We start from the raw sequence: 57,671 nt of genomic DNA on the forward strand, positions 1-57,671 counted from the left end.
AAGGTTGCGGCCAGCATGGTACCCGGAAATGGGACGGATATTCAGCTGCAATACTGGTTAAAGAAACACGGATTAGAGCCAAATAAAGATATAAGAATCATCAATGCCGGGGATAATGCCGAGCGATTGCAGACGCTTCAGCAAGGTCAGTCTGCGGTGACCATTTTAAGCCCGCCCATTGATTTAAAGGCCGATGAATTGGGATATAAACGCTTTCTCATGCGCGATGAGTTGAAAACGTATAACCACAATATGATTGCAGCGAGCGGTGATCAGATCAAAAACAAACCTGAGGTTATCTATGCATTTATGGCCGCAGAGGCAGAAGCTGTGACGTTTATCAAAGATAAAGCCAACCGGGATGAAGTCATAAAAATCGTCATGGAACAAATGGAAATGAAGCAAGCGGATGCTGAAAAGTCCTTGGACTTTGTGTTACCTGCTCTGGCGGATCAAGGAAAGATCAATATGGAAGGCATTAAGTGGGCAATCGATATGGTGAAGGAAGCCGGGGTTCTAAAGAAAGAAATAAGCTTGGATAAATTATTGGATGAAAGATTTTATGTCAAATAGAAGATGGAGAAAGCGGTGACTTTAATGGCAATTTGGGATGATGTGCTAAATGAGCAGGACAGAAAGATGTTTTCAAAAGCGAAAATGGGCGGGACACGAGGCGGACTGGGGAAAAACCCAGCCATTGTGGTTGTTGACATGACTTATGGCTTTGTGGATAGTCGATTTCGTCTGGGGTGCTCTGAAAGCGGATACCCGGTGGTAAAAGCGACTGCATTGCTCTTGGAGAAAGCTAGAATTAAAAAATTATATTTTGCAAATAGGAAGGAAATGTTTAGAATTGAACGGAAAGGGCATTTTAGGTAGTGTCCAAATGAGTTTATACCCATGGAAGTGGTCGATAAAACCGTTTCTTATTATCCCCGAAATAGGTGAATGGAATGAATCTTACAGGTGTGACCGTTAGAGATTTGCTGCGCCTTCCTATTCTTAAGGATGCGAAGGTGATCAGTGGAGAAAAGGGTCTAGATCGTATTGTACGTTATTTAGATATCATGGAAGTTCCGGACTTCAAAGGAGGATGGCTTAGGGAAGGCGAGCTGGTATTAACTACCGGCTATTCCATGCGCCATGATCCAACGCTGCTTCAAGAGTTGGTGGAAGAGCTGGCACAAGTCGGTGCGGCGGCATTAGCAATAAAGCCGGAAAGATTCATCTCTGAAATTCCACAGGAGGTGCTGGATAAGAGCAACTTATATAATATTCCTATTATTCATCTTCCAATTGGTATCCCCTACATCGATATTACCTATACCGTAATGGAACAAATTTTGGATAAACAAGCGGCCCTGCTAAGGAGATCTGAACAAGTATATAAAACGCTGACGAATCTTGTACTTAGTAACAGCGGGATTCAAGTGGTTGCAGATAATGTAGTGGAATTGGTGAAGTCTCCAATCTGGATCATCAATAATGCAGGGGAAATCATTGTTTCCTCCCCATCAGCCACTCCTTATCATCCTTCTCCGAACACCCGACAGTGGGAGGTTACGGTGGATAAACAATTCGCGGGGAAATTAATTATCGATAAGGAGCACTTTGACGAGTTGGAGCTGATTTGCATAGAGCAGGCGAGACTCGTCTTTGCTCTCGAATTAATGAGAAGAAAAATCGCGCATGATACGGAATTGAGGCTGCGGGGGAGTTTTTTTGAAGAACTGTTAATGGGTCTGCCTTTATCAAAACAGGAAATGGACAATAAAGCGCGCCAATTGGGACTGCAGTCTGAATGGATATGGGAGATTTGCATTATTGAGGGGGAGAGCCACCTCTTTGATATTCATACCCCATTTTTTACTGAATTAAATGAATTGATTCATCGAGAATCCGGAAACAGGAAAGTTCGATCATATGTGCAAAAGCAAGGAGATCGGTTGGTTCTGCTGCTTTCTACGAATAAATTAGGGGAACAATGGATCAAAATTCTAACTCCAATGCTCAAACATGTCAATCACGTTCATACCGGTTTTGGGAGAAAATGCTCACTGTTGGAAGTTTATCGTAGTTATCTAGAAGCCAAAAAAGCTATAATGATCGGTTCCAGATTAGAAAAAGATCAGCAAATCTTTACTTTTGAACAAGTAGAAATGTTTAGTTTATTGTTAGAATCATCGGAATCCGTAAATTTTGACACGTTTATTGAGGAGAAAATAGGAAAACTGTACAATTATGATAAGGAAAATGGAATGGATTTGGTTACAACCTTTCATTATTATCTAGCGAGCGGGGGGAGTTTGATCGATACGGCAAATCGGCTGTTTATTCATCGAAATTCGGTCAAGTATCGTATGGACAGGATTAAGGAGATTGCAGATGTGGATATGGACAACGCAAAAAATTGGTTTGCTTATTATTTATGCACGGCTTTCTATTTATTGAAAAAGATGGATTGAGTACTGGCCTATTGTGCTATGAGCACAATAGGCCAGTATTAGTTTTGGTAGACGAGTACATTGTTGATATCTAAGAAACCGAATACAATTCTCTTATACCTAAATTAAATTTTCAAAATATTCATAAAAGAAGGGGTGAGTGGAATGATTGGACTAATTCGGGTTTTTACTACTGAGGATTCAGAAGTTCTTGAGCAGCACGGACAAATGATTTCTAAGATTTATGGGGTTCCGGTAATTAACAAATGCATTCCTGATCAACCGCTTGGCATCTTTAATAATGAAACGGAAGAAATTGCTAATCCTAAGATTGTTGAATTAGGAAAAAGTATGGAAAAAGAAGGCTGCAAGCTTCTCATCATCAGTTGTGCAGCGGATCCAGCAATTGAGCAGCTTCGCAAAAGTGTGTCCATTCCAGTGATCGGTGCTGGTAGTGCGGCTTCGTTAACAGCTCTTGCGATGGGGCAACCGGTCGGGGTCATGGGAATCAGTGATTGTGTACCGGCCGTCATGGAAAACATCCTGGGAAATCTGATGGTTCAATATATTCGGCCTGAAGGCGTAACGAACACGACCGATTTGATGACTGCAGCTGGACGCGAGAAGGCAGTGGAGGCAGCACGGAAGCTATTGGATCAAGGGACGAAGGTCATTGTATTTGCCTGTACGGGATTTTCAACGATTGGCCTCGCGAATACATTAAGAAAAGAATTAAATGTTCCCGTGATAGACGCAGTTGAAGCAGAAGGGTTGTTTGCCTCTAACTTGTATAAACAATTCAGTATAACAAATTAAATCTATTAATTACGAGGCTCCCTTGGCAAAATCCTACCTTATCCTTGTCTTCTGTGTCTTTATTTGGGCTCTGAATTATATTGTCAGACAGATTTTATTGCGAGAATTTTCTCCCTTTTTTCTTTCGGCATTTAGCCTGACCGTCGTGTCCTTTACGTTTTTGATTTGGGCTTTCGTAACAAAGTCTTTCGTAAAGTTGACAAGAAAAGAAATTGTATTTTTCTTGTTATCAGCCGTAATCGGGTTGATAGCAAATCAAATTTTATTGTTTAAAGGTTTAGAGCGAACGTCAGCGACAAATGCTTCCTTAATATTTACGTTATCTCCACTTATTACAGCAGGGCTTGCCGCTGTTTTCCTTAAAGAAAAGATTACTTGGCGGATGGTTGCAGGGTGTTTGGTTGCCATTATAGGACTCATACAGGCCCTAAATATGCATGGCCTATTATTTTCAACGGGTGATTGGATTATGCTGGGGGCTACCTTTACGTTTTCCTGCAACTTGATCTTTGCTCGAGTTCTTTCTAGGCGGCTTTCACCATTTATTGTCACGGTCTATAGCTTTATGATTAGTGCTGTTTTTTTTGACCCATTCATCTTGTCTGTTATAAAGATGGATTGGAATCACTCGATCGGTATTTGGGGATTAGCGATTGTTTCCGTTATTGTTGGACAAGGGATTACGGGTGTCATGTGGAACAAGGGCATGGAATCCATCGGCGCTGCCAGAGCTGTGATCGTTCTGAATCTTCAGCCTCTCATGACTATGCTGCTTGAATTCCTGATATTTCATCACTTGGTAGCTTATCAACAAGTTTTTGGGGCAATTCTCGTTTTTATCGGAGTTCTTATAGGAACAATGCAAAAGGGGTTTTTTACACAGAAACAAAAAGAAAAAAGGGGGATTATATATGGACAACAAAGAAAAAAAACATCCAAGTATTTTTGAACCGTTCGCTCTGTTTCTTAACATTGTAACCGCTATCCTAGGTGCAATCATTGGGATGCAAATTGTAACTACTCTAGGGGTGACACCTAATACCGCAATTATTGGTGCGCTTGTAGCCATGCTGATTGCACGGATTCCGATTACTATTTTTAAAAAGTACAAGTCAGTCCATCGTCAAAATATCGTGCAGACTTCGATTTCTTCTGCAACCTTTGGCGCGGCCAACAGCTTATTGATTCCGATTGGGATTCCTTATGTTATGGGAGCTACGGAATTGGTTGTTCCAATGTTAATCGGTGCGGCGCTTGCGATGTTTGTGGATGCAGCTATCCTCTATAAAATATTCGATTCCAAGCTTTTCCCGGCTTCCGGAACATGGGCTCCCGGAGTTGCAACAGCAGAGTCGATTCTCGCTGGGGACAAGGGCGGGAAACGGGCTGCGCTTCTTGGAGTGGGTACAGCGATCGGACTCATCGGTTCCTATTTTAAGATTTCAATGTCCGCATTTGGCGTAGCTTTTATCGGGAATATTTGGGCTCTGACCATGTTTGGTATAGGTCTTATGATTAGACAGTACTCTATTCCTTGGTTCAATATGGATGTTAACAAATTGTTCATCGCGCATGGTGTCATGATTGGTGCGGGAATCATTGCGTTAATCCAAGCCGGGCTTCTCATTTTTAGCAAGCAAAAAAATAATGTGATTCAAAAGGGGCATGATGAAGTAGCAGCAGCCTCCGAAGAGCGCGCATTAACCGTACCGATTAATAAAGCGAGAAAGGCATTAGGAATCGGATTTATAGCTTATCTCGTTATTGCGCTCATTATCGCGATTATTGGCGGAATTATGACTCAAATGTCCCTCGGTATGCTGCTAGGTTTTATCCTATTTGCTGCTTTTGCCGCTTTCGTTCACGAATTAATCGTAGGGATTGCAGCAATGCACTCCGGATGGTTCCCTGCTTTTGCCGTAGCTTTTATTACACTTCTTTTTGGGATGATGATTGGCTTCCCGCCGCTAGCTCTTGCTCTTCTTGCAGGATTTAGTGCTGCAACCGGCCCCGCATTTGCCGATATGGGATATGATCTGAAAACCGGATATATTTTACGTGGAAATGGTGAAGATAAAGAGTTTGAATTGCACGGAAGAAAACAACAGTATGTTACGGGCATGATTGCCTTTGGTGTTGCACTATTAACGGTCGTTTTTACTTATAAAGGATATTTTGCGCAAAATATGGTACCTCCGATCGATAAAGTATATGCTTCGACGATTAAAGCAGGGGCTTCTCCTGAAATAGCCATGCAGTTGTTATTGTGGGCCATCCCAGGGGCGATTGTTCAATTAATCGGAGGTCCGAAGCGTCAGTTGGGTGTAATGTTTGCTACAGGTCTTCTTATCGCAACTCCAAACGCTTGCTGGGCCGTTCTCGTAGGTATTTTAATTCGCGTTATCGTGCTTAAAGTGAAAGGTAAAGAGGCCGAAAAGTCGATGAGCATTTTGGCTGCTGGATTTATTGCCGGGGATGCGCTTTACAGCTTCTTTAACTCCGTGTTCAAAATTAAAAAGTGAGGTGACTTCCAATGGCAAAAATCAAATTAGATGAAAAGATGGTTGAATATGCGGTCTTTGGCGGCGCTGTTTTGGGCGGAGGCGGAGGGGGCTGGATTGAAGAGGGTCTTCAAATTGGACGCTTGGCTCTCGAAATCGGACAACCAGAGCTTCTTACGGTGGACGAGTTTCAAGATGACGATTTGCTTGTGACGGTATCGATGGTTGGTGCACCTGCAGCAAAGGATAAGTTTGTAATGCCTGTTCATTATGCTAAAGCTTTGGAAATTCTCTCTCAAAAAATAGGGAAACCCATTAAAGGGATTAATACCAATGAAAATGGGGCTGGAACGACGATCAATGGATGGTTTCAATCGGCAATAACGGGGATCCCCCTCGTTGATCTGGCTTGTAACGGACGGGCGCACCCGACAGGTGCAATGGGATCACTTAATTTATCGGAGATTGAATCCTATATTTCCCATCAGGCGGCGGTCGGTGGGAAAGGTAGCAATTATTTGGAAATGATCATTTCAGGCTCACTTGAGAAAACCGCCTCCATGATTCGAAAAGCGTCCGTTGAGGCAGGAGGACTCGTTGCGGTTGCAAGGAACCCCGTTACCTTAGCTTATGCCAAAGAAAACGGAGCGGCGGGTGCAATCACGCAAGCCATTGAGATAGGTGAAGCTTTATTAGCTTATCAAGGTGAAGCTGCCATCGATTCAGTTGTAACGAAGCTTGGCGGAAAAGTGATTACGACTGGTACGGTGACAGACTTCCAGCTTGAAACTACAGGCGGATTCGATGTGGGAACCGTCCGAATGGATGATTCTTTCGAGATGACCTTCTGGAACGAGTATATGACCCTGGAAAAAAACGGGGAAAGGTACGCGACGTTTCCAGACCTCATTATGACTTTGGATGCGAAAACGGCAAGACCCATCGTCTCAGCCGCGATTGAAAAAGGCCAACAGCTTGCAATCATCGCTGTTCCAAAGAAAAAACTGCTGCTCAGCAGTACGATGAGAAATGTAAAGCTAATGAAACCTATTGAAGAGATTATTAAAAAATCCGTACTTCAATATATCGTATAACTGGCATCTAGATATGGGGAGGAAGTTTAAATGACACTACGACAAACATTAATCGCGCTGGAAGCCCTTGATAGCGGATATGTGAACGGAGAACAAGTAAAAGCATTGTTCAACAAATATCCGGATGTTTCGGTATCTGTGACAACGGTCACGGGGGAGAAAGGCAGCACCGATTTTATTAAAATCGTCGTTCTAGGGACGAACGGGAAAATCAAAGGCGGCGATGCGCCGACCTTTGGAATTATTGGCCGTCTCGGCGGAATTGGTGCGCGTCCGAGCCGTATTGGATTGGTTTCGGATGCCGATGGAGCAGTTGCTGCAATTGCTTCCGGGCTTAAACTAGCGGACATGCAGACGAAAGGCGATTTATTAAAAGGGGATGTTATCATCACTACGCACATTTGTCCGGATGCGCCAACCCGTCCGCATGAACCCGTAGATTTTATGGATTCGCCTGTTGATATTTTGACGATGAACCACTATGAGGTTGTACCTGAAATGGAAGCTATTTTATCCATAGATACGACTAAGGGTAATCGTGTCATTAATCATAAAGGCATTGCCATTTCTCCGACGGTGAAGGAAGGCTATATTCTTCGTGTCAGCGAAGATTTGCTTCGGATCATGGAGATGGCAACAGGGCAATTTCCTGTAACATTCCCTATTACGACGCAGGATATTACACCTTATGGAAACGATCTTTATCACATTAATTCGATTCTTCAACCAGCCGTAGCCACTGAAGCTCCGGTTGTTGGATTGGCAATCACCGCGCAATCGGTTGTTCCAGGCTGTGGTACGGGAGCAAGTCACGAAGTAGACATCGCCGCTGCCGTTCGATTCTCTATTGAAGTGGCCAAGGAAGCCACGAACGGAACATGTGCGTTTTATAACAAAAATGAATTCGATCGAATCACGAAGCTCTATGGTTCTATGAAAATATTACAGACCAGCGGTAAGGAATCGGTTGTAGGATAAGGGAGGGGGATTTTCCCCCTTTTATTTTTATATTGGAGGTAGGCTTGATGGTAAAGCTCGGTATGATTACGATAGGCCAGGCGCCGCGCACAGATGTGGCACCGATCATCGAGAAATATTTGGGAGGACGCGCTGAACTGGTTCAAGTTGGCGTCTTGGATGGATTAGCAAAAGAATATATTGAAGAGAATTTATTTCCTGAAGAAAATGACTACGTATTAACCTCCCGGTTAACAAACGGGAACTCGGTCGTCATGTCCAGGGCAAAAATTCAGCCTATTTTACAAAATAAAATTAACGAACTTGAAGATCAGGGAATTAAGCAAATTCTTCTTCTTTGTACGGGGGTATTTCCGGGACTTAAGACCCAATCATCCTATTTGATTGAACCGGATCATATCATTCCACCTGCGGTCAAAGCCATGGTTGGTCATCGTCGGTTTGGTGTGATTGTTCCGCTTATGGAGCAAAAAGAAAATTTGAAGCCGAAATATTCCCCATTTGGAATGGAGCCTTGTTTCGCGGTCGCTTCGCCGTATAAAAATGATTTAGCCAATTTCCATCAAGCCGCAAATGAATTAAAGGACAAGGCCGATATCATTTTGCTTGACTGCATGGGATATACGGAGGCGGCAAGAGATTTGGTTTCCGAGGCTACTGGACTGCCGGTCATATTGTCGAATGCGATCATGGCAAAGCTAGTATCTGAAATGATTTAAGCAAAGGATGGCCATATATGAATCCACAATTGACGGAAATCAGTAAAAATGTATTGAAAAATTGTTTGGGTCTTCAGGAAAATGAGACCTTTCTTGTTGTGACCGACGATGTCAAAAAAGAACTTGCGGAATCATTGTATCAAGCCGGAAAGCAGCTAGGGGCAGAAGCCATGCTTGCTGTGATGAGGGAAAGGAATAAATCAGGCGAAGAGCCGCCTGCTGCCATTGCGGCAGCGATGGTAAACGCAAGCGTGGTTGTATGCATTAATCAACATTCGCTTACCCACACGCAAGCTAGAAAAAATGCAGTCGCGGCAGGCGCTAGGGTGGCAACAATGCCCGGAATTACGGAAGATATGTTTTTGGAGGGTGCGATAGCTGCCGACTACACAAAGGTAAGCGTAATAACGAAAAGAGTCGCTGACCTTTTGACAAAAGGCAAAAAGGCTCGAATCGAAAAGGACGGCTATAACCTTGCTTTTTCCATCGCCGACAGGAATGGGATTCCAAGCACGGGCATGTATTTAAATCCGGGTGAATCCGGAAATTTACCCTCGGGTGAAGCGTACATTGCTCCGATCGAAGAGATAGCGGCGGGCCATATCCTTATCGATGGTTCTATAGCGGGTATTGGTAAATTGAATTCCCCCTTACTGTTAACGATTGAAAAAGGGCGGATTGTACGTGCAGAAGGTGATGCGGCTGAAAAGCTGCTTCAGATTTTGGGAGACGGGGATGGAAGGCTTCTTGGGGAATTCGGCATCGGAACCAATGATAAAGCAAGAATTACAGGCGTTGTACTTGAAGACGAAAAAGTATACGGTACGATCCATGTCGCTTTTGGGAGCAATCATACGTTCGGAGGAACGATTGCGGCAGGTGTCCACATTGATGGAGTCGTCAGTAAACCGAATGTCTATATAGATGATCAGTTAATAATGGAAAATGGACAGCTGATCATGTAAACATGCATGCAGGCTTTTGGCCAAAGAAAGGAAGCCTTTTGATGAGCAATCGATTAATTGGCTGTCGTTTGGAGCTGGAAGGGATTGAGCTGCCCGAAGAGATGATGAACCAAACACTGGAGGTTCTGACGACCCACGAATCGGTGCGAGGTTTTCAGAAAAAGCCTCTTCCGGAGGGTGCTTTGAAGGCGATTCTTACGGCCGCACGGAGTGCGCCTACCTCATCAAACCTTCAGGCATACAGCATTATTATTGTGACGAATGAAGAAAGAAAGAAAGAAAGAATCGGCTGGCGGTGCTTTCAGGAAATCAAGGTTTTATCAAAGAAGCACCGGTGTTTCTAGTGTTTTGCGCCGATATCTATCGTTTGAAATACGTAACCATGCGTCAAGGGTATCAATTCGCTGCCGATACTCTTGAGATGTTTCTATTGGCTGCCGTAGATGCGGCTCTAGCGCTTCAAAACGCACTTGTTGCAGCGGATTCTTTAGGACTCGTTACAGTTCCTGTTGGATCGGTCCGAAACGACCCGAATGGCATGGCGGAAGAATTGGGATTACCGGATGGCGTCTTTGCCATCGCCGGTTTATCCATCGGATTTGAGCGGGAGGGGGTTCGCCGAGGGGTGAAGCCGCGTCTTCCCGAACAAATTACCGTATCACATGAGGAGTATTCAACAAAGTATCTGGAAGAAGGACTCGCTGAATACGACAGAGTCATGATCGAAAGAAGAACGTACGATGGACGCCGGGTTTCTATCGCTGGAGAGCCAGAGCGGGAAGGTATGGAGTATGGATGGTGCGAACACTCCGCGAGGCGCTGTACACGCCCCGAGGCGATTGCCGCTTCGGCAAGCTTACGGGAGAATCTGAGACAAATATTGGAGCAAAGAGGATTTTCATTTCAATAAACCAATGAAAGATGTGAGGGAACAGGAATGAATGTGTTGGATGCCATAAAGAACAGACGCAGTACACGCTCATTTGATAAACGACGGCTTTCTCCGGAGGTATTTGAGGCCATAGAAGATGCCATTTTATACAGCCCTTCGGGCAGCAATGCGCAGGAATCGCACTTTGTCATTGTAAAGGACCCGGTTCAAATTAGGCGCATCAAGCGATTTGCACAAGGATTGTCGGGTGATCCGGCTGCCATAGTGGTACTGTGTACAAATAAGACAGAAGCACTGATTCGTGGGGGAATCGATACGGCTGAAGTGCTTCGCTTCGTAAATCTGGGGATTGCAGCCGCCAATATTTTGGTGTCCGCACAATCTTTAGATGTTGCAAGCTGCCCCGCCCGTTCATTTCATCAAAAGTCAATAAAGGAAATTATCGGTCTACCGGAGGACGTGCAACCGGAATTGCTAATCAGCCTTGGTTACGCCAACCAGCCTCCTCGTCCCAAAACCAGTAAACCAGCCCGGGAGGTGATTTCGTATGACAGATATGTTAAAGAAACTCTCTGAAGAGGAAATGCATAATCGTATTCTGGACTACGTTGGATATGTCCTTACTAGCGCACGAGCAATATACCGGGAGCCGCACAGCTATAGCCCCATGCGCATGGTTGATTCGCTCGAGAAGTCTTTAAATCTTCTTCGGGATGCGGGGATTAAAGACGACTCCGTTGAGGAATCAATGACAGTCATTCGCGAAAATCGTTGGAGGGTTACCTCGGACCCAGAAGCGTTTGCAAATGCATTAGATGAGGCGATTTTGAGGCTTGTAAGGGTAACCTTACAAGAAAGTGGTACGACTGGGGAATAATCTTGGCTTTTTTATCCCTTGATTCAGTTCAGGCAACGTATATAATAATAATAAGTAAAGCTTGTCGGGACCGGATCTCCTTCCATTTGGAGGTTCGGTCTTTTTGCTAAATAAGTAAGAGGGATCAAGCCCTTCTTACCGGGTCTTGATCCCTCATGTGGCCAAGGACAATGCCTTTAAAGTATGACATAACCGTTCACGCTAAACTCGAGGAACGCGTATGTCAATCAATGTTCCTTGAATCGGGAGTGAAGTGATACTAATTTCAATCGAGTCTCCGTAGGCCAGTAGGAACCGACGATAGACGTTGTAGATACCTGTATGCTTCTGGAAATAAGGGTCCAGCTTTTCCCCCTTTGAAAGTATCATGGTTGAAAGCTTATCCATAACCGTAGAAGGAATGTGAGTACCTGTGTTTTGAATCATGATGCGCATGAAATCTCCCTCAATCTTCACTTTGACGGTCAAGAGAAACTCTTCAGCGCTCATGTTGGGGCTCCAACCATATTTGATCGCATTTTCTACAAATGGCTGAATGCTTAATTTCATTATTGGAACATCTAGCAATGCCGGATCTATGTCGAATTTGGCCATGACATCCTTACCATTTCTATAGTAATGAATGTTTAAGAAATTACGTATATAAGCCATTTCTTCTTTTAATGGGGACCACCCACCGTCATTTCTAACTGTGTATCTCATCATTCTGGAAACCGATTGGACCATGTCTCCGACGGCTTCACCGTTATTTCTAATGGCATAGGACTCAATCGTTTCGAGTGTATTGAATACGAAGTGCGGGTTAATCTGAGCTTGCAGCTGCAGAAGTTCTCTTTCCTTCTCTTTTATTTTCGATTGATAGACCTCTTCCTCCATTATTTCTAATTCATTTAGCGTTTGGTTGTAGCTTTTAATTAAGAAGCCGATTTCATCGTTGCTATGTTGAATTTTAATGGGGACATAGGCCCCTCTGCCTAAACTTTTCATACCATCTTTTAGCTTGAATAGCGGTAATAAAACGAATCTCATAACAGGATATGCAATAATCAAGGCGACTGCAAGACTAATAAAGGCAATGAAAATCGTCAAATGGTTCGCTTGCTGAGCACCTTTGGTCATACTGCTAAGCGGTGCCATCCATACAAGCTTCCAATCCCCGTAAGGAATGTCGGCATAGGTGGCTTCATATTTAACGTTTTGGGAACTAAAAATAAATTCCTTATTGTGATCAAGCTCCGAATCAAGTGAGTGTTTAAAATCGTGTAGTAAGGACGAATCCATTTGAAAATTGGAAACGGCTGTGCCTATTGTATCGTGATATAAAAGGAGATGTCCTTCTTGGCCGTACTTCGTTCCACGGAGCATTTTTTTGATTTTATCCTCGCGGATTTCGATGACGAACCAAGCAGCGATCTTTCCTGTATTCAAATTGATAATGGGTCTAACCAAAGAGAATACGTTATCTTGCGAGATTTGTGTATAATTCATGGCATGGGGAACGGTTAATTCCGGTTTATCCATTTGATAAAACGTATTGTACAACACGTCTTCTTGAAAAGGATAACCGTAATTCAAACCTTTCTGAAATGAATCAAAGTAGACTTTACCCATTTGATCCAGATAGAGAACACCTAGTATTTCACTACGGAATTGAAGAGGCGTTTTCAAAATCGGCCGAAAATTAATGATGTGATTTGCTTGTGAAGTGAGATCGTCAACTGGCGTATCCAAATACTTTTGGAAATCTGAATTGGTAAATAAGTCATCAAAGGATTGGCTCAAATCCTGCAAATAGGTGGAGATATCTTGAGAAAGAAATTCGACGTACTGGGTAGATATGGAAGATGTGTATTCCGTGCTAGAACGAAACATAAAATATTGCGAGCTATAACTGACTAGGGTGATGGGTAAGATAGAAATGGATACTAACAGGATGAATAACTTATGCTTAAGCGATAAATTTTCCATTCTTTGTTTCAGGGACTGCAGTACTGGGTGCATGGAACGGTTCCCCCTCTTCAAGTTGAATAGTACTATTCGATGCCTTCAGTTAGAATCCTTGTGAGGAGATGAAATGATTCTATGAAAATATGTGTGGTCGACGACGAGAAGGAAGTTCGCTTAAGTATTATCTATAAAATAGAAATGCTATTTCCATATGCTCAAATATTTGATGTCGAATTTGGGAGATTTGCCTTGGAAAAGATTCAACTCGTTCGTCCTGATCTTGTTTTTATGGATATTCGGATGCCAGAGATGGATGGTCTAGAAATACTTCGATCTGTTAAAAACTTGAATGCTTCAATTCAAGTTGTTATTTTATCTGGCTATGATGATTTCGAATACGCACGGAAAGCCATGCAACTAGGAGCGATGGATTATCTGTTAAAGCCTGCTGATCGTGAGCAACTGCGTGAAGTCATTACCAAAGTCGAACAGGATATGCAAATCGCATTTAGAAAAGAATTGGAGGATTACCTCGGCAAACTATCCAGCCAATATTTATTTATTCACGATATTCAGTGCTTTAATACCAGTCTCTGGTTTGATGAGCGACAAATGAAGGAAATCTATGTCGGCGATACAACCCTGTTACTAGAACGATTTAAAACAACGCCTCAACAAATTCTTATATCCTTCTCCATTAACAATGAATATAGCGGTGTAGTTGTTGGCGCTTTCTCGGGAGAAAATGGGCTCAATTTTTTTGAAAAAGGCGAATTCTTATCTGTACTAGTATCGAGAATTGAGCAATATGAAGGTCAGCGCTATTTCGGCGGTCAGAGGGAATCAGTGGTTAGTACAGAAAAACAGAGAAAAGAAATTGCCAAGCAAGCCTCCCAATTAAGACAAGAGATTTTATCCTATGCCAAGGCTGGAAATTATGAGAAATTAAAAATTTCCCTCCACGCTTGGTTTGATGAACTTCAAGGATTGGCATTCAATCAACTCAGGAAAGAATGCGTAAATTTGATGGCTTTACTTGACGAAGGACTCAGTAAAAACGAAGTTGTCGTTTTGGAAGAGGAGAAAATCCATTACTGGTGGAATTGGGTAGCCGAGCATAAAACGTGGAATGAATTGAAGATCAAGATTCAGAAGTTTATTCTGGATGGCGTTAATGCATTGAGACAACTCGAGATCCAGTCGCCATCGAATTTAAATTGGTTCGAGCAGGCCTTGCAGCTGGTCGATCATTCGCTCGATCCTAACCTTAGCCTCGAATCTGTTGCTGAGGTCGTTGGGGTTCATCCAGTTACGTTAAGCCGTATTTTTAAGCAGCAGACGGGAATGAATTTCGTCCGATATATCGTCCGACGAAGAATGAGGGATGCGCAATCGATGCTGCTCAAAACCGATAAAAAAATAAATGAAATCTCGGAAGAAATTGGCTATGTCGATTACCGGTACTTCAGAACTTTATTCAAAAAAGAGTTTGGCTTAACACCCTCCGAGTATCGCAAGAGGAATGGAATCTCTGCTGCAAGCGATGAAGGGGAATAAAATAGGGATGTTAAAATAATCCCCCCTCCGGTTAAATTATTCCGCTTACGTAGGTCCCATTGAAATCGTATACTCTAAGTAAGGTACGAAGCAGAAAGGGACGAAGCAGAGATGGATAAAATCAAAGTAGGCATCATAGGTACTGGTTTTATAGGTCCCACACATATTGAGGCAATAAGAAGATTAGGATTTGTCGAGGTTATCGCGGTGGCCGAAAGCAGTCAAGAAACAGCTGAGAGAAAGGCAAAAGAACTTGGTGTTTCTAAAGCATACGGCAATTATCACGAAATGCTTGCTGACCCAGACATCCAGGTTGTACACAATTGTACGCCGAACCATCTTCACTTCTCGATTAATAAAGCGATCATTTTAGCAGGCAAACATGTATTATCCGAGAAACCTTTAGCGACGTCGGCCAAAGAATCCAAAGAATTGTTGGCATTAGCAAAGAAGTATAAAGTTGTGCATGGCGTGAATTTTAACTATCGTCAATATTCCATCGTTCAACAATTAAGAACAATGATGAGAGATCAAGTGTTAGGAAAGGTCAATTTAATTCATGGAAGCTATCTACAGGATTGGCTTCTTTACGAAAAGGACTATAATTGGCGATTAGCGCCTGAAGTTGGCGGGAAATCAAGAGCTGTTGCCGATATTGGATCCCATTGGTGCGATACGGTGCAGCATATTACAGGGAAAAAAATTGTGAAAGTTTTCGCTGATTTAGCAACGGTTATTCCTGTAAGAAAGAAAGCCAGAGGAAATAGCAGCACGTTTGGAACGTTAACAAATGAGAATGATGAATTTGAAGACGTAAAGATTAGCACAGAAGACTATGCTACGGTTCTCCTGCACTTTGAAGATGGAACTAGAGGTGCTTTTACCGTATCTCAAGTCAGCGCAGGGCACAAAAATAAACTTAGCTTTGAAGTTAATTGCAGTCATGGATCCGCTTATTGGAACCAAGAAGAACCTGAGAAATTGTGGATCGGTCATAGGGATAAAGCGAACGAAATTCTGCTTGCTGATCCTTCCTTGTATTCGCAAGATGCCAAAGCATTTATTCACCACCCTGCAGGACATAATGAAGGATGGCCAGACGCTTTGAAAAATATGATGTTAAATTTCTACACATTTATCTTAGAAGGCAAAGATCCTTTGCGAGATCGAGCAACGTTTGCCACATTTGAAGACGGCCACTTGTCGATGTGTATTACGGAAGCCATCATGGAAAGCAATGAAATCGGCAGTTGGGTTACTGTTACCCCTGAACCGCCTAAAGAATTAGAATTGCTGGGCTAATAACCCTAAATAGAACCCTATTACTTTGGGACTAGGTCCTAAACGGTATTTTCGTACCCTTGTAATGTAAAAATATACTGTTTTTGTATATTAATACTAAATAGAAAGGGGTGATCTTGCAAATAATAGGTAGTCTAGTTTTAATTGTTATGAAGTCATCGAACAAACTAATTTTTCATGAAGGGGTTATGTCAATTGAAAAAGATGAAGGTTATTTTGACGCTATCACTTTCGGCGCTCATGATTCTATCTGGTTGCTCAGAGAGTTCTTCCCCCAAATCCACTGCAACTGACCAAAAGGGAAGTGTATCATCTCCATCAACAACTACCACTGAAAAACCGAAAGTGTTAAAAGTGCTATACGCTACAGTTGAAGCTGGATCTGAAGCGATTATCGATGCTGCTAAGAAATATGAGAAGCAGACCGGTATTACGATTGAGATCAATACGTTCCCTTACAATAACCTTCAGGAGAAAGTTTTCTCGGAGTTAGCACAAAAAAGCGATCACTATGATCTCATTGCCATTGATACTTCTTGGGTTCCTAAACTAATTCAGCATATTGAACCTATGTCGGCCTACATTAAAAACTCAAAGTCACCGGATTCTATTAAGCTGAATGATTTTATTCCCAAAGTCTTTTTGGATACATCCGTAGCTAAAAAAGATGCGCCTCAAACGAATCCTCCGCAAATGGAAGAGATTGATTTAGATAAAATTACTTCGGCCGGTTTCGATGTCTGGAGCCTTCCCCTGCAGTCGAATGTGCTGACTGTAAGTTATAGAAAAGACCTTTTCAATGATCCGAAAAACAAAGAAGAATTTAAGAAGCAGTTCAATCATGAGTTGGCAATTCCTCAAACCTTGGATGAGTACTTAGATATTGCAAAGTTTTTCACACGAGACACCAATAATGACGGAAAAATGGATATGTACGGTACGACACTCATGGGTAAGAAGCATGAGGCGAACTTTGTGGATTACAAATCGTTCTTAAGTGACTTTGGCGGTAATATTTTTGACGACAAATTAAAGCCGGTTTTCAATGATGAGAAGGGTGTTAAAGCCTTAGAGACATACGGCAGCTGGATCAACCAGTATAAAGTTACGCCTCCTGGTGCGCTCACCTATACTTGGGATGAAGTGGCTACGGTGTTCGGTTCGGGCCAAGTCGCGATGGGAATGAATTATCACGATATGAAGCTTGATCCGAAAGTAAAAGGCGGCGAGGTGGGTTACTTCGAATTCCCAGGCGTGAAAAATGGTGACAAGCTCGTTAGAGGTCCGCACTTTGGTTCATGGGGTATCGGCATGAGCAAGTATTCCAAGAACAAACAAGCTGCGTATGAGCTTGCCGAATTCTTAGCTAGCCCGGAAGTACAGAAAGGCTACCTTAAATTCAATCAGCATGTAACAAGAAATTCGGCGTACGAGGCAGCGAATGCTTTGCCGGATGCGACTACTAAAGAGTACTATCACGTACTTGGCGAGTCCCTAAAGGTTGGAGTGGGACGCCCGCATGTTACGAATTATGATCAGGTGTCGGAAGCGGTTCAAATCTCCGTCAGTGATTACTTAACTGGCAAAAAAGATGCAAAGAAAGCGCTGGACGATGGCGCAAAGCAAGTTGAAGCTCTTATGAAACAAGCTGGCTACTAGTAGATATTAAAATGGCAGACGCTTGAAGATATTCAGTCAAGCGTCTGCATATAACGGAGTTGAACTGGGTGATGAAACTAAATCGGGATGGAAGTCTAACGAAGTACATGTTGTTTGTACCTACGATGGTCGTTCTCATATCAATGACGATCGTGCCATTTATCTTTTCACTGTTAACAAGCTTGACGAACTATAAAGCGACAGAGCCAGAGAAATGGAATTTTGTCGGCCTTAATAATTTCGTTCGAGCGGTTACGGATCAGGATGTTCAAGCTTCTTTTATTAACACACTTGAGTATGTCTTCGGGGCTGTAGCGATAGAATTTGTTCTTGGAATTCTGATTGCTTTGTTATTAAATCGTAAAATGCGTGGTATCACTTTTATTCGGACGCTGCTGCTTTTGCCCATGATGGCAACTCCCGTTGCTGTTGGACTCTTGTGGAGATGGTTGTTGAATACGGATTTCGGTATCATCAATTATTACTTGCAATCTTGGTTCGGAATTATGGGTCCTAATTGGCTCGCAGAAAGCAAGCTTGTCATGCCAGTGGTCATCGGTGTTGATGTTTGGCAATGGACACCGTTCATGGTTTTATCGTTACTCGCAGGATTGCAATCGCTTTCTGATGATCCCATTGAAGCAGCTTGGATGGATGGAGCTTCTCCGTGGCAATTGTTCTGGCACGTAACACTGCCTCAGTTGCGATCGATCATCCTGGTGGTCTTGTTGATTCGTATCATTGATGCCTTCAAATCCTTCGATGTGGTCTGGACGTTAACGAATGGCGGACCTGGAATCAGTACGGAATTACTAAGCTTGCGTGTGTATCGCGTTGCGTTTAAGTTTTGGGAAACAGGCTACGCTTCAGCAATCTCCTGGTTGTTTTTAATTGTAGTGATTTTAATTACTTCTCAGTTCATTCGATTTCTCTATAGAGAAACGGGCAAATAAACACGAATTAGTAGCGTAATGAGGATGTGAAGACGTAGGCATGAAAACGAAAAAATTCGTTTGGAACAGGCTCCTGGACATTTTGACATATCTCTTGTTGATTATCTCCATATTTCCAATAGCCTGGATGGTTTTGACTTCCCTTAAAACTTCATGGGATGCTCAAGCGCTGCCGCCAGTATGGGCCTTTGTTCCAACGTTAGAAAATTATATCTCCTTGTTCACGAATAAGAGCTCTTCGAATCCATTTGGCAGTTTGTTATGGAACAGTACGATTGTATCGCTCGTTTCCACCGTGCTGTCCGTAGTTTTTGGTGCGCTGGCAGCCTACTCCTTATCGCGGTTTAGGCTTAAAAAAGGAAAAGACATAGCCATTTGGATCTTGTCTACACGCATGTTTCCACCCGCTGCTACGTTAGTTCCAGTTTTTATGATGATGAGCTGGTTTAATTTAATCGATACGTATGCAGCGCTGATCATTCCTTATACAGCATTCAATTTATCGTTTGTCGTTTGGATGTTAAAAGGCTTCTTCGATGATATTCCGGTTGATTTAGAAGAAGCGGCAACGGTTGACGGTTGTTCAAGAATGTCTGCTTTCACACGAATTATTTTGCCTTTAGTAGCACCTGGATTAGCCGCTACTGCGATCATTTGCTTAATGTTTAGCTGGAACGAGTTTATGTTTGCTTTAGTTCTTTCAAGAAATGATGCGGTCACAGCACCTGTTATCGCGAATCAATTCGTCACGATGTATGGCGTGAAGTGGGGAGAACTAACAGCGGCTTCGACGCTAATGACAGCACCTGTTTTGTTCTTCGCGATTCTGGTTAGGAATCATATGATCAAAGGCTTAACGATGGGTTCAGTTAAATAATCGAATATTCTGGAGGAGATTGAGATGAAAACAATGAAGGGCGTTGTTTTTCCAGGTAACAAGCAAGTACTAATCAAAGAATTTCCGATTCCAGTTCCCGGACCGGGTGAGGTCCTTATCCAATTGAAGGCCTCTGCCATTTGCCGTAGTGATATGAGCATCTATTACGGGAATCCTGTTGTCGGAGGCGATGCTGCAAAAACAGGATGTACGATTCCTGGGCATGAACCGGCGGGACTTGTCGTTCAAACCGGAGATGGCGTTGCTTCTATTAAAGTTAATGACCGTGTAGCTGTTTACTTGGCATCCGGTTGCGGTGAATGCTCGAATTGCAAAAGCGGGTACATGATGTTTTGTAAAGCTTGGCAATGTATTGGTTTCGATTTGCATGGTGGAGATGCGGATTACATGGTAGTACCGGAAAAAAATTGTATCAAAATTCCAGATTCCCTGAGCTATGTGGCGGCCGCAGTTTCGACGGATGCTGTCGGTACCTTGTATCATGCGCAAAAAAGACTTCAAATATCAGGAAAAGATACGTTGGTTATTTTTGGTCTGGGCCCCATGGGCGGAGCAGGAATTTTGGTAGCCAAAGCGCTGGGAGCTACAGTTATCGCCGTTGATATGATTGACGAACGGTTGGAGCTTGCCCAAAAAGAGCTTGGTGCGGATTATATCATTAACGGAAAAAACGAAGATGCAGTCCAGCGCATTCTTGAAATTACCGGAAATAGGGGAGCCGATGCCGCAGTGGATTGTTCAGGCAGTCCGATTGCAGAGAATCAGGCACTCGATTGCGTAAGGCCTCATGGAAGAGTGGCTTTTGTCGGTGAAAGCAGAGAAACAACGATCAAACCTAGCGAGCAGCTTATCCGCAAACAGTTAACCCTTCTTGGTTCCTGGTATTTTCCAATCCATGAATATGAAGAAATTTGCGAGTTCATTGTTAGAAAAAACGTACCGGTTGAAAAGCTGGTCACACATACGTTCCATTTGGAACAGGCAGAAGAAGCTTTCCGCATGTTTGATGAAAGAAAGACAGAAAAAGCCGTTTTTGTTTGGTAATCATACATCATTAAAATGATGAAAGGAGCATTTCGAATGAAGGGTATTTCTTTTAACACATGGGTTTATAGCAGTTTTCCTGTTTGGGTTCCCTCTTACCCCTTGGAGGAGGTCATCAAAAGGTTATCTCGCATGGGGTACGACGGGATTGAAGTTGGTTGTGCCAGCCCGCACGCATGGCCTGATTATTTATCAAAAGAGCGTAGACAAGAAATAAAGGGTCTGTTAAAAGCACACAGACTGGATGTTTCATCTATGCTGCCAGCTCCTGGCGGCGGACCTGGAGTTAATCCAAGCTCGCCGACTAAGGAAGAGCGTGAATTCACCATTAAGCATTACAAAGATGTGATTCGTCTAGCCCATGAATGGGAATGTCCTACAGTCATTTGGATTGCAGGCTGGGTTGTATTCGGCACTTCGCAACAGGAAGCATGGAACTATAGTCTTCAAGGACTGATAGAGTGTGCGGAGTTTGCGAAAGAATTAGGAATAACCATCGTCGTTGAACCTACGCCAACAGATGGCAATTTAATTGAAACCGCAGATGATGCGCTGCTTCTAGCAGAACAATCCGGTCTAGATAACGTCAAGGTCATGTTTGATACGTTTCATGCTTTATATCGTAATGAGGTTTCAAGCGATTACGTCTATCGTATGAAAGATAAACTGCATCATATCCATATATCTGATGTGGATCGTCTGCCGCCGGGTCAGGGTACTTGCAATTTTGATGCGGTCATGAGAGCGCTTAAAGAAATTGATTATAAAGGCTATTTATCGATGGAGGTTGGATTCAATACTAGAAAAGCCGATCCTGATTGGTATGCTTCAACATCAATTGAATATTTAAGAAAGAAAATGGATGAAATCGGTTGGATTCAAACCAAATAAGACCATTAAAGGAGGAAACAGTATGTCTGCTACAAATTATAAAAGGGACTATAGCCTAACAGGCCCGGAAAACCAACGGGCACAGGACAAAGGGTTAGCATCAGCCGATTGGTACAAGTGTCCGATTCCCCGTCAAACGATGAAGGAGCTAATGAAGCGAAAGGACTGGCCGGGTATACGCGATACGCTGCTCTGGCTCGTAATGCTCGCTGGGGCAGGTTATCTTGCGTACCTCTCATGGGGAACTTGGTGGGCGATTCCAGCATTTTTCTTCTACGGAACCCTCTACATGACGCCTGGTGACTCAAGATGGCATGAGACGGCTCATGGAACACCGTTCAAAACACCGTGGATCAACGAACTTATGAATCAAGTGTCCGCGTTCATGATTCTAAGGGCACCTACGCCTTGGCGCTGGAGTCATTCCCGCCATCATACGGATACCATCATCGTCGGACGTGATGCAGAGATTTTTGCGCCGAGACCGCCTGTATATCGCGATATTCTTAGAGAAATATTTAGACTCTTTGGCGCCCCGATCGACGTTTGGAAACATATCATGCACTGTTTTGGCAAGATGCATCCAACGGAGAAGGATTTTGTACCTGAAACTGAGTGGCGCAGATGTTTTCTAGAATCACGTATTACCGTACTTATCTATGTGGGAATCGTTGTTTGGTGTATAAGCGTGGATAGTATCCTGCCGGCGATGTTTATCGGCTTACCGTCCTTCTACGGCAACTTTATCAACGTTCTGGAGGCGCTTTCTCAGCATGTTGGTTTGCATGAGGATGTACTCGATCATCGTTTGAACACGCGTACAATTTATATGAACCCTTTCATGAGATTCATTTACTGGAACATGAACTATCACATTGAGCATCACATGTTCCCAATGGTCCCTTATCACGCACTGCCTGCCTTGCATAAAGAGATGAAGCATGACTGTCCGGAACCTTATCGCAACTTGTTCTCCGCACTATGTGTAGTTATTCCGGCACTCTGGAAGATGCGTAAGGATCCAGGGTATACGACTGTACGCCCGCTGCCGCCTACCGCGAACCCATTTAAATATGGACCGCATCCTTATGGAACTGTGCAATGGCCAGGCGACCCTAGAAAAGGGTTGCAAGCGCATGCCGCAAGAGGAGCTTTTACCAACGGCGCAAATCAAAGAACACTGTGAGTTATTGAAAGGCCGGATGCAAACGACGGGGGCCTGTCGCCCCTCTTACTAGATATTCATTACATTTGGAGGTATTTATGATACTAAAAACTTGGATTGAAGCATGCGCTGCCGATGATATCGATAAGGAAGATGTCATCCGATTTGATCATGGTGACCGAACTTTTGCTATTTATCGCACAACTCAGAGTGAGTATTATGCGACAGACGGTTATTGCACGCATGAGAAATTTCATCTGGCAGATGGGCTCGTCATCGGTTCTTTAATTGAATGTCCGAAACATAATGGTCGACTTGATTACAAAACGGGAGAAGCCAAGCGCGTACCGATATGCGCCAAAATTAAGACTTATCCCGTTAAAACGGAAGCGGGTAAGGTCTACATCATGATCGACTAGGAGGAACGACATGACCGAATTTGGAATGGTGATTGTCGGCGCAGGCGAGGCCGGCGCCCGGGCGGCTGTCGAGCTTCGGACTCAGGGTTGGACAGGAACGATAACTCTAATAGGCGAAGAAAAATGGAAACCTTATGAACGTCCTCCGCTTTCTAAAAGCTTGCTGGTCGATGAGGATAACCCCACACCTGTGTTTATCCTGGATAATGAAAAATTAGTGCAGCATGATATTAGGTTCTTATCTGACAGTACAGTAATAGGGATTGACCGAATTAGCCGTACAGTTGAACTAGCGGATGGTCTGACGATTCGGTATGATCGGCTCTTACTTGCCACAGGAGCACGACCACGCAGGTTTTCCTTAGAGGGTTCCGATACTTCGAGCGTACTATACCTGCGGACATTTTCTGACGCACTCACACTTCGCGAGCGTTTGAGCCCTGGTAAGCATGTTGCCGTAATCGGAGGTGGCTTCATTGGCCTAGAAGCTGCGGCGAGCGCTGTTCAACGAGGCTGCTCGGTAACTCTCGTCGAACTTGGGCCGCGAATACTGATGCGAGGTGTCCCCAAAGAAATAGCCGACATTGTTGAAGCGCGGCATCGTGCTGCTGGTGTCGAGTTTAAGTTCGGGGTTACCATTGAAAGAATCGATAGTAACAATGACCGAACTGACATCGTTCTTGCGGATGGAACTATCATCAGCTGCGACGCCTGCCTTATCGGAATTGGAGCTATGCCTGAAACAACATTAGCTGCAAAGTGCGGTCTCGAAATCGAAAATGGCATTTGTGTTGACGCCATGCTCGGAACGAGTGATCCGGATATTTTTGCTGCCGGTGATTGCTGCTCATTTCCGCACCCTGTTTATGCAGGAGAGCGAATTCGACTTGAAGCATGGCGCAACGCGCAGGATCAGGGTTCACTTGCAGCGCGCAACATGCTGGGTGCGGAGGAAGCTTATACCATCGTGCCTTGGTTCTGGTCCGACCAATATGAACTCACTTTACAAGTAACTGGATTGCCTAACCACGGTGATAGAATTATTAGTCGAAATATTGGGGAAGTTGGGAAGCTGTTCTTTCATATTGCCAGCGATGGAAGGTTGGTTGCGGCAAGCGGTGTTGGACCTGTTGCTAGCATAGCACGAGACATTCGTCTAGCGGAAATGCTCATTCATCAGCAAGCGCGACCGGATGCGCTAGCCTTGGCGAACCCGGACGTGAAACTAAAGACACTACTGCAAGGTTGAGTGTTGATGATTGCCAAGTTGATAATTGGAGGTAAATGAAATGGACGTAATGGTACAGGTGATGAATGATTTGGATCTATGGTTGCAATTGGTGCTAGGCTTTGTAGCTTGTTTGTTGATAACTGCTGTCGTTTCTTTGTGGTAAAAACAAAAGAAGAGTATGAAGGAGTGACATAGATGGCAGGGAATCGAGCGGTTGTGTATGCGGGACCAGGAAAAGTGGAGGTACGAGATATTTCATATCCAGATTTAATCCTACGTGATGGTCCGGGTGTCAACCCACTGAATGTCGGCAGAAAATGCGAGCATGGGGTCATTTTAAAAGTCATTACGACGAACATCTGCGGCAGTGACCAGCATATGGTGAGAGGTCGTACCACTGCTCCGAGCGGACTTGTTCTAGGCCATGAAATTACAGGTGAAGTCATTGAAGTTGGCCGTGATGTCGAGTTTATTAAAAAGGGTGATCTCGTTTCCGTGCCTTTCAATATCGCTTGCGGCCGCTGCCGCAGCTGCAAGGAGCGCAACACGAATGTTTGTCTGAATGTAAATCCGGATCGCCCGGGTTCTGCTTATGGTTATGTCGACATGGGCGGTTGGGTTGGGGGGCAGTCCGAGTATGTCATGGTCCCCTATGCAGATTTCCAACTGCTGAAATTTCCTGATAAAGAACAAGCCTTGGAAAAAATCTTAGACTTAACTATGCTATCGGATATATTCCCAACCGGCTATCACGGTGCCGTTAGTGCAGGCGTTAAACCAGGATCCACGGTTTATGTCGCAGGGGCCGGCCCCGTTGGATTGGCAGCAGCCCATTCCGCTCAACTGCTTGGTGCAGCCGTGGTGATTGTTGGTGATTTGAACAGTGAGCGATTGGCTCAAGCAAGAAGCTTTGGTTGTGAAACAGTTAATTTGAGGGAGCATCCGAATTTAGCTGAGCAAATTGAACACATTTTAGGAGTTCCTGAAGTGGATTGTGCGGTCGATTGCGTTGGTTTCGAAGCACATGGTCACGGTCATGCTCATAGTGAAGCTCCAGCTGTAGTTTTGAACTCAATTATGGAGGTCACGCGAGCTGGCGGAAGACTTGGCATTCCTGGGCTATATGTAACTGGCGATCCGGGAGCAACAGACGAAGATGCGAAGATCGGTACTTTGAAAATTCGTTTCGGTTTGGGTTGGGCTAAATCTCATACGTTCGTAACAGGGCAAACACCTGTCATGAAATATCACCGTGAATTAATGATGGCTATTTTAAACGGTAAAGCGCAGATTGCAAAAGCGGTAAATGCCACCTTGATCTCACTGGAGCAAGCGCCGTTAGCTTACTCCGAATTCGATAAAGGGGCCTCGAAGAAATTCGTCATCGACCCCCATGGTTTGGTAAGGTCTTAAATAAGTGTCTGAATTCGGGAAACAGCGGGATATCTATCAGCTTTCGGGTCGTTAAGAGTTATCCTGGAGTAGTTGATAGATGTCCTGTTTATCATAGGATTTTCAGGGGGGACGAATTCATGAAGGTGAAAAGCATCAAATCGCTCTGGGGAATGGGAGGCTCGCTGGAGAGCCAATTCGAGCGGATTGCAGCTGCAAATTACGACGGAGTCGAAAGCCCATTGCCAAATGAAATCGAAAAATATTTCGGGTTTTCTGTGGAGGAAAAGCAGTTCCGCAGCCTGCTGGGCCGGTACAAGCTGGATTATATCGCGATGGTATTTACGGACGGTAACCATGCCCAATCATTTACTGAACAGGTCAAACAAGCGGAAACCTTCGCTCCTCTCAAAATCAATGCTCACAGTGCCAGAGATTGCATGAGCTTTGATGAGCAGGCCTCCTATTTCGAAAAAACGCAAGCCGTCGAGATGACCTTAAGCGTTCCGGTCAGTCATGAAACCCACAGGGGGCGCGCCATGTTTACACCATGGACGACGTCGGCACTATTGCGTGAATTCCCGGATTTAAAAATTACGGCAGACTTCAGCCACTGGGTCTGCGTGTGCGAGTCGCTGCTGGAAGACCAGCAGGAGCACCTGGATTTGGCGATCCGGCGAGCCAGACATATTCATGCACGGGTAGGGTTTGCCCAGGGGCCGCAAGTCGGTCATCCGGCCGCTCCCGAATATACGCTTGAGTTGAACATGCATATGGATTGGTGGAAACGGATCATTCAGGTCAACGCTGAAGCAGGGACCGAGCTAACCTTCACGCCGGAATTCGGACCGCCGGGCTATATGCCGGCACTTCCGTTTACCAAACAGCCTGTAGCTGATTTGTGGGATATGTGCCTGTGGATGAAGGGAGAATGTGACCGTATAACAAAATAGTGGGAGGGCGTTTTGTATGCAAAGATTGACTGGAAAAACAGCTATTGTTACAGGAGGAACACGGGGAATCGGCCGGGGCATTGCAATGGCTTATGGCAGGGAAGGCGCCAATGTTGTCGTCTCCGGTACGAATGCCGCATTATGTGAAGAGGTGGCCGGGCTCATTCGGAGCGAAGGCGGTTCCGCTGTCGGCATCCCCTGCGATCTGTCCCAATTGGAGCAAATTGAACGATTGTTTGACAAGACGTTAGAACATTTCGCAGAAATTCATATCGTCGTGAACAATGGTGCCATGATTACGTTTGAGTCTTTCGTAGATATTACACCCGAGTCCGTGAGAAAAACGCTGGAGGTTAATTTGCTGGGAACTTTCTTCTGCGGACAAAGGGCGGCTAAGGAAATGATCCGCCAGGGCAAGGGAGGTAAAATTATTAATTTGTCCTCGATTATGGAAAAAGTGGGCACGATGAATTTGACGCATTACGGCGCCTCCAAGGGTGGTGTCATGATGCTGACTAAATGTATGGCTCTGGAGCTAGCCGAACATAAAATTAACGTGAATGCGATAGGGCCAGGTGTTATCGACACGGATCAGCATGCTGAGAAATTTGCAAAACCCGAGGGCAGAGAGGCCGCCATTGGGCGCATTCCATGGGGCCGGACTGGCGTGCCGGCGGATATAGCAAATACCGCTGTGTTCCTGGCAACCGACGATTCGGACTTTGTAACGGGCACAACCATCTTTGTCGACGGCGGACAGACCTCGCAAATGTAACCAGTTGGGGGAGATTTCATTGACGTTTCAAGGATATAAACCGGTTTTGACGGAATCGATGGTTATGAAAATGATAGAAATATGTGTTAAAAAAGCCGACGAATTAAATATATTCGTTAATATTGCGGTCATGGATGACGGGGGAAACCTGAAGGGTTTTCTTCGTATGGACCAGGCTGCTTTAATGAATGGGCAAATAGCCCGAAATAAGGCATACACCGCGGTGGGACTTGGTATTCCGACGACCGATTGGTATCCAAAAATCAAAGATATGCCCGAGTTACTGCATGGTCTTGTGCATACGGACAATATGGTTATTTTCGGTGGAGGGCTTCCGATCTACATCGATTCGCAATTGGTCGGCGGCATCGGCGTATCAGGAGGAACCTGTGAACAAGATGACATTTGCGCACAGTCTGCTCTAGATGAAATACTGGGGGATCAAAAAAGATGAACAAGAATATGACTGCCGAAGAAATACGACAACAAGCGCTGGCCTTATTGGAGCTGGCTCATATTCCCCTTAGCGCAGACGAGAAGGCGGGACTGCAGCTTTGGGATTTCGGGTTGAACAATCCTGCCCGGTACGGCATTCATATCGTCGAATATATCAATAACGACCGGTATTGCGCGCGACAGTTGGTCATGCTTCCGCGGCAGACAGTTCCCGAACACAGGCATCCCCCGATAGGGGAAGATCCGGGCAAAGCCGAGACCTTTCGGGTCGTTTGGGGTAAAGTATGGGCCTATGTGGATGGCAAGCCGACAGGTGCCATAGCCGCTGAGATCGTGGAAGAGGATAAGCCGCATTTTTCCGCGTTACGACAAATTGAATTGCATGCAGGCGAGCAATACACGATCGGCGCCAATGTATCTCATTGGTTTCATGCGGGCGACGATGGCGCCGTGGTCATCGAATTTTCAAGTCCGGCCCAAGACAAATGCGATATTTTCAAAGATCCTAGGGTTTCCAATTAGAAATGAATAGGATACCGTCTGCGCGCAGGCTGCTTTGGATGCTTTATCGTTAGGATTTGAAAGATAAGATACGAAAACGAGGTGGGAGATCATGTTGAAAGAGGTTCATTACATGAAAAATTTGAAACACCGAAAGAGAGAGCAGCTTTATGCCTTATGGCCTCAAATGACCACACTCGGTTTCGTTGGCAAAATACGTGAAGAGAGTTTCTGGCGGTCTTTCAAAGGGGGCTTTGGTTCCATCAAATTTGTATATTCAGACAATCCCATCAAAACGGAAATCACCATGTTCGCTGAGATTCGTTTCAATGAACTGGAAAATTTAAAAAACCAAAGTCGTCCACATCTAAGCGATAGGGACAAATTGCAAACATTTTCATTTAGTGATGAGTATGGTTATCTTCGCGGTAAGCCATTCCCGCAAAAGTGGTTTTTCGATGATGAGACGGATATGGATGACCTCGCGGAGGATATGTCTGTAGCTATTCTAGATACCTTGGTTCCTTACTTGGAAAAATATTCGACTATGGAGCGCGCTCTTGACTTTATGCTTGAAAAAGAGAACAGAATGAAACACTCGTCCATAGATACAACAGCGATTAACGTTGTAGGGATGGCTTTTATTTTAGGAAGAAATGATTTGGATGATATTATTTCCTCCAAAACTCAAATGTTGAGAGAAAAAGGCAGTCGTAACATAGATGAGTTTCTAAGATTTGTACATCAAATTAAGGCATAAGTGAATTCGACACAATCAGGCTGCTCATTGAGCAGCTTTTTTGTTGTGGTGCAAACCATGATAACGTAACTGATAATGAAGTCATAGGATGGAGCAACTTAGTATGGAAACCAAATTGAATTTATTTAAATGGAAGCAGTATGAATCAGCAATCATTTTACTAACCGTGCGATGGTATTTAAAATATAGTTTAAGCTATCGAGACATCGTAGAAATAATGAGCGAGCGGGGATTAGAGATTTCCCATACGACGATCATGAGATGGGTCCATGAATTTGGGCCCGAAATCGACAAACGAATCCGCCCCTATTTAAAACCTACAAATGATTCTTACAGAACGGACGAAACGTACATCAAAGTCAAAGGTCAATGGAAGTATTTATATAGAGCAGTTGATTCTATGGGGAATACAATTGATTTTATGCTATCTGGAAATCGAGATATGCCGGCAGCTAAGCGTTTCTTTACAAAAGCATTGACCTCACCACATAATCAATTACCACGTGTGATTACTTTGGACAAAAACCCGGCATATCCACCAGCCTACAAGAATTAATAAATGAAAAATTCCTGCCAAAAGAAACATTGGTTAGACAAACTAAGTATCTAAACAACATTGTTGAACAAGATCATCGATTCATAAAGAAAATCACAAAACCGATGCTTGGTTTCAAATCGTTTCACACTGCAGAACGGACGTTGAAGGGAATCGAGGCCATGCATATGATAAGTAAAGGACAGGCGAAAAATAATTCGTCTGTCCTATCTGCTGTTGAATGGCTCAATAAAATATTTGGTATAGTTGCATAGTTTAATTTACAATTTGTTGGGTATTTACTGTCCTTTTTAATTCTTGCACCACAACCATTTATTCTATACATAATCTATACCAAAATACAATCTACTTGAAAAACATCCTAACGAAAACAGCACTTCTGCTTGCCCTCTTAGCTAAAATTGATTACTGGACAAATTATACAAAAGTTGATATTGTATTATACAAAGTTAATACAAAGACTATACAATAAGTTTGCTTTGTTTACTACATGAAATGCTGATTTGGTGATTTTAATTTCTAGGTATTGGAGAAAGAGGTGTGAATATGAAGTTACATTCTATGATAACAAAAATTATGATTCTATTTCTTGTTGTGCTTAGCTTATTTACGATTATCATCAATTTCTATGTTGGCAAACAGGTAAAGGAGAAGTTTGTTCTTGCGGCGCAAAATAAATTAACTTCCGATTTAGCGATGTCCACAGCATTCCTAAACGTGAAGTACCCTGGTAATTGGCGTATTCAAGGGGATAAGCTTGTAAAAGGGAACACGATTATCAATGAAAATTTTGAAATCGTGGATGAAATAGGGAAGTTAACTGGAGATACGGTCACGATCTTTTTGGGTGACACACGAATTACTACGAATGTCCAGAAGGATGGAAAACGTGCGGTGGGGACCAAGGTATCTGACGCTGTTAAAGATGTAGTGTTAAAAACAGGGTCAACATACATTGGAGAAGCCGATGTGGTAGGAACGATAAGTGAAACTATGTATGAACCAATTAAAAATGAATCAGGCATGATTATCGGGATTTTCTATGTAGGTGTTCCCAAAAAACCATTTAACGTCTTGGCTCAAAACATCTCAAATAAAATTTATAAAATTAGTGTAATCACTCTGATACTTTCGCTATTATGCAGTTATATCATCAGTCGGCCTACGATTCTCTCCATTCGGAGATTGGTTATGGCAACCAAGCAAATAGCTAATAAAGATTTGACTCACAAGGTTCAAGTGCATTCAAGAGATGAACTTGGAGAGCTGGCGCAATCTTTTGAAATCATGAGAATAAATTTATTGGTAATGCTATCTGATTTGGGAGATATATCCTTGAATTTGAAAGAAAATAGCAATTATCTAGCTGAAGCGGCCAAACAAACAGAGCTGGCATCAAATGAGGTGTCGAATGCTATCCAGCATGTAGCTGAAGGAACCACAGAACAAACATTCCATGTACAATCAATTCAGGATAAGATAGAGCATACTTTAATAGAAGTGCAAAAAGGAAAACAGAAGGCAGAAGATACGTTCGATTATGCGCTTCATTCTGTTGAAGTGGCCATGAAGGGAGAACACGCATTAAAAAGAACGATTGATCACCTGCTAGGCGTTTCAGAATCCGTAAAAGTTGCTACGAACTCCATTCAAAAGCTTGGAAAACGCTCAGATGAGATAGGCGGAATTATTCAAGTTATTTCGGATATTGCTAATCAGACAAACCTACTCGCATTGAATGCCGCTATCGAAGCAGCGAGAGCTGGTGAGAGTGGTAGAGGATTTACAGTCGTAGCCTCAGAGGTAAAGAAATTAGCCGAACAATCGAAAGTTTCTGCGGAAAAAATTACAAATTTGATTCATGATATTCAAGCGGATACCTCTATCACGGTGAGAATGATGGAAGAAAATCTAGAAGCTGTGGAAGAGCAAGTGTCAATTATTTCTTTAAGCGGTCAAGCATTACAAGAAATTGTAGAGAACACCAGTGTTACGAAAGAAAATGCCGATAGTTTGAAATTAATCTTTAAAGACATGGTAGGTCGATCAATAGAAGTGAAGGAGTCCATTCAGCGTGTAACTCAACTTGTTGAAAGCACAGCAGCGGTAGGAGAGGAAGTCGCGGCTTCTACGGAGGAACAGTTAGCGGCTGCAAATGAGATTTCATCTTCCTCAAGGGGCGTTTTGTTTATTGCCAATAATCTAAATCGTAAGATTGAGGAATTTAAAATCCAGTAGTAAAATAGTTAGCTTTATCATTCCATTTGGAATCAAGGGGGGCATACATATTCACTGTCATAACTGTATTATTGATGAATTGAAGTTTGAAATTTTGGTGGAAGACAAAGATCACCCTCAGATGATTTCTTACATCATGAATAATTTGAATAGAACAAATACGTGGCATTGTACAAAAGGGAAAATTTTAATCATCAAGGAATCTGGAGTCAGAGATTTTTTGGATTTCAGTAAAGATCATATGAATCAAGAGGCCATCTATTTTCGCATAGATCATGGGGAATGGAGACCAATATCAGAAGTCTATGGAATTCTTGACATGCGATGGGTTGATGAATTGATCATGAATGAGTCTGTCATTTGTTACTTTCAACCCATTGTCAATGCCAAGGGTGAAATCTATGGGTATGAGATGCTGTCCAGATTTACAAGAGAAGATGGGTCATTGATATACCCGAATGAAGTTTTTACGGCAGCAAAAAAGAGAGAGAGGCTATATGCATTAGACCGATTATGCAGGATGACAGCTGTGAGATACGCGGCACCTTTGAAGAAAAAAGCTTTTATAAATTTTATTCCAACATCGATTTACTCTCCAGAGTTTTGCTTGAAATCAACAGTTCAGCTAGCCAATGAATTAGGAGCGGATCCTTCTCAGTTCGTATTTGAAGTTGTAGAAACGGAGGAAGTCGGTGACATCGCTCATTTGAAAAAAATATTAGCTTATTATAAGAAAAAAGGATTTAAATATGCTTTGGATGATGTTGGTGAAGGATATAGCACAATTGAATTACTGTCCGAGTTGATGCCACAATACATGAAACTGGATATAAAATATGTTCAGGGGGTTGTATCTGATTCGGGAAAACAGCGAATTGCTACTGAGTTCTTACTAGGGGCACTACAGATAGGTGCTGTTCCATTGGCGGAAGGTGTGGAAACTAGAGAGGACTTTGAATGGTTGAAAAAATGTGGTTATGTGCTTTTTCAGGGCTACTACTTTGGGAAGCCTTCACTTATTCCCAAAGAAGAGCGTATACTCGATATTTGAAAATGGGAAATCTGTAGCTTGTCTCAGGGCTGAAAAAATAGACTCGGATCAGAATGGTGGAGATAAGCATTAGGCTAAATGATGTCACTGAGGCTTTCAACTATGAGGTAGAGTCTTTCACTCTTCATCACTACTACTCAAGGTGTCAATGTTGTAATACTGAGAATAAGCGAGAAATCGGAGAAAACATTACTTTATAGTGGGAGGTCAGGCGTACATATCACATGCTTGACCTCCCTATTTTACAATCATATTTACATTATATAACAATAATCGATGAAATTTTTTTTCGCGGGAAAAGGACTTTCTCTTCCTGTTAATTCTCTTCCTAACATAGTGCTCTACTATGACATCCTAATTACTGGAAAATCCCTACATCACAGACTTCTCCGCCCTATCGAGCTGCTCCTTAATCAGGTCAGCCGTCAACTGACCAGACAAAGTCACCATAGGGACGCCGCCCCCGGGATGTGTCGATCCGCCGACAAAATAGAGGTTGTCGAGCAGGTCGCTCTTGCTCGGGATTTTGAAGCCGCCATTGAGCTTACGGTCCGTGACCACCCCATAGATCGACCCGCCATTAGAGCCATACAGATGCTGAATATCGTCAGGAATAAATGTGTACTCGAACTCAATATGTTGCCTGAGATCGGTCAACCCCATTCGCTCGAGCTTAGATAGAACGATATCCCGATACGTCTCTTTCTGGGAAGCGAAGCTCTCACCAGGCTTAAGCGGGGGAACGTGCGTAAGGACGAAGAGATTTTCTTTTCCATGAGGTGCTTGACTCGGATCCGATTTGCTGGAAACGCCGACATATACAGTCGGGTCAGAGGTAGCTTTCCCTTCTACGAAAATATCGCTGAATTCACGATCAGGGTCCTGTGAGAAGAAGAAGTTGTGATGAAGCAGCCCCTCATACACGTTGTCCACCCCAAGGAGCAGGACAAGCCCCGAAACCGTTGGCACGTATTTGGACAAATCTTTGGCACGCTCCGCAGCTTTAGGGTGCTGCTGCAAGATGCTGTGATGAGCTGGAATCACTTCGAGATTAGAAACAATGAGGTCAGCGTCCACAAAGCTGCCATCCTCTAAAATAACGCCAGTTGCCGACCGGCCAAGAGTCTGAACCTGGGCAACGGGTGAGGAGGTGCGAACTTCTACGCCAAGCTCCCCGAGCAGCTTCAGCATAGCTTCTGCAATTTGATACATTCCGCCTTCGACATAATAGATGCCAAGTCCCATTTGCACATATATTAATTGTGACAGAACAGCGGGAGCTGCATACGGCGAGGATCCGATATACATAATGAAAAAATCAAACAATTGTCGGATATGTGTATCCTTCAGGAACCGATTTGTCGTCTGATGCATCGTCCTAAGAGGGTCCATAGACAGCAGTTCTTTCATACTGTGGAACCGACGAAGATCGCTTAAACCAGAGAGACTACGGTTATAGAAGCTTTTGGTGTTGAGGAGATACATGTTTTGGCTATACTGCAAATAAGAGAGAAACCCAGCGGCATCTGCAGGTGAAATTTGTTCAAATTGCTTTAACAATTGAGGTAAGTCGCTTGTAATATCCAAGGTTACCCCATCTTCAAAAAAAGTGCGCCATTGCGGCTCGACACGAACTAATGTCATGTAATCTTCTAAACGACGGCCTACAGAAGCAAAAAGTTGCTCCAATACCCAAGGCATTGTCAATATAGACGGACCCGTATCGAAGGAATATCCTTTCCCGGATCTCATATTTAACTTACCGCCAGCTCGTTCGTTTTTCTCGAGTACCGTTACCTGATGTCCATCTGCCGCAAGGCGAATGGCGGAAGACAGGCCACCGAGGCCGCCTCCAATTACTACGATTTTTTTGCTCATATTGAGCACATCCTCTCATCATTGGTCATTATGCCGAAACGATGCTGATGACAAAACCATATACGTAATTGTATAATTATTGTAGAACTAATGTCAAAGGTTGGAATGTCGAGCAGAAAGAAGGAACGGACATGAACATGCCGAATACGTATGAACCTACCGACGAACAGAGCTGTCTGGAAGCTGCGATGTATGCGGCTCGGATGGCTTTTCCAATTTGGAAAACGCAATCGGTTGAGCAACGCCTCCGTAACCTAACTAGACTTCGGCAGTTATTGGTTCGAGACATGGATGAATGGATCATGCTCCTATCTCATGAAGCTCACAAAACACCGATGGATACCTTAATGACCGAGCTCTATGTCACTTTAGAAGCCATCGCTTATTATGAGAAACACGCAGCACGGATGTTACGCACCCGACGTAAGAGAACGCCCATCGCTTTTATGGGAGCGCGCTCCTATGTCGTCCATGAACCTTACGGTGTTTTACTTGTGATTACACCATGGAATTTCCCGCTGCAGCTAGCACTAGTACCTGTCATTTCTGGGCTAATAGCGGGTAATGCGGTTCTGCTTAAACCATCTGAGAAATTGCCTAACATTGCCGCGAAGCTATCATCGACACTAATCGAAGCGGGCTTTCCAGTTGGACTTTGCCAAGTCATTCAAGGTGGCAGAGAAGTCGTGGAAAGGCTGATCGAGGCGAAGCCTGATAAAATCTTCTTCACTGGCGGTGAAGGAGCGGGACGTAACATTCTACAGCGAGCAGCTGCTCATCTCATCCCTTGCGATATGGAGTTAAGCGGCAAAGATCCCATGATCGTGTGCGCGGATGCGAATATCGAACGGGCCGCAGCGGCAGCCGTTTGGGGAGCCTTTCTGAATAGTGGTCAAGCTTGTATTAGTGTGGAGCGGGTGTATGTACATAGACAGCTATATCAACCGTTCTTAGAAGCAGTGCTGAGACATACACGAAGCCTGCAACAAGATATCGGAGGCCGATGGGCCGATGTTGGCGGCATGACAACGACAGAAGCTTGGTCGAAGGTGCAAAGTCAGCTGCAAGATGCCATCTCAGGTGGTGCTATTGTGGAAATAGGTGGGCTAACCCCAGATGCTGAACCACCACTATTCCCACCAACAGTCTTGACAAATGTTACCAACGATATGCGTGTGATGCGTGAGGAAACCTTCGGACCTATCTTACCCATTCTGGCGTTTGACGATGAAAGTGATGCTATTAGGCTTGCTAATGACTCTCCTTACGGTTTAAATGCCAGTATTTTCACCAGAGATGTAGCACAAGGTCGTAAAATTGCGGATCAACTAGAGACTGGCAATTGTGTGATCAACGATGTCGTTCGGAATATTAGTAACATGCATCTGCCTTTCGGTGGCGTGAAGCAGAGCGGGTTTGGCCGCATCCATGGTGAGGAAGGACTTCTTTCTTTTTGCCAAAGCAAGTCTATTATGGTTAAGCGAGGCAGGCAAAATCGTGAAATCAACTGGTACCCGTATAAGGAAACCGCTTTTACATCCATGAAGAAAGGCATTCGCTTCTTGTTTGGTGGAGGTCCACGATTATGATTATATCAACCATCGTGTGGCTTAGTGGACTTATGTGTGGGGCATGGCTCTTAGGCAAAATCCTTCCTCTGGAAGGGAATTATCGTATGTCGTTGTCCATCGGTCACAATCCGAACCTCCCCCGCATTTCAGTTATCATTCCAGCTAGAAATGAAGAGAGGAATCTGGCAGTGTTGTTACCATCCATCAAAGGGCAACCTATCTCTGATCTCGAGGTGATCGTCGTCGACGATGGATCAACGGATCGTACTGCAGCCGTCGCCTTATCCTACGGGGCTCGGATCATTACACCTGGCGAGCTGCCCCTTGGCTGGGTCGGCAAATGTTGGGCGAGCTGGCATGGCGCACGAGCCGCAAGCGGTGATCTGCTTATTTTCTTAGACGCAGATACCTGCATAGAACCTGGTGGCCTATTGAAGCTGGCCGAGGCGGGGCTGGAGCTGAACGGGCTGCTTTCGATCCAACCTTATCACATCATGAAGCGCCCTTATGAATCGTTATCGGCGTTTTTTAACATCGTCGTCCTGGCTGCGGTTGCAAACCCGAAACCAACTAAGCATAATCGGAACCGATCAACAGGCGCATTCGGACCTTGTATAGTCTGTACCCGAGAAGCGTACTTTGAATCAGGCGGTCATGAGACAATCCGTCATCATATCCTCGAAAATCACAGTTTGGGTCGTCTATTTGCGAGACAGCAGCAACCTGTGCATAATCGAACTGGTGAAGGCGTATTAACGTTTCGCATGTATCCCGAAGGTTTTGGGCAGCTCATCAGTGGGTGGAGTAAAAGCTTCGCTTCCGGCGCCTCTTCTACAACGCCTTTACGCTTACTTGCTATTATCTGGTGGATGACGGGGGCGGTGACGGTTGTCACACAGTCGATGGATTCACAGATGTGGTCACTTCCCCTCGCTATCGTGCTAGGATGTACCAGCTATACGGCATACGCTCTATTGCTATATGCACTGCTCAAACGAGCGGGCAATTTCAGTATGCTTACAGCCATCTTTTTCCCTATTCCACTTCTTGCATTCATGGGAATCTTTGCGAGCTCGGTGCTGCAAACCTTTTTCAAACGAGAGGTGACGTGGAAGGGGCGCTCCATTTCAACCTCGAAGGGGAGAGAGGAACCATGAGAATCGTCGAAATGTGGCCCATGTGGACATTACTTGCAGATATCACAGGATGGTTTCTCGTGCATATGGGGGTGTCCTACCTGTTTTTCATCATGCCGGATCGATGGTTCATACGCCTAACTGATGGCAAACTTCCCAATTCACATGGCCTACGAGAAGAAATCATCTATGAACGGTATCTCCGAATTCGCACTTGGAAGGATAAACCCCCCGATGGGGGAGGACTATTCCCTGGAGGCTTTGCGAAGAAAAAATTTGCTATACTGGATAAAGCTTATGTGAGTAAATTTATAAGGGAAACACGGCGAGGGGAATGGACGCATTTTGGTTCGATGCTGCCGGCGCCACTTTTTTTTATGTGGAATGAGCCCTTGTATGGGTGGATGATGATGATTTATGCCATTATAGCGAATGTGCCCTTCATCCTCATACAGCGCTATAACCGCATACGATTGCAACGAATTCTTAGGAAATTGACAGAAAAGAGTGGAAACGAATGATGTACACAATTAGGCAAGCCTCGACACTTCTAGGGATTCCCGCTGTCACAATAAGGGCTTGGGAAACAAGATATGGCGCAATTAAACCCGTTCGCACAGAGGGTGGCTATCGCTTATTTACAGACAAAAACATGGAAGATCTCCGTTTTCTTAAAATACAAACAGACGAGAAAGGCATGACGATCTCACAAGCGGTTCGAATGTTGAAGGAGCAGCAGGATTTACGTGAACAATTACTAGAATCCAAGCCAGAGATGGATGCTTATCCTGGTAAACAAGCGCATCAAGACATGATTGACCGCTTATATGACAGCTTGAGTAACTTCCGAACAGAACAAGCGAAAACGATGATTGAACTAGGATTTTCTATGTACGGCTATGACATGATGATTTATCATATTTTATTTTCGGTCATGATTAAAGTGGGCACGGAATGGGAAGAAGGACGCGCATCCGTTGCGCAAGAGCATTTCATAACGCAATTCGTTACACAGCGCTGTTTGAGCTTCTTTCATCTATTCCCTGTGGATGAACGGTTGCCACGTATGTTGGCTTTATGTCCCACAGGTGAACATCACCAAGCGGGGCTTCTCTTATTCTCTTTATTCTTACGAAAAAAAGGGGCTGACGTTTTGTACTTGGGCCCTGATACGCCTGAGGACGGCATCCAGAAGATCCTGCAAGAACAGCACATTCGTGTCATTTGTCTCTCGTTGACTGATCCTAAATTAATGGAACAGACCTTTGCATTCATTGATCGGCTGCGGACATCCAATCTAGAGCTGGAAGTTGTTCTCGGTGGGCAGGGCTTTCAGGATGTGCCAGAGCCTTACGCTGCGTGGGTGCTTCCAAGTGATAGTCAGGTTGAATGGGAAAATTGGTTTCAAGACCGGGTGCTGAGGTTCTAAATTTATTTCTTGGGCAATAATTAACTAGACAGACTATTATCAAGTATGTATTATACTTGTATAAGGTTTGTATAGTTATTGAAATGCTTCAGGAAGGAAGTGGGCCTCAGGATGAGTTTAGGTAAAGTTGCGGTGATAGGCGCAGGACCAGGCGGATTAGCAGCTGCAATGGAGCTCGCTGGACGGGGCTATCAAGTGACCGTATATGAGAAACAGCCCTACATTGGGGGAAGGACCTCACGTGTACAGCTAGGCGAATATAAGTTTGATCGTGGTCCGACCTTCTTCATGATGCCACAGCTGCTAGAAGAGATGTTCCAGTCCGTGAATCGTTCTTTACACGATTATGTGAAACTCATTGAGTTAGATCCGCTATACCGACTACAGTTCGGTGATGTTCATTTCTCACCAACACGCGATGAAGCGCAAATGCTAGAGCGCATTGAGGAGCTTTTTCCTGGCAACGGCCAAGGCTATTTACGTTTTATGAAAGAGGAAGGCGAGAAGTTTAACCGGGTGTCACCCCTGTTGCAAAGGCCTTTCGGCAAGCTAAGTGACTATATCTCTCATGATGTGTTTCAAGCGTTGCCACGTCTTAATGCGATAGGCAGTGTGTATGATAGACTGTCGCGTTATTTTTCAGATGAAAGATTGAAATACGCATTTACATTTCAAGCCAAATATTTAGGCATGTCCCCGTGGGAATGCCCAGGTACATTCACGATTTTAGCTTATTTGGAGCATAAATTCGGTCTGTTTCACCCCATTGGCGGTGTGAATCGTGTCTGTCAGGCAATGGCGGAAGTGATTCGCGAATATGATGGCGTCATCGCAACCTCCTGCAGCGTGAAAAGAGTACTGAGCAAGAACGGAAAAGCAGTCGGGTTGCTTTTAGATAGCGGTGACAAAATAGATGCCGATCATATTATCATTAATGCCGATTTTGCAACGGCGATGAGCCGGTTATTTGAACCGGGGGAGCTTCGTAAATACAGTCCAGCTAAGCTGGCAAAAAAGAAATATTCCTGCTCGACCTATATGATGTATCTTGGGGTGGATCGAGAAATTAAAATGCCCCATCATACCGTGCTTTTTGCTGAGAACTATCGAGCGAATGTACATGACATTATGACAAAAAAGGTGCTGTCACAGGATGCATCTATCTATATACATAATCCAGGAATTATTGATGCTTCCCTTGCTCCACAAGGGAAAACCGCCCTATATGCCCTCATGCCTGTGCCCAATTTGAGTGCGAATGTGAATTGGGATGAGCAACAAGAACGCGTGAAAGAGGCCATGCTTAACCGTATGGAGCAAGAGCCTGAGCTGAAGGGATTCTCCTCACATATCAAAGAAGAAGCCATAATATCACCATTACATTGGCGCAATGACCATGATGTCTATGAAGGCGCTACCTTTAACCTAGCCCATACCTTGGATCAAATGATGTTGCTGCGCCCCCACAATCGTTTCGAGGAGCTCGGCAATTGCTGGCTCGTTGGGGGAGGGACTCATCCGGGAAGCGGGCTGCCAACAATTTTCGAATCGGCTCGCATCTCAACACGCTTACTGATGGCACAAGACAGTAAGGATCGCATCAGAGTCGGCGGCGCTGCTTCACCCATCCACAAGCAGAAGGAGGCAACCCAATGGAAGTAGCCTTTGTTGGCGGTGGAATTGGAAGCTTAACAGCTGCACTCCTATTGAGTAAGCAGGGGAAGAAAGTGACCATTTATGAAAGAAACACGCGGCTTGGCGGAAGATTAGCCTACCAAGAAGGCGGCGGTTACCGGATTGATCAGGGGCCAACGATCGTTCTCTTGCCGGAGATGCTGCTTAGTATTTTGGAAGAGGCAGGGATTGAACGTTCACGTATTCCGCTACTTGAATGTGATCCGTTGTATCGCATTCATTATGCGGACGGGACTGTTTTTCACAAATGGCGGAATAAACGAAGGCAGATTAAAGAGTTGCAACGATTGTTTCCAGAAGAAGTTGAAGGCTTTCAAAGCTATATGGAAGACATGGAAAAAGCTTTTGTGCAAGGGAAAGAAGCGTTTCTGGAGAAGCCGTTCTTGCGTAAGCGTGAGTTCTATACGTTGCGAAACATATCCCTATTAACAAAGCTGAAAGCGTATAAAAGTGTTCGTTCATTTGCAGGGAGATACTTTCGTAATGAGAAACTGCTTGATGCTTTCTCTCTACAAACCTTATACATCGGCGGGGCACCTTTTCAATCCCCGGGACTATATACGTTGCTCCCCTATGCTGAGCATGCGTTCGGTGTTTGGTATGTCAAAGGCGGTTATGCCGGCTTAGTTACCATTCTTGAAGAGGAGCTACGCAGAAGACACATCTTGATACGCACAGAAACGTCGATAGAGGGATTAGTGATGGATGCTGGTCGTTGTGTAGGTGTAAAAGTAGCAGATGGCGGCGAATATAGACATGAGGCCGTTGTATTTAATGGGGACTTTCCTCATCTTACTAAATTGCTTCCGAAGGATACTGTGCCTCAGAAAGCTTATAAACCGTCATCCGGCACCATCCTGATCTATCTTGGTCTGAAAAAGCAGTGGGTACAAACTGCAGTCCATCAGTTCTTTCTCCCACAGGAGTTAACCCATGGGTTGAAGGACATATTTATGAAGAATAAACTGCCAAAGGATCCATCCTTTTATATTTTTTATCCAACAGCAATTGATCCAGATGCTGCTCCCCCGGGTGAGAGCGTGATGTATATGTTGCTTCCATCACCACCACACGGTTCCGTAACTTGGGAAGATGAACTGCCAGCGCTTGTTGACCATGTCATTGATGAAGCTGAGAAACGAGGATTTCCTGGTTTAAGAGCGGCGATTCAGTGGAAGGAAGTTCGATCACCTAAGGATGCGGAGTCGGAGGGGCTTTACCAAGGAGGAAGTTTCGGCATTGCGCCAACTTTTGGTCAATCAGCGGTGTTTCGACCGCAAATCGTACCGTATCCCATTGAAGGCCTGTATGCTGTAGGCGCATCTGTCCATCCCGGCGGTGGTATACCTATCGTGATGCAAGGCGCTAAACTGCTTGCCAATCATTTGTTAAAGGAGTGATGGGATGGAACTTGCAACCTGCTTATCCCAATGTGAAGCTATGATTCAGAAGGGCTCATCTTCGTTTTACAATGCCTTTCGTTATTTGCCAAGTCCAAGGCGTGAAGCTGTTTATGTGATTTATGCATTTTGCCGAATCATTGATGATGCGGTGGATGAACCAGACCTTTCCCCATTTACCATTGATGAGATAGAATCAAAGTTTACCCACCTGGAGGAGGCTGATAGACATTTCATTTGGCCATCCTTACGGTGGTTATTTGCGACATTCCCCGTGACGAAAACACCATTTTTCAAACAAATGGAGGGGCAACGACGTGACTTCACACTAACCCATTATGATTCGATGGATCAGCTAGAGGAATATTGCTATCTCGTTGCAGGAACAGTGGGAGAAATGCTGCTACCTGTCCTGCATGACCATCCAGATAAGAACATCGTAGAGGCTGGCATTTGGCTGGGTAAAGCGATGCAAATTGTAAATATTGTACGTGATGTTGGAGAGGATCAACGCCGCGAACGCCGCTATTTACCCCTTGATTTATTTGCTCGTCATGGCTACAGCGAAGAAGATTTCCAAGAGGGTGTGATTGACGAACGCTTTCGTCAACTCATTCAAGAGCTGGATGAACGATCTCGCAGTTGGTTTATCCGTGGGATGCAAGGCATTGAAACGTATGCTCCGCAGAGCGCTTTTTCTGTCGAGTTGGCGGCCAGCCTTTACGCAGCCATTCTTGATGAGGTGAGAGCTGCCGATTATCAAGTTTTCACAAAGCGGGCTATTGTAGGATCGCTAAGTAAACTCAAGCTGTACGCAGAAATAAAGAAGAAGTATATGTTACTCTCCGAAGCCAATGAAAGGTCTGCGGTATCCCTATGATTCGACTTGTTTTTATCGTTTGGTATCTCGTAGGGCTCCTGCTGATGCTAACAATTGGGGTCCCCATTTGGCTATCGTTCTCGAATGGGCTTTTTCTTGTATTCTTTGCTCTCTACGCCTCTAGCCTTGAAACAAGGCTAGGCGAGAAGCCCATCGTAAGTTGGGCGAGAATTATATTTATAGGCGCTATGACCTTTCTGATAGAAGAAGTAGGCGTAAGAACCGGATGGCCATTTGGGAAATACAGCTATACGGATGTACTTGGCGTTTCGTTAGGTCATGTTCCACTGGCTATTCCCTGTGCATGGATCGGCATCCTTATAGCTGTCGTTAACATGATAACGACGACGAATCGCTGGCTGCGAGCATTATATATGGGGACATGGACAGTTATTTTTGACATGGTCCTGGATCCGGTGGCTTTCGCTCGACAATTTTGGGTATGGCAGGAGCAGGGTGACTTCTATGGAATTCCGGCAACCAACTTCGTGAGCTGGTTTGTCCTAGCTGCGCTCATTTCGCTCTTGTTTCCTAAACAACGTCCATCGAAGTACATACAGCGTGAAGCTGTTCGTCTGGTTCAAGCGATGCTGCTTATGTTCGGACTTTTAGGTACCAAAGAGGGTTTATGGATACCTTTATTGATTGCAGTTGCCGGCATCGTCCTGGCGCAAGGAGGGATAAGGGTTGATCGCATCCGATACAAGCAGATGGTTTAAATGGGTTTTCAGCCACTATAACGAACGCTATTTGTTACAACGCCAATTCCACGCAATTGATATGCTCGGTGACATCGATCCGGCTCCTCAAGGACGGCCAGTGCTCTATATGATGAATCACAGCTCATGGTGGGACGGATTGATTGTATATCACGCCATTGTTCGTGATTCCAGTCGGGAGCATTTCATGATGATGGATGAAAGGCAGATGTCACGCTATCGCTTTTTTCGAAAAATAGGAGCTTTCTCGATTGACAAGACGTCAAATCGTGGTTTGATAGAATCACTGCACTATAGTGAGCAGTTGTTGAAGCAGGGGCATGGCGTGTGGTTATTTCCTCAAGGGGATATCCAACATCTGGAACATCGACCACTTCAGTTTCAAAATGGGATAGGCTACTTATTGGAGCGTTGCCCTGAAGCAATCGTACAGCCGGTAACTGCTTATTATTCCCTCGGTCTTCATCAGAAGGCTGATGTTAGTCTATTATTTGGAAGTCATATCCAACAAGATTGGTTGATAGAAAACCGGAAACATAGGACGGCAAGGCTCCGCTCTCGGTTGGAGCAACAGTTGAATGATCATCGTGACCTAGTTATCGATGCGAATGGCGAGGCAATAGTTGGAGCACGATCACTCCTGCAAACTACGCGTTCAACGAATGAAAAGTACGATGCTTGGAAGAACGGGGTGGCAAAATGGACATCTTTCTTTGGACGGTAGCTGTAGCCTTGTTGCTGCAGCTTTTATTCGTTATTTGGAACCTTGCACAGTTGCCTTCTCTTGGTGGAAATGGGAGAGGGCGGGCTTGGTTGGATAGGGAAGGGATGAGCATTGGGGGATTGGTGCAGGCTGAAGGAGCAGTGCGCCAGGCAGAGGGAAAAGAGGCAAAAGAGTTAAAGCCCCGGCTGTCGGTGCTTATTCCCGCACGCGATGAAGCGATGAACATCGCAGCGTGCTTGCGATCTGTCCTGGTGGAGCCGTCCCCTCACCTGGAGGTGCTGGTGTTGGACGATCGCTCCACCGACGGCACCGCCGAGGCCGCAATCCTCGCGGCGGCCGGCGATCCTCGCGTGCGCGTCCTGCCAGGGGCGGCTTTGCCGCCCGGCTGGCTTGGCAAATCGCACGCGTGCCACCAGCTCGCCGAAGCTGCGCGAGGCGAGTGGTGGCTCTTCCTCGACGCCGATGCGCGTCTCGCGCCAACGGCGCTTGCGGCTGCGCTGGACACCGCACTCGCGCAGGGTCAAGGGCTCGTGACCGGTTTCCCCATACAGGAAACCGGCACGTGGATGGAGAAGCTCATCGTTCCGATGATGAGCTTCTCCATTGCCTGCCATCTGCCGATACGACTCGTTCGGCAGTCGGCAGACCCCAAGTTCGTCGCCGCCCACGGTGCTTTTCTGCTGATTGCAGCAGATAGCTACAGGGCGACAGGCGGGCATGCCGGCTTCAAGGGTCATCTCGTCGATGATATGCAACTAGCCGGCGCCGTCAAAAAAGCTGGGCTCCCCGTCACCCTAGCTGACGTCCGCCCCCATATCACCATGCGGATGTATCAAGATGCCGCTGGGGTATGGAATGGCTATAAGAAAAATATTTTCGCAGGTGTAGGACGGAATAGCCTGCTTCTAACCGCAATGTTAACCATCTATGGACTTCTCTATCTCATTCCACCAGTGATGCTAATCATCGTTATAGCACTACATGTCATGGGATTTCCCTCAGAATGGCTATCACATGCATTCCTTCCTAGTGGGCTAGGATATCTAATCGGAGTATGTATAAAAGGGGTTATTGATCGAAGAAGCGGTCAGCCATGGTGGCTGAGCTTTTTTTTACCAGCCAGCATCTGCATGCTGTCTGCGATTGCATTAGCTTCGTGGCTGGCAAGTTTCACTGGCAAGGGTTACGAGTGGAAAGGGAGGCGTTACTCATGAAGAAAGTCATTGTCATCGGTGGCGGTTTAGGCGGGTTGTCTGCGGCGATCCGGCTAGCACATGCAGGCTATCAAGTCACCGTGCTGGAACAGCAGCCAACATTAGGAGGCAAGTTGCAGCGTATCGTGCTTGGCGACTATTACTTTGATCGAGGCCCTAGTACGATAACCATGCCACATGTCTTCAAGCAGGTCTTTACAAATGTCGGTCGACGGATGGAGGATTATGTGACATTTTATCCGTTGGATCCGGGCACACGGAATCATTTTCATGATGGAAATTCCGTCGATACATCCTCCGATTTGGCGAAAATGGAAGCTCAGATTGCCGTGTATAGCCCGGCTGATGCGAAACAATTGAGATCCTTCATGAAAGAATCCGCTGCGCTGTATCAGCAGGCTGATCGTTTGTTTATGAATCGGCTGTTGTTATCGTGGCGGGATAAAGCCGATTGGCGTCTGTTAGCTGGACTTTTGCGGATTCGACCGTGGTTGACATTGGATCGCTTATTGAGCCGTTATTTCAAGCACCGCAATACCTTAGCCTTATTCGGACGCTACGCCACTTATGTGGGTTCGGCTCCGAGACATGCACCTGCTATTTTCGCTATGCTTGCTCATTTAGAATTACAAATCGGCGTATATAGCGTTCAAGGTGGTACCTATCGCATCGTAGAGGCATTCCGCCAGTTGGCCATAGAGCTCGGTGTAACGATTCGAACATCGGTGAGGGTGGAAAAAATTTCATCATCTAACGGTTGTATCACAGGTGTGGTTGCAAATGACGGTTACTACGCGGCTGACATCGTTATCGCGAACGGAGATGTGCTATCTATTTACCAAGATTTGCTTCAAGAATCAGAGCGCCCATCGATGAGAAATGACCGAATCACCGCCTACGAACCATCACTGTCAGGGTTCGTTTCCCTCGTCGGGAGTAAGGAAACCTATGATAAGCTGCTTCATCATACGGTCTTTTTCCCTGAGCATTATGGTCGTGAGTTTTATGATATTTTTGGGCAGGGGCAGCCGGCAAAAGATCCTGCCATTTATATATGTCATTCCGGATATTCAGAGAAGGGGTTGGCGCCAGAAGGAGGTAGCAATCTCTTCATTTTAGCCAATGCACCATCGACATCACCAAGTATCAAATGGGAAGAAGAAGCCTATCTGTATCAGAGCCAGCTTTGGAGGAAACTTGAGTACTATGGTTTGGCAGGACTTACACATGATGCCGAAGTTTCAGAAACTTTCACCCCGGATCAGTTACAAACACAGACGTCTGCGTTTCGGGGGGCGATTTATGGCATTTCTTCGAATTCTGCTCGCCAAACCTTTGCCAGACCCTCCAATCAAGCTGATTTGAAAGGGTTATGGTTTGTGGGCGGTACCACCCATCCAGGTGGAGGAACGCCAATGGTCACACTGTCGGGACAGCTCGTTGCGGAAGTGATCCTTTCGAGATGACAGGCATCTCCTCCAAAGGGATCTCAGGAAAGTGTACTTAAGCATGATTACTGTTAAAAACAAAAGTGGAACCATCTATAGAACGAGTGATTTCCAATTGGCTCACCAATTCTTCGTCCTATAATGTCGCAAGGTGATTATGGGCGTGGAAGTTCTTATCGCTTCACAGTGAAATAGCTAATTGTCCAAGCAATATCACATTCCATTCAGGAGACTGCCATAGAAATCTACGCACGGATCCGTTAATCTTATACATCTACCCGTTCATTATTCTCGAATTGAAAGTTCTGGAAGCCCTATAGTCAAACAGTCATTGCTCGTAAAGCAACGTTGGAACATGCAAGCTGATACTGGAATATGATGTTATCAGGTATGTAGGTGTAAAATATGATTACTAATGACATTTATATAGAGATCTTGATGCATCTGAGATCGCTGAAGAAAACGCGGAAAGACGTGTCCTTGCATGATCCCATCGGAACGGACAAAGAGGGGAATGAGATTACTTTAATCGACATCCTTGGCACGGAGGCCGACGATGTCGTGGATAAGGTACAGCTCAAGATAGAGAAGAGCAAAATCTATCGGAACTTAGAGATTCTGGACGATCGCGAGAAGGAAGTTGTCGTTGGGCGATTTGGGCTTGAGCTTGGCGGGGAAGAGCGGACTCAGCGGGAGATTGCAAAGGAGCTGGGCATTAGCCGATCCTATGTGTCTCGGATTGAGAAGCGGGCGCTGATGAAGCTTTTATCATGAGTTTTATAAGGCGAAAAGGTAAGGGATATGAATCAGATACTTCATTTATTTGGACTCTGTGCAAGTAATGGAGTTGAAGGTTATGTCGTTAATCCATATCGAGAATGCCAGTAAATACTATACGATGGGCGAGGAAACCATTAAAGCGTTAGATGACGTCTCGTTAGATATTGATCATGGAGAGTTCCGGCAAATCCACACCGATGAACATCATCGGGTGCTTGGATATTGTAGATAAGGTATTTATGACCTAGATGGTCAAGCAATAAACGTGCTTAAGGATTCTCACCTTGCTGAGATTAGTAATCAGAAGATTGGATTTGTTTTTCAGAGTTTTAACCTGCTGCCGAGATTAAGTGTCTATGAGAATGTAGAGTTGCCTTTAATTTATCGGGGACTGAGCAAACAGATTATGGAAATTTTTAGGCGGTTGAATGAACAGGGCCGCAATCCCGAATGATAACTGAGGTGATTAGCCTGACAGCATGCAGCGATGTTACAATCAAGGACAACTTTTTTGACCACGAGGGCTCGAGCCGAGCCATCCGATTACACCAGATGGCACCCACTGCCGTATTGGTCCAACCGGCAGAGCAGATCATGGTGATTGGAAGATAGGTATTCCAGAGGCTTGTGATGTGGGGGTTTATTCCTAACACGTAAGCCCATTCTGCTCAGGCTTCGGCCGTCTGAATGGGCTTATTTGCTTTAATAACCTAAAAACCGGTTACCCGTACCGCTCTGGGATGCTTATTTTTACGGTTGTCCCTTTTTCTGGAATGCTGTCGATCTGCAAGACAGATTGTATGCCGAATAGGTGTTCTAATCTCTTTTTCGTATTGGATAACCCAATATGCCGTATGCCCGGGCCTTCCTTGTTGATTCCTTTGTCCCATATGGCAGTAAGCTGTTCCGCTTCGATTCCGACGCCATCGTCTTCAATAATGAGCGTAAGTATACCATTTTGGGCTGCTGCGGATATGCGTATCGTCCCCTTTTCGTCTTTGGGGCAAATCCCATGGAAGATGGCGTTTTCGACAAAGGGCTGGATAAGATTGCGTGGAATCAAACTATCCTGCGTATGATCGTCAATCTCCCATATCACGTCAAATATGTCGATGTAGCGGTAGGCTTGGATTGCAATGTAATCACGTAATATGCTTATTTCTTCACGAAGCGGTATAAGTGATTGACCGTCACCCATTCTTACCGCATCCTGCAGGATCCTGATAAAGGAAGCGACCATACGGACGATGTCCTCGTTCCCTTGTTTTTGTGCCATGTAAATGACGGCGTTCAAGGTGTTGTATACAAAGTGCGGATTCAACTGGGAAAGGAGAAGCTCCAGTTCCAGCTCCCGTTTCTCCTGCTCGTAACGGATCGATTCTTCCATATCAACGCGTAGTTGGTCGATCATCCGGTTAAACCCTTGTCCGAGCTTTTCCAGCTCATCTCCGGTTTGGATGGAAACCGATGTTTGCAAATTTCCGCTAGAAACAGCATTCATCGCGTGGTAAAGTCGCATGATGGGTCTTGTAATGCGAAAAATTGCTGGCATAATCAGGACAAGGATCAATATGGTACTGGCAAGTGAAAAGATGGCAAGTAAATAAATGACGATCTTCCCGCGTTCGATTAACGTATGTTGTGAAGTATAGGAGATTAGCCTCCAGTTATTTCCTGCAAATCGGTTGACCAGTAGGTAACCGCCTTTGATTTTTCGAATCCCTTCTTCTTTTTGCAATAAAGCCTCATTTTTAAGCATATCGTTCGCAGCGGGATCAGTTTGCTGCTGTTTTTTCTCATAAATGATATGATTGCTGTCATTTGCCCATAAAAAACCATCGAAATCAGTGCTTCCGAACGTCAACAGAGACTCAAAACTGCTATAATCCAAATTCAGAATCAATTGCCCGATACTGCTTCCGGATTGCTGGATATCCTTTACGTTGATGATGTAGCTAATTGTATTACTCTGAGTCACAGCATTAAAGAAAATTTGATGGGGCTCGGTAAAGCCGCTTAACTTGCCAGAAATGAGAAAATTTTGATACCACTCTTCTTTCATGCGATCGTAAATGTAGTTGTCATATCTTGCCTCGCTCCAAAACGCTTCACCATTTGGCATAACGAGAGCGAAGCTCGTCACCTCCTTGCGGAGCCCTTTATTATCATCCAAATAGTTAAATGTATCTTGCAGGAGTGAGAATTTATCAAACGTATCCAATTGTTCGTAGCTCTTAAAAAACATTTGCAGTTGATTCGAAATAATCAGGGAAGATGAAAATTTCACGACATCATCCGACATATACTGCAGCTGCCTGGCCGTCTGCCCCAGCTTTGTATTATCGTCATGAATCATCTGCTTGAGGAGAATCTTTTGATAGAAATAGTAGGTGAAGCCTGCGGCGAGCAGGAAACTGACAGCCGCTACGATGACTAACCGAATCAATATAACAGAACGCAGGCTTCTCATTGGCGGCTGCCCACCTCCCGATATTGATGGGGGAGGATGCCGGTCACTCTTTTGAATACTTGGGTAAAATGCTGCGGCGAACGATAGCCGATTCTTGCGGCGACTTCCGATATTTTAGCGTCTTCCTGACGCAAAATTCGTTTTGCCTGCTGGATCCTGTACTCCGTTACATAGTCCAAAAACGTTCGATCCAATTCTTTTTTAAATAATTGATGAAGGTAGGAGGGACTAATGCCAATTGCAAATGTGACGTCTTCGATGCTAATTTCTTCGTGATAATGCTCATGAATATAACGGAGAGCCTTCATCATTTTATTTGATAATTGGCTGGTCTCGTTCATTTGTGAGATACGTCCGCAAAGAAGATGGGTGAACCGATCGATAAGATCATCAATCTGATAAACAGGATTGTAGACCTGTATGTCAAAAGGATCGCTCTCTGCTATGCCATTTTTTGCGGCGGGCTCATTCACAAGAATGGTCAGGCCATTGATAAGATCGAATAAACCCCGCAAGTCCCACTTTGGCGTACAAATACGGCTAAAGAGCTCCTTCACCGCGGTCTCCATCATCTGGATGTTTTGCTGCTCCAAGCTCTCGTTCAGTTCATCGAAACGTATGCTGCGGCCAGAAGTGGAAGCGGATTCAATCGGTAATGGGAGATCGCCAGCACAGGCCAAAGCCTCCCGCCCACAAAAGACGGCATGCCGTGCCGCTTCAGTTACTTGGTGAAAAGATGTGTGAAGCGCAGCCGGATCAATCGTCGGAAATGTATAAAAGACCGAAAATGTCCGGTTGTAAGCATGGAATAAATGCGAGTGTATTGGTGATAAAAGCTCTCGTAGCTGTTCACGCATAAGTCCTGACACTTTGTTTCTTTGGGAAAACAACAGCACAACTTGAGCCTCATGGACAGAGAATTCACCAAACAATTGCCAATGCTCGTTATCTGAACAAAGCTTGGCGATGTCCCAGATCCATTTCGCCGTATTTGAAGGTTCGGCTTGCGCTGCCGTTAAGTGGCCGGCTGAGAACGGGGAGTCCTTCTGTATAAGCACCAGACCAAAGGGCGGTTTCATACCATGAATCTCGTAAACAGAGGGATTGTGTTCCATTCCGGTGACGAGGTTTTTTATATACTCATTTTTCAGCATTCGGCGCTGCTTCTCGTCCATTTCCCATGCTGATTTCGCTTTATTCAACTCTTGTAAAAGCTTATCGCTGTCAATTTCATGCTTAACTAAATAGCTGGAGACCCCGCCAAGTGAAATTGCTTGCCTGGCAAAGCTAAAATCCTCATAAGCACTTAGCACGATGAATTTTATGCCTAATTGCTTCTCAGAAACGGCTTGAATCAGCTGGAGACCGTCCATGACTGGCATACGGATATCTACGATCACGATTTGCGGACGCTTCTCTTCACAAATACGAAGAGCGCTCTTTCCATTCGTAGCGGTAGCGACAATTTCGTAACCATACTTCTCCCACGGGACAAGACCTATGATATGCTCGATTACAATGCGTTCATCGTCGACCAAAACGAGTTTCATGCGTTTCCCCCCCCTATTTCTAGAATTATAAGCTGTATAAAGTATTACGTGAAGAGACTGTTAAAATAATGTAGGATTGAGACAAAAATAATAGGATTGATATGTTTACGCTTACATTATGTCCAATGTATGATTGAAAGCGAATACAAGAGTTGCACTTAAAGGGAGGCTCATTCAATGATAAGGAAAAATTGGATCAAGCAATTTGGCGCAACCATGTCGGCGATTGTACTGGTTGGTTCATTGGCAGCATGCAGCAGCGGAGGCACTGCGGCCAAGCCTGCTGCAAAAGATACTTCCGCTGCAGCAGCAAAAGAAACGAGCAGCAGTGTAACAAAAGATGCCGGCGGTACAGATGCAAACGCGAAAGGCAATGAGGATTTAAAGGGTGAGTTCGTGTTATGGACCTGGGAGCCTGAGCATCCGGATGCATTGGCAGAATTCAATAAAAAATATCCGAACATTAAGATGAAGCGCGTTAATGTCGCTGCAGCAGATGTTACGAAAAAATTGCAGACGACGATCGCCTCAGGAGGAGAACTGCCCGATGTGATCCGGATCGAGCGCGGTCAAAAAGCAAAGATTTTTGACATGAACGTTATAGAGAATTTGGAGGCGGCACCGTATAACGCGGATAAATCAATCCTCTTTGACTACGATATACCCACCTTTTCCAAAGACGGGCATCTAATTGCGATCCCTGACGATATGAGCGTAGCCGGGATGGCTTATATCAAACCGCTGGCGAAAGAATATCTGGGAACTGACAATCCGGAGCAGCTGGAAGCGATGCTTCCCGATTGGAATACCTTCATTGAAAAGGGAAAGGAAATCGTCAAGAAAAGCGGCGGGAAGGTCAAAATGTTCCCTGGTCTAGGGGATGTCTATACATTCATCAAAGGTCAGCGGCCTAACTCCTACTTTGACGGCGACAAACTGAATACTAATGTTGTTCAGCAAGTTGTTACGAGTCTCGTTCAATTCCGCGATTCCGGCACAGTGGATAAGCTGGATCAATGGACCCCTGCTTGGAACGCAACGTTCGGCCAGGAGAAATACATATTTGCTATGGCACCTGTATGGGGACCGCAATATGTGATTTCGCCGAATGATAAAAAAGAAGGACGATGGGGATTAATGGTCGCTCCAGGCGGCGGTTATATTGCCGGAGGTTCTTCGCACGGCATTCCTAAAGGAGCGAAAAATGCGAAGCTCGCCTGGAAATGGATTGAATTCACATCCATGACGCAAGAGGGAGCCGCCTCACAGCATAAGGACGGTGTCTTTACTCACTATAAGAAGGCCTATGATGACCCGACATTTACGAATTGGACCTGGCCGAGCTTCGGCAGTCAGGATATCGGTAAAAAATTCTTTGTCGACATCTCCGCTAAAACAAAAGATGTATCCGAAAATGTGAACGACTTAGTGCTTAACGACGTGATGAACATTATCTTGCAAACTCTTGCCAAGGATAATTCGTTTGGCGTAGATCAGGCGATGGACAAAATTAAAAAAGAGCTGAAAGCAAAAGCACCGAACATTACGATGTAACAACTGAAGAGAAAGATCGAAGAACGGCAGGCTTCAATGGCCGTTCTTCGATTAAACAGCAACTCTAAACTGGGGGTGTGCGTGATGAATAGCGTAAAAAGAAGGTGGGTGCCCTATTTTTTTCTATCACCTTACCTGATCTTATATATTGCATTCGGATTCATTCCGATTCTATTCTCGCTTTATATTAGCTTGACGAGCTGGGACGGAATCAGTGGCAAAACGTTCGTCGGCCTGGAAAACTATAAGTTTCTGTTTAATCCTGATTCCTACTTCTTTAAGTCGGTCGGCAATACGATGCTGTTCGTCGTCTTGACACTGCCGCTGCAAATTATTTTCGGCTTAGGCATAGCTACGCTGCTGTACAGCCGATGGGTCAAGTGGAAGGGCTTCTTTCAATTGGTCAATTTTTTGCCGTACATTGTCACGCCTGTTGCGGTAGGCTTGATGTTCAATCTGCTATTCGACTGGCAAGCCGGATTTGTGAATAAGCTGCTTCTTCAACTTGGTTTAATTGACGAAGGCATTTACTGGCTCGGCGATCCATTTTACGCCCGCATGGTCATCGTGCTGATGATGTCTTGGAAAGGCTTCGGCTACACCATGATTTTTTTCTTGGCCGGGCTTGCGAACATTCCGAAGGATTTGAATGAAGCCGCTGAGGTGGACGGAGCTACCTTTCTTCAAACCTTTTGGTCGATTACGCTTCCTCTTCTCAAACCGATAACGATATTTATTGTCATTACCGGCATCATCGGTGGATTTCAATTATTGGAGGAACCGATGCTTCTGCTCGGCGGGGCTGGTATGGGTTCCAGTACAGCAGTGATCGGAGGCCCGGACCGTTGCTGTCTGACGACTGTTTGGAATATGTACGATACCGCTTACGGCAGTACAACCCGATACGGACTAGGAGCAGCAATCGCATATGGACTCTGTTTGATTATTGCTGTCTTTTCATTTATCGGCGCCAGATTTCAAAGGGGGGAGCAATCATGAGCAATTACTTGCGAACAACGGCCGCCACAACCGCTATTGCCATTATTTCTTTATTTGCTCTTCTGCCGTTTTATATCATGACGATCATGGGTACCTATCAGAATGAAGATCTATTTCAGAAAATCGTCCTGATTCCAGGCAATTATTTGCTTGAAAATTTGAAGACTGTAGCGGACAGCCGATTTGATCTCGTGTACTTAAACAGCTTGATTGTCTCGATCGCCAGCACACTGTTATCGGTTTTTGTCAGTGCCTTCGCCGGCTTTGCTTTTGCCAAGCATGAGTTTAAATATAAGCGAAAAATATTCGCCGGCGTCCTGTTGACGATGATGATTCCAGGTCAGCTCGGGCTTGTCGCCTTTGTTATCGAAATGCGCAGTCTTGGCCTTTCCGGAACACTGCTTCCGCTCATTTTGCCATGGATGGCGAATGCCTTCGGCGTTTTTTGGATGACGCAGTTTATGCGGGGCGCAGTCCCGACTGAAGTGCTAGAAAGCGCCCGGATGGATGGCTGTTCGGATATCGGTGTTTTTTTCCGGATTGTCCTTGCCTTTATTTTTCCGGCGATCACAACTTTGTCCCTGCTCGTGTTTCTATGGTCATGGAACAATTATTTACTGCCGCTCATTATGATTAACAAGCCTGAGTTGTTCACGATACCTCTAGGGATTAATTCGCTTGGAACCGCTTACCGCACCGATTTGGCCGCACAAATTTTGGGTCTGACCATCGGCACGTTTCCGGTATTGATCCTGTTCGCAGTCGGTTCCAAAAGCTTCATTCGAGGTCTAACCGCCGGTTCGGTTAAAGGCTAAAATTCACTGATCAAGAAGGAGCAAAACGTCATGAGCAAATCGATAAAACTTAAAGCTTTGCAGTTAGGCGTTTGTTATTATCCTGAGCATTGGCAGGAATCCCTATGGGAGGATGATTTCCGCAGAATGCGGGAATTGCATATGTCTGTCATTCGCGTTGCGGAGTTTGCATGGTCCATTTTTGAGCCGGAGGAAGACGTGTTCCGATTTGATTTCTTTGATCGGGTATTGGATTTGGCGAACAAGTACAATTTGCAGGTCATCATGGGAACACCTACAGCAACACCGCCTGCTTGGCTTACACAGCGTTATCCGGAAGTGCTTAACGTATCCCAAGAGGGAATCATATATACGCACGGCGCACGGCGGCATTATAACTACAGCAGTCCGAAGTACAGGGAGCTTTGCGCCCGTATTACACGGAAAATGGCTGAGCATTACAAAGATCATCCGGCCGTCGTCGGCTGGCAGATTGATAATGAATTAAACTGTGAGATAAATGTGTTCTACGCCGAAGCGGATCACCAAGCTTTCCGAGAATGGTTGAAGGCCAAATACGGCAGTTTAACCCAGTTGAATAAGGCCTGGGGTGCCGTTTTCTGGAATCAGACCTATTCGGCATGGGAACAGGTGCATCTGACGCGTCCGACGGTATCCGAAAGCCCGAATCCGCATCAGGCGCTGGATGAAAAGAGATTTATTTCGGATAATACGATTTCCTTCGCCAAGCTTCAAGCGGACATTATTCGTGAAGAAGCGCCGGATCATTGGATTACAACAAATGGCATGTTCGGACATCTGGACAGCCATGAGCTGACCGATCAAATGCTGGACTTTTTCTCCTATGATTCTTATCCGCAATTTTCAACAATTTTTCCGGGCACCGAGGAGAATCCTTTGCTGGACCGGGCATGGAGCCTGAATCTGAGCAGCTCCCGTTCCGTATCACCGAATTTCTGTGTAATGGAACAGCAGTCGGGTCCGGGTGGCTGGGTCAATCGCATGGAGATGGCTTCCCCCCGACCTGGGCAGATGCGCTTATGGACTTATCAGTCGATTCTGCACGGCGCGGACATGCTGCTTTATTTTCGCTGGCGTACCGCAACCATCGGAACAGAAATTTATTGGCATGGTATTAATGATTACCATAATAGGCCGAATCGGAGAATCCAAGAAGCGGGACAGGTTGGCCAAGAACTTGCCGCCATTGGTGAAGTGATTGCCGGAACGAAATATCAAGCCGAAGTTGCCATCTTACGCGACTATGACAATCTGTGGGACGGCGAGTTTGATAAGTGGCATGGACCTTTAACTGGGATGAGTGAGCGCGGATGGTTCAAGCAGCTACAACATCTGCATATTCCAGTGGATGTTCTCTATTTGCGCAGCGATTCAACAGTGGAGGAATTGCTAGTTTATCAAACGTTGATTTATCCGCACCCGGCAATCATGACTAAGGAGACGGCGGAACTTCTGACCGGGTTTGCTGAGCAGGGCGGAAAGATCATTTTCGGTGCGCGCACGGGCTATAAAAATAAGCACGGGCACTGTCTGATGAGTCCTTTACCAGGTCCGGCAGCAGGCTTATGCGGGATTACAGTCGAAGACTTCACCCTAATCAAAGGAACGGTTCCTGCGGCTCGTCTGAAATGGACAGATTCGTCCGAGGCGACGGTATTGAGGACGGAGGCGTTTAACGATATTTTAAAGGTGGAGGATCCGGACGTCGAGATCGTTGCGGTATACGCATCAGAATATTATGAAGGCAAGCCTGTCTTGACAAAACGCAATGTCGGTTTAGGTGAAGCCTGGTATTACGGTGCGGCCTTTAGTGAACCGGTCGTCGAAGAGCTTATTCGTTATCTTGGTTTGAAATCCCCTGTTGAACAATGGTTGGTGCTTCCGGCCCAAGTCGAGCTCGGCATCCGTTCTTCGGAATATACCGATTATATATTCCTATTGAATTACGGGAATAAATCGGAGGAGATTCAACTCAATCAGGAGACAAAGGAATTGCTGAGTGGCGAAATGCTGAATCAGTCGGTTCAGCTCCCCCCTTACGGAGTGAAGATACTGATAAAAAAGAAGTGTGGGGTTGCACAGTAGGTGTTCAATGGATGCAGTACCACACAATCCCTTTACATTGTATCTGGGGTAAAATTGCCCTGACATCTAAACACCTTATCTGAAAATCGTGTGATACGATTTTTGAGATAGGGTGTTTGTTTCATTCGGCTTCCTCAATAAACACTGACACCATTGCATCCAATCTTACCCTCAAAATAAAAGTAAAGGCTCCAAGAAAACATGGTCGTGGTTGGGCGGTTTGGCTGGAGTTTGGCGGGGAAGAGAGGACGCAGCGGGAGATTTCGAAG

Annotated in this window: 51 protein-coding genes and 3 pseudogenes (1 of these 54 running past the window's edge); 50 read left to right on the forward strand and 4 right to left on the reverse strand. The window is 45.0% G+C overall.

Going from position 1 to position 57,671, the window contains the following annotated elements:
* From G519_RS0102000 to G519_RS0102060, 13 genes and pseudogenes are all read left to right on the forward strand, one after another.
* Positions 1-573 (forward strand): ABC transporter substrate-binding protein (locus G519_RS0102000; RefSeq protein ID WP_029193248.1); only part of this gene is annotated, 573 nt, incomplete at its 5' end.
* Positions 574-597: 24 nt separating this feature from the next.
* The gene (locus G519_RS0102005) at positions 598-879 is read left to right on the forward strand and encodes a hypothetical protein (RefSeq protein WP_029193249.1); all 282 of its coding nucleotides are present in this window, start codon (positions 598-600) and stop codon (positions 877-879) included.
* Positions 880-953: 74 nt separating this feature from the next.
* Complete coding sequence (locus G519_RS0102010; protein WP_029193250.1) at positions 954-2,465, forward strand: PucR family transcriptional regulator; 1,512 nt, start codon at positions 954-956, stop codon at positions 2,463-2,465.
* A 144-nt stretch (positions 2,466-2,609) separates the two neighbouring features.
* On the forward strand, positions 2,610-3,260 hold the full coding sequence (locus G519_RS0102015) for an aspartate/glutamate racemase family protein (RefSeq protein WP_029193251.1): 651 nt from the start codon (positions 2,610-2,612) through the stop codon (positions 3,258-3,260).
* A 22-nt stretch (positions 3,261-3,282) separates the two neighbouring features.
* Entirely contained in the window at positions 3,283-4,209 is a 927-nt protein-coding gene (locus tag G519_RS41360; RefSeq protein ID WP_051253005.1) for a DMT family transporter, read from the forward strand.
* Positions 4,172-5,782, forward strand: a complete 1,611-nt coding sequence (locus G519_RS0102025; RefSeq protein WP_029193252.1) for an OPT/YSL family transporter — start codon at positions 4,172-4,174, stop codon at positions 5,780-5,782. Before G519_RS41360 ends, G519_RS0102025 begins: the two co-directional genes overlap by 38 nt.
* Positions 5,783-5,793: 11 nt before the next feature.
* Positions 5,794-6,855: a DUF917 domain-containing protein gene (locus G519_RS0102030; RefSeq protein ID WP_029193253.1), complete on the forward strand. Its 1,062-nt coding sequence runs from the start codon at positions 5,794-5,796 to the stop codon at positions 6,853-6,855.
* A gap of 30 nt (positions 6,856-6,885) precedes the next feature.
* Positions 6,886-7,833 (forward strand): DUF1177 domain-containing protein, encoded by a 948-nt coding sequence (locus tag G519_RS0102035; protein ID WP_029193254.1) that lies wholly within the window; start codon positions 6,886-6,888, stop codon positions 7,831-7,833.
* A 47-nt stretch (positions 7,834-7,880) separates the two neighbouring features.
* Positions 7,881-8,552 carry an AroM family protein gene (locus tag G519_RS0102040; protein ID WP_029193255.1) on the forward strand — a complete coding sequence of 224 codons (672 nt, stop codon included), beginning with the start codon at positions 7,881-7,883 and terminating at the stop codon, positions 8,550-8,552.
* Positions 8,553-8,569: 17 nt separating this feature from the next.
* A complete protein-coding gene (locus tag G519_RS0102045) occupies positions 8,570-9,517 on the forward strand; it encodes an aminopeptidase (RefSeq protein WP_029193256.1) in 948 nt (315 codons plus the stop codon).
* Positions 9,518-9,621: 104 nt separating this feature from the next.
* Positions 9,622-10,427 (forward strand): annotated as a pseudogene (locus G519_RS41365) (nitroreductase family protein).
* 27 nt (positions 10,428-10,454) lie between these two features.
* Positions 10,455-10,985, forward strand: a complete 531-nt coding sequence (locus G519_RS0102055) for a nitroreductase family protein (RefSeq protein ID WP_029193257.1) — start codon at positions 10,455-10,457, stop codon at positions 10,983-10,985.
* A complete protein-coding gene (locus G519_RS0102060; RefSeq protein ID WP_029193258.1) occupies positions 10,957-11,286 on the forward strand; it encodes a DUF6092 family protein in 330 nt (109 codons plus the stop codon). Before G519_RS0102055 ends, G519_RS0102060 begins: the two co-directional genes overlap by 29 nt.
* Before the next feature lie 201 nt (positions 11,287-11,487).
* Here the strand turns inward: G519_RS0102060 and G519_RS0102065 are convergent, their stop codons facing one another.
* Complete coding sequence (locus G519_RS0102065; RefSeq protein ID WP_029193259.1) at positions 11,488-13,287, reverse strand: sensor histidine kinase; 1,800 nt, start codon at positions 13,285-13,287, stop codon at positions 11,488-11,490.
* An 81-nt stretch (positions 13,288-13,368) separates the two neighbouring features.
* Here G519_RS0102065 and G519_RS47145 point away from each other — a divergent pair, with 81 nt between their 5' ends.
* The 19 genes from G519_RS47145 to G519_RS0102165 all read left to right on the forward strand — a co-directional run bounded on the left by G519_RS47145 (position 13,369) and on the right by G519_RS0102165 (position 33,034).
* Positions 13,369-14,790 carry a response regulator transcription factor gene (locus G519_RS47145; RefSeq protein WP_029193260.1) on the forward strand — a complete coding sequence of 474 codons (1,422 nt, stop codon included), beginning with the start codon at positions 13,369-13,371 and terminating at the stop codon, positions 14,788-14,790.
* A gap of 111 nt (positions 14,791-14,901) precedes the next feature.
* Positions 14,902-16,092 (forward strand): Gfo/Idh/MocA family protein, encoded by a 1,191-nt coding sequence (locus G519_RS41375; RefSeq protein ID WP_051253006.1) that lies wholly within the window; start codon positions 14,902-14,904, stop codon positions 16,090-16,092.
* 204 nt (positions 16,093-16,296) lie between these two features.
* Positions 16,297-17,751: an ABC transporter substrate-binding protein gene (locus tag G519_RS0102080; RefSeq protein ID WP_244279990.1), complete on the forward strand. Its 1,455-nt coding sequence runs from the start codon at positions 16,297-16,299 to the stop codon at positions 17,749-17,751.
* A 71-nt stretch (positions 17,752-17,822) separates the two neighbouring features.
* Complete coding sequence (locus tag G519_RS0102085) at positions 17,823-18,704, forward strand: carbohydrate ABC transporter permease (protein WP_036631842.1); 882 nt, start codon at positions 17,823-17,825, stop codon at positions 18,702-18,704.
* A gap of 40 nt (positions 18,705-18,744) precedes the next feature.
* Positions 18,745-19,581 (forward strand): carbohydrate ABC transporter permease, encoded by an 837-nt coding sequence (locus G519_RS0102090; RefSeq protein WP_029193263.1) that lies wholly within the window; start codon positions 18,745-18,747, stop codon positions 19,579-19,581.
* 24 nt (positions 19,582-19,605) lie between these two features.
* A complete protein-coding gene (locus G519_RS0102095) occupies positions 19,606-20,646 on the forward strand; it encodes a zinc-dependent alcohol dehydrogenase family protein (protein ID WP_029193264.1) in 1,041 nt (346 codons plus the stop codon).
* A 36-nt stretch (positions 20,647-20,682) separates the two neighbouring features.
* Positions 20,683-21,537, forward strand: coding sequence for a sugar phosphate isomerase/epimerase family protein (locus G519_RS0102100; RefSeq protein WP_029193265.1), 855 nt, complete (start codon positions 20,683-20,685; stop codon positions 21,535-21,537).
* 22 nt (positions 21,538-21,559) lie between these two features.
* Positions 21,560-22,723, forward strand: a complete 1,164-nt coding sequence (locus tag G519_RS41380) for a fatty acid desaturase (protein ID WP_064743386.1) — start codon at positions 21,560-21,562, stop codon at positions 22,721-22,723.
* A 77-nt stretch (positions 22,724-22,800) separates the two neighbouring features.
* Entirely contained in the window at positions 22,801-23,121 is a 321-nt protein-coding gene (locus G519_RS0102110) for a MocE family 2Fe-2S type ferredoxin (RefSeq protein WP_029193266.1), read from the forward strand.
* A 10-nt stretch (positions 23,122-23,131) separates the two neighbouring features.
* Positions 23,132-24,370: an NAD(P)/FAD-dependent oxidoreductase gene (locus tag G519_RS0102115; RefSeq protein ID WP_208860874.1), complete on the forward strand. Its 1,239-nt coding sequence runs from the start codon at positions 23,132-23,134 to the stop codon at positions 24,368-24,370.
* A 177-nt stretch (positions 24,371-24,547) separates the two neighbouring features.
* On the forward strand, positions 24,548-25,765 hold the full coding sequence (gene fdhA, locus G519_RS0102125; RefSeq protein WP_029193268.1) for a formaldehyde dehydrogenase, glutathione-independent: 1,218 nt from the start codon (positions 24,548-24,550) through the stop codon (positions 25,763-25,765).
* 119 nt (positions 25,766-25,884) lie between these two features.
* Complete coding sequence (locus tag G519_RS0102130) at positions 25,885-26,697, forward strand: xylose isomerase (RefSeq protein ID WP_029193269.1); 813 nt, start codon at positions 25,885-25,887, stop codon at positions 26,695-26,697.
* A gap of 16 nt (positions 26,698-26,713) precedes the next feature.
* A complete protein-coding gene (locus G519_RS0102135; RefSeq protein WP_029193270.1) occupies positions 26,714-27,472 on the forward strand; it encodes an SDR family NAD(P)-dependent oxidoreductase in 759 nt (252 codons plus the stop codon).
* A gap of 19 nt (positions 27,473-27,491) precedes the next feature.
* A complete protein-coding gene (locus G519_RS0102140; protein WP_036631844.1) occupies positions 27,492-27,926 on the forward strand; it encodes an ATP--cob(I)alamin adenosyltransferase in 435 nt (144 codons plus the stop codon).
* A complete protein-coding gene (locus G519_RS0102145; RefSeq protein ID WP_051253007.1) occupies positions 27,923-28,450 on the forward strand; it encodes a cupin domain-containing protein in 528 nt (175 codons plus the stop codon). The genes G519_RS0102140 and G519_RS0102145 overlap by 4 nt, the downstream gene beginning before the upstream one ends.
* Before the next feature lie 112 nt (positions 28,451-28,562).
* Positions 28,563-29,189 (forward strand): hypothetical protein, encoded by a 627-nt coding sequence (locus tag G519_RS0102150; protein ID WP_127527677.1) that lies wholly within the window; start codon positions 28,563-28,565, stop codon positions 29,187-29,189.
* Positions 29,190-29,292: 103 nt separating this feature from the next.
* A protein-coding gene (locus G519_RS41385) for an IS6 family transposase (protein WP_244279982.1) occupies positions 29,293-29,999 on the forward strand; the annotation gives its coding sequence in 2 pieces (ribosomal slippage) (positions 29,293-29,715 and positions 29,718-29,999; 705 coding nt in all).
* 292 nt (positions 30,000-30,291) lie between these two features.
* The gene (locus tag G519_RS0102160) at positions 30,292-31,983 is read left to right on the forward strand and encodes a methyl-accepting chemotaxis protein (protein WP_029193274.1); all 1,692 of its coding nucleotides are present in this window, start codon (positions 30,292-30,294) and stop codon (positions 31,981-31,983) included.
* A 97-nt stretch (positions 31,984-32,080) separates the two neighbouring features.
* A complete protein-coding gene (locus G519_RS0102165; protein WP_307720062.1) occupies positions 32,081-33,034 on the forward strand; it encodes an EAL domain-containing protein in 954 nt (317 codons plus the stop codon).
* 372 nt (positions 33,035-33,406) lie between these two features.
* On the opposite strand, the gene G519_RS0102170 is transcribed toward G519_RS0102165, so the two are convergent.
* Entirely contained in the window at positions 33,407-34,912 is a 1,506-nt protein-coding gene (locus tag G519_RS0102170) for a phytoene desaturase family protein (RefSeq protein ID WP_029193276.1), read from the reverse strand.
* Positions 34,913-35,043: 131 nt separating this feature from the next.
* Between G519_RS0102170 and G519_RS41390 the strand changes: the two genes are divergently transcribed.
* The 13 genes and pseudogenes from G519_RS41390 (at position 35,044) to G519_RS53420 (ending at position 48,140) form a co-directional block, all read left to right on the forward strand.
* Positions 35,044-36,501 (forward strand): aldehyde dehydrogenase family protein, encoded by a 1,458-nt coding sequence (locus G519_RS41390; protein WP_051253008.1) that lies wholly within the window; start codon positions 35,044-35,046, stop codon positions 36,499-36,501.
* Positions 36,498-37,640 (forward strand): glycosyltransferase family 2 protein, encoded by a 1,143-nt coding sequence (locus tag G519_RS41395; RefSeq protein ID WP_051253009.1) that lies wholly within the window; start codon positions 36,498-36,500, stop codon positions 37,638-37,640. Before G519_RS41390 ends, G519_RS41395 begins: the two co-directional genes overlap by 4 nt.
* Positions 37,637-38,140, forward strand: coding sequence for a glycosyl-4,4'-diaponeurosporenoate acyltransferase CrtO family protein (locus G519_RS0102185; RefSeq protein WP_029193277.1), 504 nt, complete (start codon positions 37,637-37,639; stop codon positions 38,138-38,140). The genes G519_RS41395 and G519_RS0102185 overlap by 4 nt, the downstream gene beginning before the upstream one ends.
* The gene (locus G519_RS0102190; protein WP_051253010.1) at positions 38,137-39,048 is read left to right on the forward strand and encodes a MerR family transcriptional regulator; all 912 of its coding nucleotides are present in this window, start codon (positions 38,137-38,139) and stop codon (positions 39,046-39,048) included. Before G519_RS0102185 ends, G519_RS0102190 begins: the two co-directional genes overlap by 4 nt.
* Positions 39,049-39,159: 111 nt before the next feature.
* Positions 39,160-40,710, forward strand: a complete 1,551-nt coding sequence (locus G519_RS41400) for a phytoene desaturase family protein (RefSeq protein WP_036631845.1) — start codon at positions 39,160-39,162, stop codon at positions 40,708-40,710.
* Positions 40,701-42,143 carry a phytoene desaturase family protein gene (locus G519_RS0102200; RefSeq protein ID WP_029193279.1) on the forward strand — a complete coding sequence of 481 codons (1,443 nt, stop codon included), beginning with the start codon at positions 40,701-40,703 and terminating at the stop codon, positions 42,141-42,143. Before G519_RS41400 ends, G519_RS0102200 begins: the two co-directional genes overlap by 10 nt.
* 4 nt (positions 42,144-42,147) lie before the next feature.
* Positions 42,148-43,023 (forward strand): phytoene/squalene synthase family protein, encoded by an 876-nt coding sequence (locus G519_RS0102205; RefSeq protein WP_029193280.1) that lies wholly within the window; start codon positions 42,148-42,150, stop codon positions 43,021-43,023.
* A complete protein-coding gene (locus G519_RS0102210; RefSeq protein ID WP_029193281.1) occupies positions 43,020-43,742 on the forward strand; it encodes a carotenoid biosynthesis protein in 723 nt (240 codons plus the stop codon). Before G519_RS0102205 ends, G519_RS0102210 begins: the two co-directional genes overlap by 4 nt.
* Complete coding sequence (locus G519_RS0102215; RefSeq protein ID WP_029193282.1) at positions 43,711-44,466, forward strand: lysophospholipid acyltransferase family protein; 756 nt, start codon at positions 43,711-43,713, stop codon at positions 44,464-44,466. Before G519_RS0102210 ends, G519_RS0102215 begins: the two co-directional genes overlap by 32 nt.
* Complete coding sequence (locus G519_RS0102220; protein WP_029193283.1) at positions 44,442-45,680, forward strand: glycosyltransferase family 2 protein; 1,239 nt, start codon at positions 44,442-44,444, stop codon at positions 45,678-45,680. The genes G519_RS0102215 and G519_RS0102220 overlap by 25 nt, the downstream gene beginning before the upstream one ends.
* Positions 45,677-47,146 carry a phytoene desaturase family protein gene (locus tag G519_RS0102225; protein WP_029193284.1) on the forward strand — a complete coding sequence of 490 codons (1,470 nt, stop codon included), beginning with the start codon at positions 45,677-45,679 and terminating at the stop codon, positions 47,144-47,146. Before G519_RS0102220 ends, G519_RS0102225 begins: the two co-directional genes overlap by 4 nt.
* A gap of 411 nt (positions 47,147-47,557) precedes the next feature.
* A pseudogene (locus tag G519_RS41405) lies at positions 47,558-47,924 on the forward strand (sigma-70 family RNA polymerase sigma factor); the annotation flags it as partial.
* A gap of 60 nt (positions 47,925-47,984) precedes the next feature.
* Entirely contained in the window at positions 47,985-48,140 is a 156-nt protein-coding gene (locus tag G519_RS53420) for a hypothetical protein (protein WP_154669527.1), read from the forward strand.
* Between the two features lie 489 nt (positions 48,141-48,629).
* On the opposite strand, the gene G519_RS0102240 is transcribed toward G519_RS53420, so the two are convergent.
* The gene (locus tag G519_RS0102240; protein ID WP_029193285.1) at positions 48,630-50,378 is read right to left on the reverse strand and encodes a sensor histidine kinase; all 1,749 of its coding nucleotides are present in this window, start codon (positions 50,376-50,378) and stop codon (positions 48,630-48,632) included.
* Positions 50,375-51,928 carry a response regulator transcription factor gene (locus G519_RS0102245; protein ID WP_029193286.1) on the reverse strand — a complete coding sequence of 518 codons (1,554 nt, stop codon included), beginning with the start codon at positions 51,926-51,928 and terminating at the stop codon, positions 50,375-50,377. Before G519_RS0102245 ends, G519_RS0102240 begins: the two co-directional genes overlap by 4 nt.
* 177 nt (positions 51,929-52,105) lie before the next feature.
* Here G519_RS0102245 and G519_RS0102250 point away from each other — a divergent pair, with 177 nt between their 5' ends.
* The 5 genes and pseudogenes from G519_RS0102250 to G519_RS49845 all read left to right on the forward strand — a co-directional run.
* Positions 52,106-53,482, forward strand: a complete 1,377-nt coding sequence (locus tag G519_RS0102250) for an ABC transporter substrate-binding protein (protein ID WP_036631847.1) — start codon at positions 52,106-52,108, stop codon at positions 53,480-53,482.
* 84 nt (positions 53,483-53,566) lie between these two features.
* Positions 53,567-54,481: a carbohydrate ABC transporter permease gene (locus G519_RS0102255; protein WP_029193288.1), complete on the forward strand. Its 915-nt coding sequence runs from the start codon at positions 53,567-53,569 to the stop codon at positions 54,479-54,481.
* A complete protein-coding gene (locus G519_RS0102260) occupies positions 54,478-55,296 on the forward strand; it encodes a carbohydrate ABC transporter permease (protein ID WP_036631850.1) in 819 nt (272 codons plus the stop codon). The genes G519_RS0102255 and G519_RS0102260 overlap by 4 nt, the downstream gene beginning before the upstream one ends.
* A 30-nt stretch (positions 55,297-55,326) precedes the next feature.
* Positions 55,327-57,402 (forward strand): beta-galactosidase, encoded by a 2,076-nt coding sequence (locus tag G519_RS0102265; protein WP_029193290.1) that lies wholly within the window; start codon positions 55,327-55,329, stop codon positions 57,400-57,402.
* Positions 57,403-57,594: 192 nt separating this feature from the next.
* Positions 57,595-57,671 (forward strand): annotated as a pseudogene (locus G519_RS49845) (sigma factor-like helix-turn-helix DNA-binding protein); its annotated part runs 93 nt beyond the window's last position; the annotation flags it as partial.

It is taken from the genome of Paenibacillus alginolyticus DSM 5050 = NBRC 15375 (genome assembly GCF_000422905.1).
Lineage (GTDB): Bacteria > Bacillota > Bacilli > Paenibacillales > NBRC-103111 > Paenibacillus_E > Paenibacillus_E alginolyticus.

What these genes read in the sequence shown, in the direction of transcription:
- G519_RS0102005 (WP_029193249.1), top strand. Translation starts at nt 598, where the DNA reads ATGGCAATTTGGGATGATGTGCTAAATGAGCAGGACAGAAAGATGTTT.
- G519_RS0102010 (WP_029193250.1), top strand. Translation starts at nt 954, where the DNA reads ATGAATCTTACAGGTGTGACCGTTAGAGATTTGCTGCGCCTTCCTATT.
- G519_RS0102015 (WP_029193251.1), top strand. Translation starts at nt 2,610, where the DNA reads ATGATTGGACTAATTCGGGTTTTTACTACTGAGGATTCAGAAGTTCTT.
- G519_RS0102025 (WP_029193252.1), top strand. Translation starts at nt 4,172, where the DNA reads ATGGACAACAAAGAAAAAAAACATCCAAGTATTTTTGAACCGTTCGCT.
- G519_RS0102030 (WP_029193253.1), top strand. Translation starts at nt 5,794, where the DNA reads ATGGCAAAAATCAAATTAGATGAAAAGATGGTTGAATATGCGGTCTTT.
- G519_RS0102035 (WP_029193254.1), top strand. Translation starts at nt 6,886, where the DNA reads ATGACACTACGACAAACATTAATCGCGCTGGAAGCCCTTGATAGCGGA.
- G519_RS0102040 (WP_029193255.1), top strand. Translation starts at nt 7,881, where the DNA reads ATGGTAAAGCTCGGTATGATTACGATAGGCCAGGCGCCGCGCACAGAT.
- G519_RS0102045 (WP_029193256.1), top strand. Translation starts at nt 8,570, where the DNA reads ATGAATCCACAATTGACGGAAATCAGTAAAAATGTATTGAAAAATTGT.
- G519_RS0102055 (WP_029193257.1), top strand. Translation starts at nt 10,455, where the DNA reads ATGAATGTGTTGGATGCCATAAAGAACAGACGCAGTACACGCTCATTT.
- G519_RS0102060 (WP_029193258.1), top strand. Translation starts at nt 10,957, where the DNA reads ATGACAGATATGTTAAAGAAACTCTCTGAAGAGGAAATGCATAATCGT.
- G519_RS0102065 (WP_029193259.1), bottom strand. Translation starts at nt 13,287, where the DNA reads ATGCACCCAGTACTGCAGTCCCTGAAACAAAGAATGGAAAATTTATCG.
- G519_RS47145 (WP_029193260.1), top strand. Translation starts at nt 13,369, where the DNA reads ATGAAAATATGTGTGGTCGACGACGAGAAGGAAGTTCGCTTAAGTATT.
- G519_RS41375 (WP_051253006.1), top strand. Translation starts at nt 14,902, where the DNA reads ATGGATAAAATCAAAGTAGGCATCATAGGTACTGGTTTTATAGGTCCC.
- G519_RS0102080 (WP_244279990.1), top strand. Translation starts at nt 16,297, where the DNA reads ATGAAGGTTATTTTGACGCTATCACTTTCGGCGCTCATGATTCTATCT.
- G519_RS0102085 (WP_036631842.1), top strand. Translation starts at nt 17,823, where the DNA reads ATGAAACTAAATCGGGATGGAAGTCTAACGAAGTACATGTTGTTTGTA.
- G519_RS0102090 (WP_029193263.1), top strand. Translation starts at nt 18,745, where the DNA reads ATGAAAACGAAAAAATTCGTTTGGAACAGGCTCCTGGACATTTTGACA.
- G519_RS0102095 (WP_029193264.1), top strand. Translation starts at nt 19,606, where the DNA reads ATGAAAACAATGAAGGGCGTTGTTTTTCCAGGTAACAAGCAAGTACTA.
- G519_RS0102100 (WP_029193265.1), top strand. Translation starts at nt 20,683, where the DNA reads ATGAAGGGTATTTCTTTTAACACATGGGTTTATAGCAGTTTTCCTGTT.
- G519_RS41380 (WP_064743386.1), top strand. Translation starts at nt 21,560, where the DNA reads ATGTCTGCTACAAATTATAAAAGGGACTATAGCCTAACAGGCCCGGAA.
- G519_RS0102110 (WP_029193266.1), top strand. Translation starts at nt 22,801, where the DNA reads ATGATACTAAAAACTTGGATTGAAGCATGCGCTGCCGATGATATCGAT.
- G519_RS0102115 (WP_208860874.1), top strand. Translation starts at nt 23,132, where the DNA reads ATGACCGAATTTGGAATGGTGATTGTCGGCGCAGGCGAGGCCGGCGCC.
- fdhA (WP_029193268.1), top strand. Translation starts at nt 24,548, where the DNA reads ATGGCAGGGAATCGAGCGGTTGTGTATGCGGGACCAGGAAAAGTGGAG.
- G519_RS0102130 (WP_029193269.1), top strand. Translation starts at nt 25,885, where the DNA reads ATGAAGGTGAAAAGCATCAAATCGCTCTGGGGAATGGGAGGCTCGCTG.
- G519_RS0102135 (WP_029193270.1), top strand. Translation starts at nt 26,714, where the DNA reads ATGCAAAGATTGACTGGAAAAACAGCTATTGTTACAGGAGGAACACGG.
- G519_RS0102145 (WP_051253007.1), top strand. Translation starts at nt 27,923, where the DNA reads ATGAACAAGAATATGACTGCCGAAGAAATACGACAACAAGCGCTGGCC.
- G519_RS0102150 (WP_127527677.1), top strand. Translation starts at nt 28,563, where the DNA reads ATGAAAAATTTGAAACACCGAAAGAGAGAGCAGCTTTATGCCTTATGG.
- G519_RS0102160 (WP_029193274.1), top strand. Translation starts at nt 30,292, where the DNA reads ATGAAGTTACATTCTATGATAACAAAAATTATGATTCTATTTCTTGTT.
- G519_RS0102170 (WP_029193276.1), bottom strand. Translation starts at nt 34,912, where the DNA reads ATGAGCAAAAAAATCGTAGTAATTGGAGGCGGCCTCGGTGGCCTGTCT.
- G519_RS41390 (WP_051253008.1), top strand. Translation starts at nt 35,044, where the DNA reads ATGAACATGCCGAATACGTATGAACCTACCGACGAACAGAGCTGTCTG.
- G519_RS41395 (WP_051253009.1), top strand. Translation starts at nt 36,498, where the DNA reads ATGATTATATCAACCATCGTGTGGCTTAGTGGACTTATGTGTGGGGCA.
- G519_RS0102185 (WP_029193277.1), top strand. Translation starts at nt 37,637, where the DNA reads ATGAGAATCGTCGAAATGTGGCCCATGTGGACATTACTTGCAGATATC.
- G519_RS0102190 (WP_051253010.1), top strand. Translation starts at nt 38,137, where the DNA reads ATGATGTACACAATTAGGCAAGCCTCGACACTTCTAGGGATTCCCGCT.
- G519_RS41400 (WP_036631845.1), top strand. Translation starts at nt 39,160, where the DNA reads ATGAGTTTAGGTAAAGTTGCGGTGATAGGCGCAGGACCAGGCGGATTA.
- G519_RS0102200 (WP_029193279.1), top strand. Translation starts at nt 40,701, where the DNA reads ATGGAAGTAGCCTTTGTTGGCGGTGGAATTGGAAGCTTAACAGCTGCA.
- G519_RS0102205 (WP_029193280.1), top strand. Translation starts at nt 42,148, where the DNA reads ATGGAACTTGCAACCTGCTTATCCCAATGTGAAGCTATGATTCAGAAG.
- G519_RS0102210 (WP_029193281.1), top strand. Translation starts at nt 43,020, where the DNA reads ATGATTCGACTTGTTTTTATCGTTTGGTATCTCGTAGGGCTCCTGCTG.
- G519_RS0102220 (WP_029193283.1), top strand. Translation starts at nt 44,442, where the DNA reads ATGGACATCTTTCTTTGGACGGTAGCTGTAGCCTTGTTGCTGCAGCTT.
- G519_RS0102225 (WP_029193284.1), top strand. Translation starts at nt 45,677, where the DNA reads ATGAAGAAAGTCATTGTCATCGGTGGCGGTTTAGGCGGGTTGTCTGCG.
- G519_RS53420 (WP_154669527.1), top strand. Translation starts at nt 47,985, where the DNA reads ATGTCGTTAATCCATATCGAGAATGCCAGTAAATACTATACGATGGGC.
- G519_RS0102240 (WP_029193285.1), bottom strand. Translation starts at nt 50,378, where the DNA reads ATGAGAAGCCTGCGTTCTGTTATATTGATTCGGTTAGTCATCGTAGCG.
- G519_RS0102245 (WP_029193286.1), bottom strand. Translation starts at nt 51,928, where the DNA reads ATGAAACTCGTTTTGGTCGACGATGAACGCATTGTAATCGAGCATATC.
- G519_RS0102250 (WP_036631847.1), top strand. Translation starts at nt 52,106, where the DNA reads ATGATAAGGAAAAATTGGATCAAGCAATTTGGCGCAACCATGTCGGCG.
- G519_RS0102255 (WP_029193288.1), top strand. Translation starts at nt 53,567, where the DNA reads ATGAATAGCGTAAAAAGAAGGTGGGTGCCCTATTTTTTTCTATCACCT.
- G519_RS0102260 (WP_036631850.1), top strand. Translation starts at nt 54,478, where the DNA reads ATGAGCAATTACTTGCGAACAACGGCCGCCACAACCGCTATTGCCATT.
- G519_RS0102265 (WP_029193290.1), top strand. Translation starts at nt 55,327, where the DNA reads ATGAGCAAATCGATAAAACTTAAAGCTTTGCAGTTAGGCGTTTGTTAT.